Here is a 51,230-nt window from a genome sequence, read left to right as displayed (position 1 = left end):
CGAGTTCGAAGGCTGTTGCCTGACTGCTGCCTGCAACCTTGTATGCACCGAAGAATAGGATGACGGGAAGCAGATCGAAAAGAATCTTCATGCGGAAACATTATATCGGGTCGTTGTCCCGACAGTTCAGGCGGCTTCGCCCGAATCGCTGTCGGCTCCGAGCATTCTAGCCCGGCCGGCACGTTTCCCATCAAGGGGAAGATGCAGAATTGCCCGAAGGCCGCCGCCTTCGCGTGCGGTGAGCTCCAGTACACCGTCGTGCGAAGCGATGATGCGCTCCACGATCGCCAGCCCGAGCCCCGCGCCCTTCGTGTTCGACCGCGCGTTTTCGAGGCGGGTAAAGGGATGTCGCATCCGGTCGCGCTCCCCTTCGGGAATGCCGGGGCCGCGGTCGGCGACTTCGACAAGAACCTCATGCTCCCGTCGATCGAGCGTGATGGTGATGGGCTTGTCTTCGCCAGCGTAGCGCACCGCATTGTCGATGAGGTTCAGGACGGCACGGCGCAGCGGCAGGGGTCGCACGAGGTGGACCAGGCTTTTCGGCACGTCGAGCGCGATGTTGATACCGCGCAGTCGATAGGGCTGAGCGATGTCCTGCAGCATTCCGGCGATATCGGTAGCCTGCATCGGCTCCTGCGGCTCGCCGCGTCCGAAATCGAGAAACTGCCCGATGATCCGGTCCATTTCCTCGACGTCCGCAACCATTGCAAGCACATCAGGCCCGGGTGCTCCGGACATTTCGATTCCGAGCCGCAGGCGCGCGAGCGGAGTCCGCAGATCGTGCGAGACGCCGGCGAGGATCAGCGCACGGTCGGCATCCGCGTGAGCGAGGTCGCCCGCCATCTGGTTGAAGGCGCGGGCGACCGTTGCAATTTCGAGCGGACCGGTTTCCGGCAAGTGTGGCGGCGTGTGACCGCTGCCGACGACGCGCGCCGATCGCGCCAGATTACGTAGCGGGACACTGATCCGCGAAACGATCAGGTAGGCGCCCACAAGCGCGACGAGCAGTGCTCCGCCCCCCCAGGCGAGCCATTCAACGGCGTGCGTCTGTTCGAGACGCTCCGACGGCAGCATGACCCAGAAATCCTGCGAGTCCTCGGGATCGAGCCGAAAGCTGACCCAAAACCCATCCAGCGACTTCCAGCGTGCGGCGAAGCGCGTGTGCGAACCAAGCTGCCTGCGAACCTCGCCGGTGAGCAGCCGCATGTCGCGCGTGTCGGCGAGGGGACGCACGTCGTCGGAAGGCTCCGCCGGATAGATGCGGATGCCTTCCAGTGCGGCGAGTTCGATCAACAACTCGGGCCGACGTTCGACTTCGGCGTTGATCAGCGCGGTGCGGGTCAGATTGACGACGCTGACGACCATCTGAGCCAGGTCGCGGGCGCGCACCGGGTCCTCGAAATGGCGGAAGATCTGCGACCACACCGCCAATGCCAGCGTCAGCAGCAGCGCGATGAGGAAGAAGGTCTGCCACAGCAGGGTACGCGGCAGCCATGCCCAAAGTGCGCGCGAGCCGATGACGGCCTGCGCGGACTCTTTGCTGGCGGGGCGAAAAGGTTCAGCTTTCGCTAACAGACTTGCTTTCATCCGGCACGAAGACGTACCCGAAGCCCCACACGGTCTGGATATAGCGCGGCTTCGCAGGGTCGTCCTCAACGAGTTTGCGCAGACGGCTGACCTGTACGTCGATGGCGCGATCGAAGACGCCGTATTCGCGACCACGCGCCAGTTCCATCAGCTTGTCGCGCGACAGCGGTTGGCGCGGATGCTGCAGGAGCACCTTGAGCAGCGAGAATTCGCCGGTCGTCAGGGAGATTTCTTCCCCGTCGCGCGAGAGCGAGCGCACGCCAAGGTTCACCTGGACCCTGCCGAAGGTGACGATCTCGTCGTCGAGCGTAGGCGCTCCGGGCAGCGACGGCGGCTGACGACGCATGACGGCATGCACGCGGGCGACGAGTTCCCGGGGATTGAAGGGCTTGGGCAAGTAGTCGTCCGCGCCCATTTCAAGCCCTATGATCCGGTCCACGTCATCGCCCTTGGCGGTAAGCATGATGATCGGAATCGGGTTCTGATCGGCTCGTAGCCGGCGGCAGATCGCCAGCCCGTCCTCTCCCGGCAACATGAGGTCCAGCACCATTACGTCGAAGTGTTCGCGCAGGAGCGCGCGATCCATTCCTGCGGCATCCGTAACCGCCTTGACGGTAAACCCCTGCTCCTGGAGGTACCGCGAGAGAAGTTCGCGCAGACGCGCGTCGTCGTCGACCAGCAGGACTCGATATCTGATTTTTGCATTCATGGCGACCTATCCTATCCGTTCGGTTTTCTCGATGCCAGCGCTCCAGGAGCGCGTTTACGACTCATGCGGTAACGGTTCGTAAGGGCTTGGGAAATTCGCAACAGATCCTTACGAAACGACGGCTACAACTGCATTTGGGGAGTACCCATCTACCAAAAAGGGAGTATGTTTGATGCGTCTGCATGCTACACGGGCAACGGGTCAGAGACCGTCATGGAAGTTTCAGGATTCGCATTTGGGGCACATGCCAAGTCGGGGCGAAAGTTATCCCGGCTGATTTTTATTGTTGCACATGCGACGGCCATTCTTCCATGGGTATTCGGATTCACGGCAACCCCCTCACGCGCGGCAGAGTCCATTACGGTTTCGGCACACGGCAAGAGGCTTGATTTTGCCCCGCCCACGGTCTACCAGAAATCCCCGGAACCCCGTAGTGTTGAACTTCGGCGTGCATTGACGACCGGCTCTGAATCCGCTCGTCCGCAGGTGGAACCCCGCCGCCTGTCCCGCGAAGAGCGGATCACCTTGAATCAGGAACTGCGCGAAGTGCTTCGCGACGCCTATCCGCCCCGTGCGGGCGGGCGTCCCTGACATCCCAAGCTGCTGCGCCGGCCTTCGCGCCGATCACCCTGATGCGTCGCGTCCCGCTAAAATGGCGGGCTTATGAAAATCCTCGCCATCGAAACTTCGTGCGAACACGCCAGCATTGCGCTGCTCGTGGACGGCGCTCTCATGGAACGAGTGCTGGAAGGGCACTCCAATCATTCGGAACGCCTGCTTCCGACGCTCCACGACCTGCTCGCGGAGGCGGCCGTTCCGCTGCATGCGCTGGATGCCGTGGCGTTCGGTGCCGGTCCGGGCGCATTCACTGGTTTGCGGCTGGCATGTGGTGCGGCGCAGGGACTGGCGATGGGAGCGGGCTTGAGCGTCGCACCTGTATGCAGCCTCGAAGCCTTGGCGATGCAGGGAACGGGTGACGCGGTCTTTGTCGCGACCGACGCGCGCATGGGTGAGACATACTCTGCCGCCTATCGTATTGAAGCGGGCATGCCCGCGCCGCTTTCCCAGCCGGTCTGCCGGCCGCCGGAAATGCTGGAGTTGCCGCCCGAGGGCAGGTGGTTCGCGCTGGGGTCGGCGTTTCAGGCATACCGAGAGAGGATTCCTGCGGGGTTGTTCGATCGCCTGACGACGATTGAAGACCGGGCCGTTCCGCGTGCCAGCGACGTTGCCCGCATCGCCGCCGCGATGGCTGCACGGGGTGCGCTGGTGGCACCCGAACTTGCCGTGCCCTTGTATGTCCGCGACAAGGTGGCGCTCACGACCGAGGAGCGGCTCGCCCGCGGAGGACGCGCTTGAACGCCGCGGACCTCGAATTCCTGCCAATGAATGAAACCGACCTGGCGTGGGTGGTCGAGAATGAGCGCGAACTGCATGCCTTCCCTTGGTCGCCGGGGAATTTCGCAGACTGCCTGAAAGCGGGATACAGCTCGTGGATCATGCGTAGGAACGGCTTGCCCGTCGGCTACGCCGTGATGTTGACCGTCGTGGACGAGGCGCATCTCCTGAATATCAGCATCGCCCGCAGTGCTCAGCGCGAGGGCGCCGGGAGGCAGCTGATGCAGTTTCTCCTTGCCCTGGCGCATCGGCTGGGCGCGTCGCAGTTCTTCCTGGAAGTCCGCCCATCCAACGCCGCCGCGCTGGCGCTGTATGAACGACAAGGGTTTTCGGTGATCGGGCGGCGCAAACGCTATTATCCGGCACCGAACGGCGAGCGGGAGGATGCGATCGTGATGAGGCTGGATTTGTGAGCGCGCGCCGCGGTGCCATCCTGCGGGAGATGGGCTTGGCGCCGATTTGGCGACTGCGCGGCGCCCAGGCGCAGGAGGCGGAAGTGCAGGATTCCGCCCCCGCCGAAGTCGTGTCTGCCGCACCGGCAGAAGCGGCAAGCTACGCTCCGACTGCGCCGGCGGCACGCAAGCTGGCCGAGCTTCTGCCTTCGTCTGACCGCCGGCCGCCAAGACCCGATCGCCCGGCGCCCGAAGCCTCTCCGCATTCAGCGCCCTTGGCACATCCCGTGGCCGCAGCGCTCGACCCCGAGCGGGCAAGACGCATCGCTGCGCTCGATTGGGAAGCCCTTGAGGCGGATATCCGTGAGTGTACGGCGTGTCGCCTGTGCGAGCGGCGCAAACAGGCTGTGCCCGGCGTGGGCGACCGGCAGGCGGAATGGATGCTGGTCGGCGAGGGCCCGGGAGCGGAGGAGGACCAGCGCGGCGAACCCTTCGTCGGAGCGGCCGGGAAGCTGCTCGATGCGATGCTCGCATCGATCGGGCTCAAACGCGGCGAGGGGGTGTATATCGCGAACGCCGTGAAATGTCGCCCGCCGCACAACAGGACGCCGCAGGCGGACGAAATCGAGATGTGCAAGCCCTATCTGGAGCGCCAGATCGCGCTGATTCGTCCGCGCCTTCTGCTGGCCCTGGGGCGGCCCGCCGCGATGGCACTGCTCGATACGGAGCTGAGTATTGGTGCATCGCGCGGCCGGACCTTCCAACGGGGAGAGACGCCGGTCGTGATCACGTATCACCCTGCCTATTTGCTGCGCAATCAGGCCGACAAGGCAAAGGCGTGGGAAGACCTGTGCTTTGCGCGCAAGGTGGTCACCGGCCGCTGAACCGACGGCCGGGCTCTTCGGTCAGTGGGGGTGATCCTCGAGCAGCGCGACGGAGTCGAATTCGCGCTGATTGAGCTCGTGCCGGTGCTTGACGAGCAGCATCGCACCGGCGACGAAGATGCCGAACAGCACGATCACGACGTTGATCGATAGACCGGACTTGATCAGCAGCGCGTACAGACCGGTCATCACGAGGATCGACAGGTTCTCGTTGAAGTTCTGCACGGCGATCGAGTGGCCGGCGCCCATCAGGATGTGGCCACGATGCTGGAGCAGCGCGTTCATCGGCACGACGAAGAAGCCGGCGAGGGCGCCCACCAGAACCATCAGCACCATCGCAATCGTCGGCTGTGTGACGGTGACCATCACCATCACGACGAGGCCCATTGCGATGCCGATCGGGATGACGCCGGGCGAGCGGCGCAGGCTGATGATGCGCGCGGCGAGGCCGGCACCGAGGGCGACGCCGACTGCGACGACGCCCTGCATCATGGAAGCCTTCGAGAGGTCGAACTGGAGATTGTGTTCGGCCCATTTGATCACGATAAACTGCAGCGTCGCTCCCGCGCCCCAGAACAGCGTGGTGACGGCGAGCGAGATCTGGCCGAGCTTGTCGCGCCACAGCAGCTTGAGGCAGTGGCCGAAGTCGTGCAGGAGATAGAGGGGATTGTTCTTCAGCGGCTTGTGGTCGACGCCGGTATCGGGAATGTAGAAGTTGAAGAGGCCGGCGAGCAGGTAGAACAACCCTACGACGGCAATCGCGACCTCGAGCGAGCTGCTGAGGAGCGGGATGTTCAGGCCCATGAACCAGGCCGCGACGTCAGGCCGAATCAGGACTCCGCCCACCACCGTGCCGAGAATGATCGCGCCGACGGTGAGACCTTCGATCCAGCCGTTGGCGACGACGAGGAGGCGGTGCGGGAGGTATTCGGTGAGGATGCCATACTTGGCGGGCGAGTAGGCGGCGGCGCCGAGGCCGATCACGGCGTAGGCGAAAAGGGGATGGCTGCCGAAGAGCAGGATCAGACACCCTCCGATCTTGATCGTATTGCTGATCAGCATCACCCGCCACTTGGGCATCGAGTCGGCGAAGGCGCCCACGAACGCGGCCAGCAGCACATAGGAAACGGTGAAGAACAGCTTCAGCAGCGGCTCGTAGGTCGCCGGAGCGGCCATCTCGCGCAGCAGTGCGATGGCAATGATGAGCAACGCGTTGTCGGCAAGCGCGGAAAAGAACTGCGCTGCCATGATGATGAAGAAGCCAAGCGGCATCGTGAGAGTGGCGGCCGTCGAACGAGTGAAGGGCGGTTTATATCACGAGCTTTGTAAGTTTGTTGTGATTTGACTCATTGTCACGGTGCGCACATAGGTGTGTCCGCCCGGGAGTATTCCCCCGCGGTGGCCAACATGTGCTTTAATTCCGGTCATAAATCTGACTTATGGAGCAGCAGTGGCCGATCGCAGATTGCAGGTGTTCAGCGCCGTCGCCAAGTACGGCTCATTCACCCGCGCCGCGGAACACCTTTTCATGACCCAGCCGGCGGTGACCTTCCAGATCAAGCAGCTGGAAGAGCACTTCAACACGCGCCTGTTGGAGCGCGGACATGGGCGCGTGACCCTCACGGGGGCGGGGGAGGTCGTGCTGGCCTACGCCGAGCGGATCCTCGACCTGTCAGATGAGTTGGATTCCCGCGTATCGGAGCTGACCAGCGAACTTGGCGGCGCGTTGAACATCGGCACGAGCACGACGATCGCGGCCTACTGGCTGCCGCGGCTGCTCGAGACTTTCAAGCGGAAGTTTCCCCGCGTCGTCCCGCGCGTCGTGGTCGGTAATTCGCAGCTCACCGAGGACCGGGTCGCTTCGCGCGAGTTGGATCTGGGGCTGATCGAGATCGTCACCGAGCAACCGGCTGTGGAACGGATCACGGCGACGCACGACGAGCTCTTCGTGATCTGCCGCCCGGATCATCCGCTCGCAAAGCTGGAGTACGCGACCGCGGCCGACCTGAAGGATCATCCTTTCATCACGCGCGATCCCGGAAACGCGATCCGGCTCCTTGCCGAGAGTTTCTTCGCGGCGGCCGACATTGCGCTGGAAGATATCGAGGTTTGCGCCGAGCTGGGCAGCCTGGCGACGGTCAAGCATCTGGCGGCGGAAGGCATGGGTTACGCGATTGCGTCCAAGGCGGCGATCCAGCGCGACGTCCGCGAGGGACGGATTGCCGGCATCCGGCTCGAGCCGCGGCAGTACACGCCCCTTGAAGTGATCGTTCCGCGCGACAAGTTCCGTTCGCGACTGATCACGACCTTCGCGGAGCACGCCGTGAGCGAGTTCCGGGCAATGGCGGCGGCCCTCGGAGAGGGCTGATGGCCAAGGCGAAGACCGCGTACGTCTGCACCGAGTGCGGTGGGCAGGCGCCGCGTTGGCAGGGACAATGTCCTCAATGTCGGGCGTGGAATACGCTGGTGGAGTCGATTGTCGAACCGGTCGCCACGGCCGGGACGAATCGCTTTGCTGCACTGGCCGGTGCGACCGGCAAGTTGCAGACGCTGGCCGAACTCGAGCCGCGGGAAGAGCCGCGCACGCCGACGGGCATCGAGGAATTCGATCGCGTGCTGGGCGGCGGACTCGTTGCGGGCGGCGTCGTGCTCATCGGCGGCGATCCGGGGATCGGCAAGTCGACGCTGCTGTTGCAGGCGCTGGCCGTGCTTGCGGGCGAACATGCGGCCGTTTACGTGAGCGGCGAGGAGTCGGGCGAACAGGTTGCGCTGCGTGCGCAACGCCTGCAGCTCGATCCCGGAAGCCTGCAACTGCTGCCCGAGATCAACCTCGAACGCATCCTCTCGACGCTCAAAAATGCGGCGCCGCGGATCGCGGTGATCGATTCGATCCAGACGGTGTATTCGGAGGCCTTGCAGTCGGCACCGGGCTCGGTCGCGCAGGTGCGCGAATGTGCGGCGCAGCTGACGCGTTTCGCGAAGCAGAGCGGCACGAGCCTGATCATGGTCGGCCATGTGACGAAGGACGGCACGCTCGCGGGGCCGCGCGTGCTGGAACACATCGTCGACACGGTGCTGTATTTCGAAGGCGACACGCATTCGAGTTTCCGTCTCGTGCGCGCATTCAAGAATCGCTTCGGCGCGGTGAACGAGCTCGGCGTTTTCGCGATGACCGAGCGCGGACTGCGCGGCGTCAGCAATCCGTCGGCGATCTTCCTGTCGCAGCATAGTCAGGAGGTGGCGGGCAGCTGCGTGCTGGTGACGCAGGAAGGCACGCGTCCTTTGCTCGTCGAAATCCAGGCGCTCGTCGATAGCGCGCACAGTCCGAATCCGCGGCGGCTGTCGGTCGGCTTGGAGCAGAACCGGCTGGCGATGTTGCTCGCGGTACTGCACCGGCACGCGGGCGTGGTGTGCTTCGACCAGGATGTCTTCGTGAACGCCGTAGGCGGCGTGAAGATCAGCGAACCGGCGGCGGACCTTGCGGTTCTGCTGGCGATCGTGTCGTCCTTGCGTAGCCGCGCCTTGCCGCGCGGGCTCGTGGTGTTCGGCGAAGTCGGCCTGGCGGGGGAGATCCGGCCGGCGCCCCGCGGGCAGGAACGGTTGAAGGAAGCGGCGAAGCTGGGCTTCACCGTGGCGATCATTCCGCGGGCGAATGCGCCCAAGCAGCCGATCTCGGGCATGCGGGTGATTGCGGTCGACCGCATCGAGGAGGCGATCGAACAGGCGCGGGAGCTCGAAGCGCGTTCGTGATCCGCTGCACGTTGGCCGGCCGTAGCCGTTCCGTTAAGTGTTGCAAATCATTCGTATTCCTCTCCGCATTTCGTTAGAGTGTGGCTGACCGCCCGCGCTTTGCGCCGCGGTCGGCGCATCGCGGGATTACCCAGGCGGAGGGTCTTCAATGACCGACAGGCTCGATCGTGATTGGATCGTCGACACGCCGGACGCCCATGTCTTGCTTTCTTCCGACGGTACGGTGCTCGGCTGGGAAGGCGCGGCGCAGCAGCTTTTCGGCTACACCGCCGAGGAAGCGCTGGGCACTAAATACGCCGAGCTCGTTGCGCCGCCGGACCGCCAGGGCGAGCTCGAACGATTCCTCTCGGATACTCGCGAGCGGGGCCAGGCGGGCCTTGAAACGCTGAGGCGCAGGAAGGACGGCAATTTGATCTTCGTTGTCCTGTCCGGAAGGCGGATTGACGGGGGCGACAGAATCGTCCTCAGCGAAAAGGACGTGACGGAGCTGAAGGTTCGCCGCGACGGACGGGCACTCGAGCAGCGGTTCGGCGAGTTCCTGGAGTCGACTCCGGACGGGTTGGTGATCAGCAACTCCACCGGTCATGTCCTGGTGGCCAACAGCCAGGCCGAGCGCTTGTTCGGTTACGGGCCCGGTGAGCTGCGGGCACGGCTGGTGGATGATCTGCTGCCTGAGCGATTCCGCCGATCGCATCTGGGCCATCGAAACCGGTACTTCGAGCAGCCTCGCACTCGAGCGATGGGCAATGGACTCGAACTGTATGGCCTGCGCAAGGACGGCACGGAGTTTCCCGTCGAGATCAGCCTGAGCCCGCTACGCAGCGAGGACTCGGTCGTCGTGATCAGCGCGATCCGTGATGTCAGTGAGCGGCGGAACTTCGAGCAGGCGCTTCAGGGCAAGAATCTCGAGCTGGAAAATGCGAATCGCGCCAAGGATCGTTTCCTGGCGAGCATGAGCCATGAGCTGCGCACGCCCCTCAACGCCGTGATCGGTTTCACCGGTACGCTGCTGATGAAATTGCCGGGCGATATCAACGACGAGCAGACGCACCAGCTGCAGCTGATCCGCAGCAGTGCGCGCCACCTGCTTGCGCTGATCAACGATCTGCTCAATCTGGCCAAGATCGAGGCCGGGAAGATGGACCTGCAGCACGAAGTCGTCGACTGCTCGGCGCTCGTCGATGAAGTCGCGGCGACCTTGCGGCCACAGGCGGTGACCAAGGGCCTTTCGTTCGAGCTGGCACTTCCGCCCGAACCGGAGACATTCGTCACCGACCGGAGGGCCTTGAGCCAGATACTCATCAACTTGATGAACAATGCAATCAAGTTCACGGAACGCGGGTACGTTCGGGTAGGTCTTTCCGTTGAGGACTTCGGCGGTCAACGGCGGCTGAGTGTGGTGGTCGAGGATTCCGGGCCGGGCATCCGGCAGGACGAACTCGCAACGCTGTTCGAACCCTTCGTACAGGGACAGGCCTCGCGCAACAAGGGCGGGGAGGGCACGGGGCTCGGTCTGCATCTGAGCCGAAAGCTCGCGGCGATGCTCGACGGAACGCTGACCTGCACGTCGGAGCCCGGGGTGGGGTCGAGCTTTACGCTCGTGTTGCCGGAGATGTGAGCCGTGACCGCGACGATCCTGATTGCCGAAGATCATATGCCCAGCCTGGAGCTGATGCGCTATTTGTTGAAAGCGAACGGCTATCGGACCTTGGTTGCCGAGGACGGCGCGACTGCGATCGCGATGGCGCGGCTGGAGCGCCCGGACCTGATCGTTTGCGACTTGCAGATGCCCGGGTTGAATGGATATGAAGTGCTGAATGCGCTGCGTGCAGACCCGACGCTGAAGGGCGTGAGGATGATCGCAGTGACGGCCTTCTCGATGCTCGGCGATCGGGAGCGCGTGCTGACGGCGGGCTTCGATGGCTATTTCTCGAAGCCGATCGAAGCGGAAACCTTCGTCGAGCAAATGGAACCTTTCCTGCCGGTTGAATTACGAGCACCGCGGGGGCAGAGCTCGTAAGAGCGGGGCGCAGTGTATGGCGAAAATAGCAGTTGTCGATGATGTCCCGATCAACCGCGAGTTGCTTGCGACAGTGCTGGGCGCGATGGGCCATGAGGTGGTCGAGGCCGCAGATGGGAACGCCGCGCTGGAACTGGTACGCGAAACACGGCCGGACTTGGCGATCTGCGACATTCTGATGCCCGAGGTGGATGGCTACGAGTTCGTGCGCCAACTGCGTGCGGATCCGAGCATCGCGGCGACGCCCGTCATTTTCTACACCGCCTATTACCTGGAATCGGAAGCGCGACAGCTTGCGAATGCGTGCGGCGTAGCCGAGATCCTGACCAAGCCGAGCGAGCCGGAAGAGATCATTGAAGTTGTTCGGCGCGTGCTCGAAGAGGCGAAGGCCGCGGCGACGCCCGCCGTTGCGCCGCCGGAATTCGACCGTCAGCATCTGCAGCTGATGACCGGCAAGCTCTCCGACAAGGTCGCCGAGTTGCAGCGGGTCAACGCGAAGCTCGAAGCACTGATCTCGCTGAACCTGCAGATGGCGTCGCAACGGGATTCAGCGCAGTTGCTCGATCATGTGTGTACGAGCGCTCGTCAGTTGATCGATGCCGAATACGGCAGCATCGCAGTCCGTGCGACGGGTGGCGACACGCTGGCCTACGCATGCCACTGCGGCTTCAGCGAGTCTGAATTGGCGGCCTTGGGACCGATCGTGCTGGACGACGGAGTTCCAGGGCAGGTGTATCGGTCGCGCCGGGTCGAGCGCAGTGTTTATCCGAGCGAGGCAGCCGCCCGGGAGGCGGGCCTTCCCTCCGGCTATCCGCGTCTGCATTCCATGCTCGTGGCACCGGTGACGTCGCTGACGAATTCCTATGGCTGGATCGTATTGGGCAACAAGCTGGGCGACGAGGTCTTTTCGGAAGGCGATGAAAATCTGCTGCGGATCCTCGCCGCACAGGTGGGGCGAATCTACGAGAACGGCAGTCTGTACGCCAAAGTGCAGGCGTACGCGCGCGAACTCGAGGCGGAGATCGTCGATCGCGAGCGCGCACAGCGTCAGCTGGCCGCGCAATACACGGTCGCACGGATCTTGGACGAGGCGACGACGATCGCGGAGGCGGCGCCTCGGCTGCTGGATGCGATCTGCAGCGAACTGGGGCTTGCGGCGGGAACGCTGTGGAGCGTCGACGAATTCGGCCAGCGTTTGCGCTGCCTCGAAGTGTGGTGCAAGGACGATGGCCATTGCGCTGATTTCGTTGCGCGGACGCGCCAGACCCGGCTCCGTAAGGGGGATGGGCTGGCCGGGCATGTGTGGGAGTCTGCCGTGCCGAGGTGGCTCACGGATCTCGCGGCGGAGCCATGGCTAACCGAGAGCAGGAACGCGGCGCCTACGGGCTTCCGTGCAGGCGGGGCATTTCCGATCCAGGTTCGCGGCGACGTTGCAGGCGTGATCGAATTCTTCAGCGCGGAGGCGACCGGGCCCGACGCGCAGCTGACGGATACGCTCGCCGCGCTGGGCGGTCAGATCGGGCAATTCTTCGAGCGGAACGCGCAGCAACAGCGCATCCTGCGGCTGACGCGGGTGTATGCGGTGTTGAGCGGCATCAACTCGGCGATCGTGCGCATCCACGACCGCAAGGAGCTGTTCCGCGAGGCGTGCCGGATTGCGGTCGAACAGGGCGGATTCGGGATCGCGTGGATCGGCAATTTCGACGCCGAGGCGATGGAAGTGGTGCCGGTTGCTTGGGCGGGGGTCGACGAGGCGCTCGGGGCCGAGCGTCTGCCGGTCTGTCCCGATAATCTGACCGGGCACGGCGCGGTCAACGGCGCGGTGGTCGGTGGGAAGCCGTTCGTGATCAACGACCTGGAAAAATTCGGCGATCCTGGCAAACGCTGCGCCGAGGCGATGCGGCGCGGGTATCAGTCCCAGGTGGCTTTGCCCTTGATGGTCGAGCGGAACGTCGTGGCGGTGATGGTGCTGTATGCGCACGATCCGGAATTCTTCAATGGGGCGGAGCTGCAGCTGCTGGCCGAGCTCGCCAACGACGTGTCCTTCGGGCTGGAATACATCGGCAAGCAGGACGCGCTGTCGTATCTGGCGTATCACGACGTTCTGACCGGTTTGTCGAACCGTCCGCACCTCAACGAGTGCGTCGGCCAGGCCTTGCAGGCGGCGCGCAAGCACCCCGGCGAGAAGGTGGCGGTCGTGCTGTGGAACATCAATCGTTTCCGCAACATCAACGACACCTTCGGAAGGCAGGTGGGGGACCGCGTGCTGCGCGAAATCGCGGACCGCTTCCAGAGTGCGTGGCCAGAGGAGACGTGTGTGGCGCGAATCGGCGTCGATCACTTCGCGACGGTTCATGCAGGCGGGCGGGATGCGACCGAGGTTGCGCACGTGGTCGAGCGCGTGACGCGGGCGGTGGTGCACGACCCGATCGTCGTCGGGGAACACGAGTTGCTCTTGTCTTTGACGGCAGGGATCGCGGTGAGCGAGACGGAGGACGAGGACGCCGATGCACTCGTGAAGAACGCCGAGGTGGCGCTGCGCAAGGCGAAGGGGTCGGGAGCGGGCTTCCTCTTCTACGGGCCGGAAATGAACGCGCTGATCGCCGAGACGTTGATGCTCGAGAGCAGGCTGCGGCAGGCGCTGGAGCGCGACGAGTTCGTGCTCTATTACCAGCCCAAGACGCACGGTGCGAGCGGGGCGGTGACCGGCCTCGAGGCGCTGATCCGTTGGAACGACCCGCAGAAAGGCTTGATCCAGCCGGCCGTGTTCATCCCGATCCTCGAAGAGACGGGGATGATTCTGGACGTCGGCGCTTGGGTGATCCGGCGCGCGGTGGAGGATCAGGAGCGGTGGCGTGCGGAAGGAATCGATCCGCCGCGTGTTGCCGTGAACGTATCGGCGATCCAGTTGCAGCAGAAGGATTTCGTCGAATCGGTGCGGGTAGCGCTGAACGGCCATGCGGGAACTTTGCCGCCGGTGGATCTCGAGATCACGGAAAGCATGCTGATGACCGATCTCGAACAGAACATCGCTCGACTGTCCGAGATCCGGCGGCTCGGCCTGGGGGTGGCGATCGACGATTTCGGGACCGGTTACTCGTCGCTCGGTTATCTGTCGAAGCTGCCGGTCAGTGCGCTGAAGATCGACAAGTCTTTCATCGAGACGATGGCGGCGACGCCGGAGAGCATGACGATCGTGTCGACGATCATCGCGCTGGCGCATTCGCTGGATCTGAAGGTAATCGCGGAGGGGGTCGAGCGCGAGGAGCAGGCCAAGTTCTTGCGGCTTTTCCGCTGCAACGAGCTGCAGGGCTACTTGATCAGTAAGCCCTTGCCACCCGACGAGGTGGTCGAATTCCTGCGCGACGGGCGCCGCAGCGACGACAGCCTCCCGGTCGTCTAGGCCCTTACAGCCAGCCGGTGCGCCTGAAACGCAAGTACAGCACGAGGCCGGCGACGCCGATCGTGAGCAGCGCGAAGGGGTAGCCGTAGACCCAGTCGAGCTCGGGCATGTTGTGGAAGTTCATGCCCCAGATGCCGGCAAACGCGGTGACGACCGCGAAGATCCCGGCCCAGGCGGCAAGCTTCTTGTTCACCTCGCCGTCCTCGATCGCGACCATCGACAGGTTTACCTGGATCGCGGTGGCGATCGTGTCGCGGATGGTGTCGAGCGAGGCGTTGATGCGCAGGAGGTGGTCGGAGACGTCGCGGAAATAGTCGCGACTATTTGCGCACACGGGCGGGACGCGGCTACCGGAGAGCTTGCCGGCGGCTTCCATCAAGGGGGCGACCGCGTGCTTGAGGGTCATGACCTGACGCTTGAGGTCGTAGAGCCGTTCGATGTTGTGCCGGGCCGTGCCCTTCACGAAGATCTGCGCTTCGATCTCTTCGAGTTCGGATTCGAGCCGATCGATGATCGGGAAATAACGGTCGACGACAGCGTCCATCAACGCATACAGCACGAAGCCCGAGCCCTGCTTGAGCAGATGCGGCTCGCGTTCGCAGCGCTGGCGTACGCCGAGGAAGTGCTGCTGGCTGTGGTTGCGAACCGACAGCACATAGTTGGGGCCGACGAAGACATCGACTTCGCCGACCGCGATCTCGCTCTTGTCGAATTCCAGAAGCTGCATCACGGCGAAGACGGAATCGCCGTACTCCTCGATTTTGGGGCGTTGATGGCCGTGGCGTGCGTCTTCCACGGCGAGTTCGTGGAGATTGAACTCCTCGGCCATCTGGTCGAGTTCCTGCGGGGTCGCGTCGCGCAGCGCGACCCAGACGAAACAGCCCGGTTTGGCGAGGTAGTCGCTGATTTCCTCGACGGTGAGATCCGCGAGCCGGGAGCCGTTCTCGTAGGCGACGCAGTTGATCAGCATGCAGGAACCCTTTCATGTGCCATGGTGCGCGACATGGTAGGGCCGCGCCGGGCAAACGGGTAGAGACTACGGATGTTCGTAGAGTTCCAGCGGCAGGCCGTCGGGGTCAGCGAAGAAGGTGAAACGGCGTCCGGCGAGTTCGTCGAGGCGGATCCGTTCGGTGGTTACGGCACGCGCTTGGAGGGCGCGTACTGCGGCGTCGAGATCGGCGACCGCGAAGGCGAGGTGGCGCAGGCCGGAGGCTTCGGGGCGGGAGGGGCGTGGCGGCGGATCGGGGAAGGAGAAGAGTTCGAGTTGAGTGCCGTCGGGCAGCAGAAGATCGAGCTTATGCGAGCGGCGTTCGGCCCGAAAGGTCTCGGCGACGACACGCAGGCCGAGCACTTCGGTGTAGAAGTGTTTCGAGCGCGCGTAGTCGCTGCAGATGATTGCGACGTGGTGGATACCCGTGAGAGCCGGTCCGCTCATCGCCGCTCCCGGCGTTCGCGTTCGTAGCGGATCTTCATCGCGAGGATGCTGAGCGCGAAGAACAGCGTCACGACGTTGGCGAGCAGGACGGGCCAGGAGTCGACCAGCAGGCCGTAGGCGAGCCATAGCGCAACACCGGTCGAGAAGACGCTGTACATCGACAGCGAGATCGCCCGCGCATCCCGGGTGCGCCAGATATGCAGGGCCTGCGGCACGAAGGAGGCCGTCGTCAGGACGGCAGCGAGGTATCCGATCGTATCGGTGGGGGTCATGGTTCAGATGGCTCCGTCGCGTGGCCGATTATCCGCTGTTCCGTAACCCGGCCGCGATGCCGTTGATCGACAGGTGGATGCCACGCCGGATGCGTTCATCGTCGGCGCCTTCGCGATGGCGGCGCAGCAGTTCGACCTGGACGTGGTTGAGCGGGTCGAGGTAGGGGAAGCGGTTGCGGATCGACCGCTTGAGGAGCGGATTGCCGTCGAGGAGTTCGTGCTGACCGGTGATCTTGAGCAGTGCATCGATCGTCGCGTGATGTTCGCCGCGGATCACCGGGAAGATCGCATCACGCAGTCCCTCGTCGTGAACGAGTCCGGCGTAGCGGCTCGCGATGGCGATATCGCTTTTCGCGAGCACCATATCCATGTTCGATAGCAGGGTCGCGAAGAAGGGCCATTCGCGATGCATGGCCCGCAGCCGTTCGAGGCCGCTCTTGCCGTGGCGTTCGAGGTAGTCCGTGATGCCAGCGCCGAAACCGTACCAGCCGGGCAGCATCAGGCGGCACTGCGACCAGCTGAAGACCCAGGGGATCGCGCGCAGGTCCTCGATGGCGAAGCTCTTCTTGCGCGAGGCGGGGCGCGAGCCGATGTTGAGCTGGGCGATCTCGTCGACGATCGTCGATTCGCGAAAGTAGCGTTCGAAGCCTTCCGTCTCGTAGACCAGCGCGCGGTAGGCGCGGAAGGCGGTGGCGGAGAGCTCGTCCATCGCGTCGAGGAATTCGGCGCGCGGCGCGGGTTCCTTGGCGGAGAGCAGGGTCGCTTCGAGGGTCGCGGCGACGAGGACTTCGAGATTGCGCCGGCCGACTTCGGGATTGCCGTATTTGGCGCCGATGACTTCGCCCTGTTCGGTGAGGCGGATCTGGCCCTGAACGGCGCCGCCGGGCTGGGCGAGGATGGCCTGATAGCTCGGGCCGCCGCCGCGCCCAACCGAGCCGCCGCGGCCGTGGAAGAGGCGCAGGCGGACGTTGCGGCGACGGAAGACGTCGACCAGCGCGATTTCGGCTTTGTAGAGTTCCCAGCCGGATGTGAGGAAGCCGCCGTCCTTGTTGGAGTCGGAGTAGCCGAGCATCACTTCCTGCGTGCGCTCGCGCGAGGCGAGGAGGCGTTGCCAGGCGGGAAGGTCGAGCAGGCGGTCCATGATCGGGCCGCTCGCCTGGAGGTCGGCGATGGTCTCGAAGAGCGGGATCACGTTGACGGCAAGCTTGTCGGTACGTGGATCGAAGAGACCTGCTTCCTTCAGCAGCACCGCGACTTCGAGCAGGTCGGAGACGCTGTCGGCCTTCGAGATGATGTAGTTCGGCACCGACGCGGGACCGTAGCGGCAGTGCGCCTCGCGCGCCATCGCAGCGATCGCGAGTTCGGAGGCGGTTTCGTCGGAATAGGTGAAGTGCGGTGAATTGAGCGGGCGCGGGGTGGAGAGTTCGTCAAGGAGGAGTGCGATGCGATGTTCCTCGCCGAGCGCCTGGTAGCGCGTGCCGGGCTGGGCGACCTCGAAGAGTTCGGCGACGACGCGCTCGTGCACATCGGAGTTCTGGCGCAGGTCGATTGGTGCGAGGTGGAAGCCGAATACTGTGACGGCGCGGCGCAGGGAGCGGAGGCGGCCGCGGGCGAGTTCGGCGGAGCTGTTGGCGACGAGCGAGCGGTGGACGATGGCGAGGTCGGCGGCGAGGGCTTCCGGGTTCGCGTAGGGTTCGACCGGATCGATCTCGCTCCGGCTGGCGATCAGGGTATACCGGGTCGCGAGTAGGCGGGCGCGGATGTGAGCGACCGCGCGCCGATAGGGTTCGTCACTGCGATGGGGCGAACAGTCGGGCGAGGCGTCGGCGAGTGCGAGCAGGTCGTCGGAGGCCGTCACGAGGAGCGCGGCGAGCGAGAGTTGCGAGGCGAGGACTTCGAGTTCGGCAAGGTAGTGGCCGAGCACACGCTCACATTGCATCGCAAGCGCCTCTTGGAGCATGTCGGCGGTGACGAAGGGGTTGCCGTCGCGATCGCCGCCGATCCAGCTGCCGACCTGCAGGAAGGCGGGCAGTTCGTGGTCGGCGAGGGAGGCGTCACAGCCGTATAGCTCGTCTTCGATGGCGGCATAGAGGCGCGGCACTTCGCGCAGAAAGGTGGTGTCGTGATAGCCGAGGCCGTTCGTAACTTCGTCGACGACCGAGAGCCTGGCGGGGCGGAGCATGCGGGTCTGCCACAGCGTCAGCACGCCGCGACGCAGCGCGTCGTCGTTGTCGCGCAGCTCGTCGGGAGTGAGCGTCATGCGGTCGCGCTGGTCGAGGAGGCGCGCGATCGCGGTCTGGCAGTTGAGGATGCTCTTTCGCTGGACTTCGGTCGGGTGGGCGGTGAGCACCGGCACGACGCGTGCGGTCGCGAAGAAGTCGGTGAGACTCGAAGCGTCGAGGCCGGCCTCGAAGGCGCGGTTTATCGCATACGTGAGGCTGCCTTCGCGGGGCGCGGAGCGGGCGATCAGGTGGGCGCGCGAGCGGCGGATATGGTGTTGGTCTTCGGCGAGGTTCGCGAGATGCGAGAAGTAGCTGAAGGCGCGGACGACGTGTAGCGTGTCCTTGCGCGACAGGCCGTCGAGAGCGGTTTCGAGGTCGTGGCGGGCACCGCGGTCATCGTCACGGCGGAAGCGGATGGAGTCGCGGCGGATTCGCTCGATCAAGTCGAACACGGCTTCGCCCTCGCGGGCGCGCACGGTATCGCCGAGCAGGCGGCCGAGCAGCCGGATGTCGTTGCGCAGGGCTTGGTCCTTGTCGGTATTCAGATCAGAGGAGAGTGCAACGTTCACGGCAGGACTCCGCAAGGCGAACGGCCCGCCGCGCGGCGCGGCCGTGGGGAATAAAAAGGACCGGCATCACCGCCAGGGAGTGAGCGTTAATGCGATGCCGGTTGGAGAGCAATCTTTAGGATCATATTGGCCACAAAGCCGCCGTTCGGACCGAGCTCGTCGAGGTCCGGGCGGTGCCCGTCGACGGGCCCGGGGCGAACGGAAGTCTTGGTCGCCGTATTACATCCGGAACGCCTTGGAGCCCGCGAAGTGTGCGTCGGCGCCGAGTTCGCGTTCAATCGCGAGCAGGCGGTTGTATTTCTCGACGCGGTCGGAGCGGCTCGCTGAGCCGGTCTTGATCTGGCCGCAGGCGGTCGCGACCGCGAGGTCGGCGATTGTCGTGTCGCTGGTTTCGCCCGAGCGGTGCGACGCGATCGACGCGTAGCCGGCGCGGCGGGCCATCTCCATCGCGGCGAGCGTCTCGGTGAGCGTGCCGATCTGGTTCGGCTTGATCAGGATGGCGTTGGCGATGCCCTTCTCGATGCCTTTCGCGAGGATCTCGGTGTTGGTGACGAAGAGATCGTCGCCGACGAGCTGCACGCGGCGGCCGAGGCGGTCGGTGAGCAGGCCCCAGCCGGCCCAGTCGTCTTCGGCCATGCCGTCCTCGATGCTGAAGATCGGGTAGTCGCCGACGAGCTCGGCGAGGTAGCCGCAGAATTCGGCACGGGAGAAGTGCTTGCCTTCGCCTTCGAGCTGGTAGGCCTCGTCCTTGTGGAATTCCGAGGCGGCACAGTCGAGCGCGAGCGCGATCTCGGAGCCGGGCTTGTAGCCGGCGCGCTCGACTGCTTCGAGGATCAGGTCGAGCGCTTCGCGGGTGCCGCTGACGTTGGGCGCGAAGCCGCCTTCGTCGCCGACCGAGGTCGGGTAACCCTTCTTGTCGAGCAGCCCCTTCAGCGCGTGAAACACGCCGACGCCCGCGCGCAATGCGTCGCTGAAACGCTCGAAGCCGTGCGGCACGATCATGCATTCCTGGATGTCGAGGCTGTTGTTCGCGTGCGCGCCGCCGTTGATGACGTTCATCAGCGGCACCGGCAGCGTGAAGCCGCGCGAGGCGTCGCCGAGATGGCGGTAGAGCGGGATGGACTGGGCGTTCGCGGCGGCGTGGGCGGTCGCGAGCGAGACGGCGAGCAGCGCGTTGGCGCCGAGCTTCGACTTGTCCGGACTGCCGTCGAGCTCGCACAGCAGCGCGTCGATCGCGCCCTGGTCGCGCGCGTCACGGCTTTTCAACGCGGCGGCGATCGGGCCTTCGATGTTGGCGAGTGCTTTCGTGACGCCCTTGCCGCCGAAGCGGGCGGCGTCGCCGTCGCGCAGTTCGAGCGCTTCGCGGGCGCCGGTGGAGGCGCCGGAAGGCACGGCGGCGCTGCCGGTGTGGCCGGAGTCGAGGCGCACGGTCGCTTGGAGGGTCGGGTTGCCGCGGGAGTCGAGGATTTCGAGGGCTTCGATCGAGGTGATGGCAGTCATGGTCGTCGTTCGGGCGTCAGGGGCGGTGCGCAAAAAAAGGGCCGGCATCTGTTTCTGGAGAGCGTGATGTCGGCCCGGAGGAGGAACGGTGGTTCGAGCCTTCGTCAGAGGATGAAACGCGTATTGACGAAGTTCGACTTGTTGCCGAGCACGATGCTGTCGAGCAGCTTCTTCGACGCCTCGGTCTGTTTCGCGGCAACCATCGTGCGGATCGAGAACGAGCGCAGCGCGTCATGCACGGAGAGCGTGCCTTCGGCCGAATCCTTGCGGCCGTTGAACGGGAAGACGTCCGGGCTGCGCTGGCATTGCGCGTTGAGGTTTACGCGGCCGACCTGATTGACGAGCGGGTCGATGAGGGTCGCGACCTGGTCCGGGTTGGTGCCGAAGATCGAGACCTGCTGGCCGTGATCGGAGGTGATGACGTACTGGAGCGCGGTCTCGGTGTCCTCGAAGGGCGCGACCGGCACGACCGGGCCGAACTGCTCCTCGCGGTAGAGCTTCATGCCTTCCTTGACGGGGAAGACGACCGCCGGGTGGAACATCGTCTCGACCGAGGCGCCGCCGTTATCGTTGAGCACTTTCGCGCCCTGGGCGACCGCGTCCTCGATCAGTTCGTTCATGTAGCGGACCTTCGCCATCTCCGGCAGCGGCGTGATTGTCACGCCCTTTTCCCAGGGCATGCCGATCTTGAGCTTGCCGATCTCCTCGCAGAAGCGGCGCAGGAATTGGTCGGCGATCGCCTGATGCACGAGGATCATCTTGATCGCGGTGCAACGCTGGCCGTTGAAGGACAAGGCGCCGGTAATGCATTCCTTGACCGTGAGCTCGATGTCGGCATCCGGCAGGACGATCGCGGCGTTCTTGGCTTCGAGGCCGAGCACGGCGCGCAGGCGGTTGGTCTTCGGGTGGGCCTTCTTCAGCTGGTCGGCGACCTTGCTGGTGCCGATCAGCGCGAGCACGTTGACCTTGCCCGACGCCATGATGTGCGGCACGACGACGCTACCCTGGCCGTAGACGATGTTGATCGCCCCCGCCGGGAAGGCGCTGCGGAAGGCTTCCAGCATCGGGTAGTACAGCAGCACGCCGAAGCGCGGCGGCTTGAAGAGCACGACGTTGCCCATGATCAGCGCCGGGATCAGGGTGCAGAAGGTCTCGTTCATCGGGTAGTTGTACGGGCCCATGCACAGCACGATCCCGAGCGGCGAGCGGCGGATCTGCGCGATCGTGCCCTCGACGATCTGGAAGCGCGAGTTGGCGTTGTCGAGGTTCTTCAGCTCGGCGATGGTCGCCTTGATGTAGTCGATCGTGCGGTCGAATTCCTTCTCCGAGTCGGCGAGGCTCTTGCCGATCTCCCACATGATCAGGTTCACGATCTCGTGCCGGCGCGCGACGATCTGGTTCGTGAAGTTCTCGACGCATTCGATGCGTTGGGCGACGGACATCGTCGGCCACTCGCCGCGGCCGTTGTCGTAGGCCTTGACCGCGGCAGCGATCGCCGCGTCGGCTTCGGCGGTGCCGGTGACGGGGAAGCTGCCGAGCTCGACGGGCGTCAGCTTGCCGTCGGCCGCGCGCATCGCGACGGGCGAATAAACGGGCTTGGTTTCACCCTTCCAGATCTGCATTTCGCCGTTCAACAGGATCGAGCGCTGATGCAGCGGTGCGAGCACGCGGCATTCGGCGGGCACGTCGGCTTCGGTCGGGAAGAGGGCTTGAAGTTTGGCGTGGATGGCAGTGGCGTTCATGGTTGTCTCTCTGTCTCTCTCGTATGTCTCTTGTCGGGGTCGGGGTCGGGGGCCTTAGGCAACTACAGCCGCTTCGCCGGCCGGCCACGCGAGGCGCAGCAGGTTGGTGCTGCCGGGAGTGCCGAAAGGCACGCCGGCGGTGACGACGACCGCCTGGCCCGGGGCGGTGAGCCCCTCGGCGCGGCAGTGTTCGAGCGCGACGTTGACGATCTCCTCGACTTCGCAGGCCTCGACGGAGCGGCGGGAACGCACGCCCCAGACGACGCACAGGCGGCGCGCGACCCCTTGCGAGGGCGTGAGCCCCAGGATCGGCGAGCGCGGGCGCTGGTGCGCGATGCGCAGCGCCGTCGAGCCGGAGGCCGTGAAGGCCACCGTCGCCGACAGCGGCAGCGTCGCCGCAACCGCGCGGATCGCGGTGCCGATGGCGTCCGTGGTGTTGCCCTTCGGGTCGGCGCCCACAGCTTCCATCAGCTGGCGCTGCAAGGGATCGGCCTCGGTGCGGGCGATGATGCGGGTCATCATCGCGAGCGCGTCGACCGGGTACTTGCCCGATGCGGTCTCTGCGGACAGCATCACCGCGTCGGCGCCGTCGAACACCGCGGTCGCGACGTCGGAGGCTTCGGCGCGGGTCGGCGCCGGGGCCGAAATCATCGATTCGAGCATCTGCGTCGCGACGACGACCGGCTTGCCGGCGCGGCGGCACAGCCGCACGATGCGCTTCTGCAGGCCGGGGACGTCCTCGGGCGGGAGTTCCACGCCGAGGTCGCCGCGCGCGACCATGATCCCGTCGGCGAGCGCGATGATCTCTTCGAGTTCGACGAGCGCCGACGGTTTCTCGATCTTCGCCATCAGCAGCGCCTTGTCGCCGATCAGCTCGCGGGCTTCTGCGATGTCCTCGGCGCGCTGCACGAAGGACAGCGCGACCCAGTCGATACCCAGTTCCAGGCCGAAGGCGAGGTCGCGGCGGTCCTTCGCGGTCAGCGCGGACAGGGGCAGGGCGACGTCGGGGACGTTCACGCCCTTGCGGTCCGACAGGCGCCCGTCGGTCAGCGCTTCCATCTCCAGCACGCCCTCGCTCTTCGCAACAACCTGCAGGCGCATCTTGCCGTCGTCGACCAGCAGTACATGGCCAGGGCCGACCGCATTGATGATTTCGGGATGCGGGATAGCGACGCGCTCGGCATTGCCCGGCGTCGGGTCGAGATCGAAGCGGATGCGATCGCCGCGATTGAGCGTGACGCCGCCTTCGGCGAAGGTGCCGAGCCGCAGCTTCGGGCCCTGCAGGTCGATCAACACGCCGATAGGGCGGCCGAGGCGCTCTTCGACCGCACGAATGCGGTGGTAGACGGCGCGATGGTCGTCGTGGCTGCCGTGACTGAAGTTCAGGCGGAAGACGTCCGCGCCAGCCTCGGCAAGCGCACGCAAAGTGTTCTCGTCGCCGCTCGCAGGGCCGACGGTCGCAATGATCTTGGTGTTCTTGCCTTGCATCTCGGGTCTCACTCGATGGCGCTGGAAGCGCGGTTGAAGGTGGCGGGTGCAGCATCGACGTCGAACTCCACGCCGCAACTGAAGCTGGAGGTGGTGCCGGGCGGCAGACGGATCGCCCGTGCGCATTCGTCGCGGTTGAACGCGTCGGTCATGACCTCGACCGGCTCGATCGCGATCGAACGTCGGGCGTCGCGCGAGAGCGTGTCGCCGGTGAAGACGTGCGTGAGTCCGCCGCGTTGCCAGACGGTCAGGCGGCGGCCGGTCGCAGGGTCGCGCAGGCGGCTGCGGACCAAGCCGTCGGCCTCCGCTTCGGCGCCGGCGTAGCAGCCGTCGATGACCGCATCGCCTATCAGGCGCGGCTCCCGGAAATCGGGCAGCGCAGTTTGAGCGATGGGCGCGTAGGCGGCGTCGCCGGGCAGGGGCAGCAGCTTTCTGTCCGTGGCGATGCAGCGGGCGGCAGGCACTGTCAGCTCGAGCGTCTCGATCGGCGCGTCGCCGAGCCTGAAGTACGGATGCCACCCGGCCGCGTAGGGAATGGCCCGTTCGCCGATGTTGGTGCCGGTGACGGTGAGCGCGACGCCGCGGCCCGTGAAACTCACGCGAACGCTCAGCTTCAGCGCAAATGGATAGCCGGGGAAGTCGTCCGGACGGATCACGCCGGTGAAGAGCACGCTCGCGCCGGCGATGCTCTCCTGCACGTCGGCGACGCTCAACTCCATCTCGCGCAGGAAGCCGTGGTAGATCAGGCGTTGGCCGTCCGGTACGCCGGGCAGCAGGTCGAACTCACGGTCGTCGAAACGATAGCGGCCGTCGGCGATGCGGTTGCAGAAGGGGGCGAGGATGCCGTTGCGCACGCCGTTCTGGCTGTCGAACTCGACCGCCGTCTCGTAGCCGTCAGCCAGCGACACCATCTCGCCCGCATGCGGCACGCGCCACGCGAGCAGCGTTGCTCCGCGCCGGGCGAAGACGGCGCAGGCGCCGCTGCGCTCGTCGCGCAGTTCCAGCGCGGGAATCCCGCCGAATTCGACCTTGCGCACGCGGAAGGACGAGGTTTCGGCACGAGCGAAGGGCATCGCCAGAGAACTCACTTGGCGGCTTCCGTGGGGCGCAAGGCTGCAGCGGCGCACGCAAGTTCGGTGATCGCCGCCCAGTCGCCCGCGCGAACGCGATCGGCCGGTGTCAGCCACGAGCCGCCGACGCAGGCGACGTTCGGCAGTGCGAGGAAGCCCGGAGCCGTTGTCGCATCGATGCCGCCAGTCGGGCAGAAGCGGACCTGCGGGAATGGTCCGCCGAGGGCCTTCAGCATGCCGATGCCGCCGGCCTGCGCAGCGGGGAAGAGCTTCATCGCGGTGTAGCCCGCGGCGAGGGCGTTGATCACGTCGGACGGGGTCATCACGCCGGGCAGCAGCGGGATCGCCGATTCATGGCCGGCGCGCAGCAATTCGGGCGACGCCCCGGGGCTGACCGCGAAGACCGCGCCTGCTCCGGCTGCAGCCGCGAGGTCGGCAGGCGTGACGACGGTGCCGACGCCGACGATCGCATCGGGGACTTCTGCGCGAATCGCGCGCACGCTCTCCAGCGCCGCTGCGGTGCGCAGCGTCACTTCGAGCACGCGGATGCCGCCGGCGACGAGCGCACGGGCGAGGGGAACGGCATCGGCGACCTTGTCGAGCACGATCACCGGCATCACGGGGCTGGCGGCAAGGAAGGTGGAAATATCCATCAGTCGAATCTCCAGAATCAGGTTCAGGCGGCCTGCAGCGGGCCGGGCAGGGTGGAGCCGAAGGTGCTGGCGCCCTGTTCGGCACCGCTCGCATTGGCTCGCGCATTGAAGAAGAGCTCGCGGCCCACGCCGTGCTGGTTCCCTTCGAGGTCGGCGGTGGCGATCTCGCGGGCGGCCCATTCAGCCGCGGGAACGAGGGCTTCGAGCGTGCCGGCTTCGGCATCGAGCCTGATCAGGTCGCCGTCACGCAACTTCGCGAGCGGACCACCGGCAAGGCATTCGGGCGTCGCGTGGATCGCGGCGGGAACCTTGCCCGACGCACCCGACATGCGCCCGTCGGTCACGAGCGCGACGTGGTAGCCCTGGTCCTGCAGCAGGCCGAGTGCCGGCGTCAGCTTGTGCAGTTCCGGCATCCCGTTCGCGCGCGGCCCCTGGAAGCGGACGACGGCGACGAAATCGCGCGTCAGCTCGCCGCGCTTGAAGGCCGCCATCAGCTCGTCCTGGTCGTTGAACACGATCGCGGGCGCTTCGACGACGCGGTGTTCGGGCTTCACGGCGGAGACCTTGATCACCGAGCGGCCTAGGTTGCCTTTCAGCAACTTCAGGCCTCCGTCTGCACTGAATGGGTCCGAGGCTGGACGTAGGACTGTCGGATCGATGCTCTCGGCAACTGCCGGACGCCACGCAACCTGCTCGCCGTCGAGCCACGGCTCCTCGGTATAGCGGGCGAGGCCTTGGCCCATCACCGTCATCACGTCGCCGTGCAGCAGACCGGCGCCGAGCAGTTCACGGATCAGGAAGCCCATGCCGCCGGCGGCATGGAAGTGGTTCACATCGGCGCTGCCGTTCGGGTAGATGCGCGTCAGCAGCGGCACGACGGCCGACAGCTCGTCGAAATCGTTCCAGTCGATGTGAATGCCCGCGGCGGCAGCGATCGCCACGAGGTGGATTGTGTGGTTGGTCGAGCCACCGGTCGCGAGCAGACCAACGATGGCATTCGCTATCGCGCGCTCGTCGATCACTTTCGCGATCGGAATGTATTCCTTTCCGAGCCGGGTAACGCCGGCAAGTCTCCGCGCGGCGGCGCGCGTCAGCTCGTCGCGCAGCTGGGTGCCCGGATTGACGAAGGCGGCGCCGGGAAGGTGCAGTCCCATCACTTCCATCATCATCTGGTTGCTGTTGGCCGTGCCGTAGAAGGTGCAGGTGCCGGGGCCGTGGTAGGCGGCCATTTCGGACTCGAGTAGCTCCTCGCGGGTCGCGCGGCCCTGCGCGAAGAGCTGACGCACGCGCGCCTTCTCGTCGTTGCCAATGCCGGTCGTCATCGGGCCCGCCGGGACGAAGATCGTGGGCAGGTGTCCAAATTGCAGTGCGCCGATCAGCAGGCCGGGAACGATCTTGTCGCACACGCCGAGGCAGAGCGTGCCGTCGAACACGTTGTGCGACAGAGCCACCGCGGTCGCCATCGCGATCACGTCGCGCGAGAACAGCGACAGCTCCATGCCGGCTTCGCCTTGGGTGACGCCGTCGCACATCGCCGGCACCCCGCCGGCGAATTGCGCAACTGCACCGGCGCCGCGGGCAGCCTCCTTGATCAGTGCAGGCATGCGCTCGAGGGGTTGGTGGGCGGACAACATATCGTTATAGGCGGACACGATCCCGAGATTCGGCAGCCGCGCTTGGCGCAACACCAGCTTGTCGTTAGGCGCGAAGGCCGCGTAGGCGTGTGCCTGATTCGCACAGGAAACATGGGTGCGGGCGGTGCCGGCGGCGCTCGCGGCTTTCTCGACGCGCGCCAGGTAGGTTGAACGCGACGCGGCGCTGCGGGCGCGGATACGGTCGGTGACGCGAGCAAGGGTGGGGCTGAGGGTCATGCGGACCTCCTTTGTCTCTGTTTGTCGCCTGACGAATCCTCGTTTCGATCCGCGCCGACGACTTGATTTAGAACAAGTGTAGAATTACTACATTAATGAATGCAAGTACCTTTTCAACAAAATTTCGGTTCGGCGGCGCCATTGCAGTCTGCAAAACTCGAGGCGCGCCAGGTAGCAAGCCCTTTATAAGGGCATTTCAGGGAACTTTCGAGATATCGCATCGCGACCCTCGCATGAAAGTTTCAAGCCGCAGACATGTTGACTTTCTACATTTCTGTAGCTTTAATTGGTTGTAGATTTACTACCGCCGACGTCTTAAGCTACCAACTAGCCATGAACGCGCCGGCGCAAGACCAGAACAACCGGAAGAGGCAAACAAAGTGATTCCCCTGGAAGCGTTCGATCTGATCCTGTTTGGCGGCAGCGGCGACCTCGCGATGCGAAAGCTGCTGCCGGCGCTGTATTACCGGCACCGCGACAGCGCGGCCGACCCGAACGCGGCGCGTTGGCGCGTCGTCGGCGTCGGGCGGGAAGATCTGAGCCGCGACGCCTACCTCGCGAAGGTCGAGGCGCATGCGCGCAAGTTCATCGCCGAGCGCGATTTCGACGCTGCCGCCTGGGCCGCCTTCGCCCGCTGCCTCGACTATGTTCCGCTCGATGCGCGCCAGGCCGCGGACTATGAGCGTTTGACCGCAGTCCTCGATAACGATCCCGCCCGCGTGCGTGTTTTCTATCTAGCGACCGCACCCAGCCTTTTCGCGTCGATCTGCGAGAACCTCGGCGCCGCCGGCCTCGTCACCCCCGACAGCCGCGTCGTCCTCGAAAAACCGCTCGGCCGCGACCTCGCGTCCGCACGCCAGATCAACGAGCAGGTCGGTGCAATCTTCAAGGAAGAGCAGATCTACCGGATCGACCACTACCTCGGTAAGGAGACGGTGCAGAACCTGATCGCGCTGCGTTTCGGCAACGCGCTCTTCGAGCCCTTGTGGAGCCGCGCCTGCGTGCGCGACGTGCAGATCACGCTCGCCGAGACGGTCGGCGTCGAAGGGCGGGGCGAGTTCTACGACAACACGGGCGCGCTGCGCGACATGGTGCAGAACCACCTGCTGCAGCTGCTGTGCATCGTTGCGATGGAACCGCCGGCCAGCATCGACCCGGACGCGATGCGCGACGAAAAACTCAAAGTGCTGCGCGCGCTGCGCCCGATGGGGGCCGAGGATGTCGCCACCCGCACGGTGCGCGGCCAGTACCGAGCAGGCGCCGTCGACGGCAAGCCGGTGCCGGCCTATCTCGAAGAGGCTGGAATTCCGTCCGACAGCCGCACCGAGACCTTCGTCGCGCTCAAGGCCGAGCTCAATAACTGGCGCTGGGCTGGCGTGCCGTTCTACTTGCGCACTGGCAAGCGCATGCAGGAGCGTGTCGCCGAGATCGTCGTGAATTTCCACGAGGTGCCGCACGCGCTCTTCCCGTCCGTCTCGGGCGAACGGGCCGCGAACCGGCTCGTGATTCGACTGCAGCCCGATGAGGCTCTAGAGCTGCATCTGATGGCGAAGGTGCCGGGCGACGAGATGCGCCTGCGTCCGGTGGCGCTCAACCTCGATTTTGCCGAGACCTACCACACGCGCCAGTGGGACGCCTACGAGCGCCTGCTGATGGACGTGATCCGCGGCAAGCTGACGCTGTTCATGCGTCGCGACGAACTGGATGCAGCCTGGCGCTGGATCGAGCCGATCCTCGAAGGCTGGGAACAGGACTCGACGCCGCCGCGTCCATACACTGCGGGCACCTGGGGCCCGGCTGCCTCGAGCGCACTCGTCGGTCGTGACGGCCTCGCCTGGCTGCAGGATTCGTGATCATGACGACGACGGTGGATACCATGGAACTGCGACTGCCGCCCCACGTCGGGCAGAACGTGTTCGACGACAACGCCACAATGGCGGCGGCGCTCGCCGACCGCGTCGCCGCGATGCTGCGTCATGCGATCGGCCGGCGGGGCCAAGCGAGCCTCGTCGTGTCGGGCGGGCGCAGCCCTTTGCCCTTCCTGCGTTCGCTCGGGCAGCGCAAGCTCGACTGGTCGCGGGTGACGGTGACCTTGGCCGACGAACGCTGGGTGCCCGCAGACCATCCGGACAGCAACGCCGGGCTGGTGCAGGCGAACCTGCTGCGCGGACCGGCGGCCGAGGCGCGCTTCGTTCCGCTCTACGGAGGCGAAGCCACGCCCGTCGCGGGGCTTGCCGCCTGTGCCGAACGCCTTCGCGATCTGCCGCGTCCGATCGACGTCGTCGTGCTCGGCATGGGCGAGGACGGCCATTTCGCGTCGCTCTTCCCCGGAATCGACGGCCTCGATACGCTGCTTTCACCGGGCGCGCCGCAGCTTGCCGCGGCCACGCCACCGGCAGCGCCGCATCCACGCATCACCTTCACGCTGCCCGCGCTTCTCGACGCCCGCAACGTCATCGTGCAGATCAACGGGCCACGCAAGGCGGCGGTGATCGAGCAGGCCGCGGAGCAGGGCGAACACTTGCTGCAACCGATTGCTGCACTTCTGAGACAAAATGCGGCCCCGACGCAGGTATTCTTCAGCCCCGCCGAGTGACGAGCTGCCACGGACACCGGAGACAAAGGTTACGAATATGGACGACCTACCAATCATCACCCCGCCCGACCCCAGTTCGGGCGACGCGGACCTCCGCCAGACGAGCGCGCTGCTCGGACGCATCGAGGCGAGCATCGGCGACCTGCGTAAGTCGGAACGCGCTGTCGCGGAATTCGTGCTCGGCCGACCGAATGAAGTGCTCAACATCTCGATCGCCGAACTCGCCTATCGCGTCGGAGTCAGCCAGCCAACCGTGGCGCGCTTCGTCAATGCGCTGGGGTTCACGGGCTTCAAGGACTTCAAGCTGCGCCTCGCGCAGAGCCTCGCAAGCGGCGTGCCGTATGTACACCGCGACGTCGGCCCCGACGACACGCTCGACGAGGTCGCCCCCAAGGTCTTCAACCGCACGATCGGTGCGCTGATCAGCGTGCGCAACCAACTCGACGCGGTGCGCCTCCAGCGCGCTGTCGAACTGGTTACGCGAGCGGGCCGGATGGAATTCTATGGCATCGGCAATTCTGGTATCGTCGCGACCGATGCTCAGCACAAGTTCTTCCGCTTCGGGATTCCCTCGGTCGCCTACAGCGACCCGCACACTCAAGGCATGGCCGCGACGCTGCTCGAAGAGGGCGATGTGGTGGTAGCCATTTCGGCGAGCGGGCGCACGCCGGAACTGATCCGCGCCTGCGAGCTCGCCCGCGATGCCGGCGCCGAAGTGATCGCCATCACGGCCAGCGGTTCGCCGCTGTCGCGCGTCGCCAACGTCGTGCTCGCCGCCGACGTACCCGAGGATCCGGACATCTACGCACCGATGACCTCGCGCATCGCGCACCTCGCGATCATCGACGTGCTCTCCGTGAGCGTCGCGCTCGCGAGTGGTCCCGAACTCATCAAACGCCTCGAACGCACCAAGCAGACCCTGCGCGACAAACGCATCCGCGGTTTCGAAAACTGACATGAGCACTCTGACGAATTCTCCCGCCTGGCAGGCGCTGGCGGCGCATCGCGATGAAGTCGGCGATCGTCACCTGCGCGAACTCTTTGCCGACGACGCCGGACGCTTCGAACGCCTTTCGCTACGCGCAGCCGGCCTCTTCCTCGACTACTCGAAGAACCGCATCGACTCACGCACGATGGACCTGCTCGTCGGGCTCGCCCGCGATCGCGGGCTCGAGTCGGCGCGCGCCGCGATGTTCGCCGGGCGCCGCATCAACACTACCGAAGACCGTGCCGTGCTGCACGTCGCGCTCCGCAACCGCAGCGATGCGCCGATCGAACTGGACGGCCAGGACGTGATGCCGGCCGTGCGCGAAGTGCTCGATCGCATGGGCAAGTTCGCCGAAGCAGTGCGTAGCGGCGAATGGCGGGGCTATACAGGCGAGACGATCACGGACGTCGTCAATATCGGCATCGGCGGCTCGGATCTCGGCCCAGCGATGGCCTGCCAGGCGCTCGCCGCCTGCGGCCACGAGCGTCTGACGATGCACTTCGTGTCGAACATCGACGGCGACCACCTCGCTGGAGTGCTCGCGAAGGTCGATCCCGCACGAACGCTCTTCATCGTCGCGTCGAAGACCTTCACGACCATCGAGACGATGACCAATGCCGCCAGTGCCCGCGCGTGGTTCCTAGCGAGCGGTGCGCCGGAAGCGGACGTCGCGAAGCACTTCGTCGCGGTGTCGACGAACGCCGATCGGGTCGCCGAGTTCGGCATCGACCCGGCGAACATGTTCGGATTCTGGGACTGGGTCGGCGGGCGCTACTCGATGTGGTCGGCCGTAGGCCTACCGATTGCGATCTACGTCGGGCGCGATAACTTCGCCGCGCTCCTCGAAGGCGCCCACGCAATGGACCGCCACTTCGTCGAAGCGCCGCTCGCTGCGAACATGCCGGTCATCCTCGGTCTGCTCGGCGTCTGGTACCGCGGCTTCTTCGGCTCGTCGAGCATCTCGATCGCACCTTACGCGCAAGCGCTCGCGCGGCTGCCGGCCTACCTGCAGCAGCTCGAGATGGAAAGCAACGGCAAGTCGGTCACGCGCGACGGCAAGCCGGTCGAGACTGCGACTTGCCCGGTGATCTGGGGCGAGCCCGGCACGAACGGCCAGCACGCCTTCTTCCAGCTGCTGCACCAAGGCACGGACTTGATCCCGGTCGACTTCATCGCACCGCTCGCGGCGAGCCATACGCTCGGCGATCACCACCGGCTGTTGCTCGCCAACTGCATCGCGCAGAGCAAGGCGCTGATGGTCGGCAAGACCGCCGACGAAGTGCGCGCCGAGCTGTCGGCGGGGGGACTTTCGGGGGAGGCGCTCGAAGCGCTGGTGCCGCACCGCGTCTTCCCCGGCAACCGCCCGAGCAACACGCTGCTGCTGCCGGACTTGTCGCCGCGTTCGCTCGGCGCGCTGATCGCGCTCTATGAGCACAAGGTGTTCGTCCAGAGCGTGATCTGGGGCATCAACGCCTTCGACCAGTGGGGCGTGGAACTGGGCAAGCAGATCGCAAGCCGCATTGCTGCAGAACTCGCAGGGAGCGACGCAGGTGAGCACGACGCATCGACACTTGGCCTGATCGCCGCCGTACGCGCTGCCCGCTGAAGTTCAAGCCGCATCGCCCCGCCCCGGTTCACCGCGGCGGGGCTTTCTCGTTTACGGCAAGACGCGATCGTCGCGATAGTCGTAGCGGTGGTAACGGTCGTAACGATCGTCCCAATCGTGGCGGTGATGTCGGTACCACGAAGGATCGTCCCGGTAGTGAGGTTCGGCCGGCACGACCACGCAGCCGGCGAGCAGCGCGGCGGCCAGCATTCCGATAAGTATGCGGGTCATGATCGCTCTCCATTTTTGATCATGCTTGTTCGACCTCTTACGCCGCAGCTCATTGGCCGCAACTTGTAAGTCGATGTTCAGGGGCGCGCCAGTCCGCGCTTTCACGCCAATGCGTTGCACAAACGTCCGCCGCCCACGGGGGTCGAAGCGGCAAGGGCAGGAGGCCGACGATGACCCCCATTCACGAGCTGCTGAGTCGCATTCGCTGGGATCCCGGTTTCGGGCACGGAAGGATCGTCATCGGCTACTACGACCGCGTGGCGGACCGCATCATCCGCGTCCCGCTCAGCCAGGTCTCTTTTGAACCGGACGATCGGTTCTCATGCCGGATCGCGGACGAGGAGGGCGTTGCACATCACGTTCCGCTTCACCGCATCCGGGAAGTCAGCAGGAACGGAAGAGTGATCTGGCAGCGCCCGGCGATGCCCGGTCCTCAGTCGCGGTCATAGCCACGGTAACGGTGACGCCAAGGACGGTGCCCGTCACCGTAGTAGTAGTAACCGCCGCCCCAGACGGGGTAGGGATAGGTGTAGTAGCCCGGGCTCGGGCGCGGGCCGCCGTAGTAGTCGTAGCCCGCCGGTGCCACGACGCAGCCGCTGAGCGCGATGGCGATGAGCAAGCCCCAGAAGTAGCGACGCATGATTGGCCTCCTGTGTGGTCAACCAGTCAACGTCTTCGCACCCTGGGCCGCGGACGCTTCTTTGTGCGGGATTGTAAATCGGTCAATACCGTCGCTCAGGCGCTGCCTGCTCATGGACGCTCGTCTATAGTCTGAAGACGTTCCCCGCCGCGGCCTGCCTGGTCCGGCGTACCTGGGTCCGTGAAGGAGGGCTCGTCATGACTGCAACGACGGAATCGGCTTTCGGCCGTGTAGTTCACGCAGCGGACAGTTACGTGAGCAAGCAGGGATCGACCTATGCGCCGGGAATCAGCGCCGAGACGGTAGGCTCCAAGGTCGTGTTCCTCGGCATCGTCACGCTCCCGCCCGAGGGCCGCACCAGGGCGCACGTCCACGCGTTCCACGAATCGGCCTTCTACCTGATGAGCGGCGAGGAGGTCGAACTGTGTACGGGGAGCCGACTCGAACACCGCGAGATCGCGCGCCCCGGCGACTATCTCTTCATCCCTGCCAACGTCCCGCACGTGGCCGTGAATCGCGGCAAGACGCCGGCAGTGTTCGTCGGGGTCCGCAACGAACCGACCGCGCAGGAGAGCGTGGTGATGATGCCGGAGCTCGACGAACTGGTGCCGTGATCAGGCTTCGGCGAGCTCGGCGCGGCGCGGCATGTCGGCGCCGCGCCGCGAGCAGGTAATTGCTGCCGCCCGTGCAGCGAAGTCGAGGAGGCGGGTGAGGGCTCGGGTGTCCATTTGCGCCAGCGACGCCGGCGTAAGCTGATCCGTTTCGGCGAGATGCGACAGCATCGCCGCCTGGAAGGTGTCACCGGCACCGACCGTGTCGATCGCAGCGATGCGCGGAGCGGCCACGTTGGCGCGTCCGAGTGCATTCCAGGCGGTCGCTCCATCGGCACCGCGCGTGACGACGACGAGCTTTGCGCCGGCGTCGAGCCATCGCGCGGCAAGCGCCGGCTCGTCGACATCCCCGTACAGCAGGTGCAGGTCCTCGTCGCTGATCTTCACGAGGTGTGCGAGGCCTGCGAGGGTGTCCGCGCGCTCGTGCCAGCGTTCGAGCGAGGGCTCGACGTTGAGACGCACGTTGGGGTCGTAGGCGATCAGACGCCGATCGCGCTCGCGCCGCAGCAGGGTTTCGAGTGCGCTCGCGACGGGCTCGACGGCGGTCGCGTAAGAGCCGACGTGGATCGCGCGGAACTCGTCGCCGAGCTCCGGCAATTGCGCCGCCGACAACAGGCGGTCGGCGGCACCGTTGCCGTAGAAGGCATAGTGCGGTACACCGGCGGCGTCGAGTTCGACCATGCCGAGCGTGGTCGGCGCGTCGAAGCGCGGGCAAGGCGCGGTATCCACCCCCTCGCGAGTGAGCGTCCGCACGAGCCGGTCGCCGAGCATGTCCTTTGCGATCCCGCTCATGAACGCCACCGGCTGACCGAGGCGCGCGAGTCCGATGGCGACATTGAAAGGCGAGCCGCCGGGGCGTGCATCCAGATGCAGGGCGTTATCGGTTTCGGAACCGATGAAGACGTCGAACAGGGCTTCACCGCAGACTAGGAACATGATCGGGAACTGTCTCGAAGGGAGTGGGCAGCGGGCGAGGTCGTTGGCACCTCGCCCTCATATACATCATCGGTTCGGCCTGAGCCTATCGAAGGGCAACACAAACCTCTCCGACAGGCTCAGTCCGAACGGTCGTCGTCAATCGACGCGGTCAGCGCGGCGAGGACCAGCCCTTGTAGCCGGACACATTGTCGCGCGTGACGAGCGTCGAGGGGATCAGCACCGTCGGGTTCGCGGGTTTCTTCCCGTTGAGCACGTCGTTGCCGATGACGACCGCCTGCTGCGCCATCGCCCACGGATCCTGGCTCGCCGAGGCTTCGACCAGGGTGTCGGCCTTCAGCGCGGTCTCGATGTCCGGCGCGCCGTCGACCGACGTGATCACGATACCCTTGCGCTTCAACTGACGCGCGGCGAGGTCGGTGCCGATCGCCTGCGGATCGTTGATCGTGAAGACCGCGTCGAGCTTCGGGAAGCGCGTCAGGTGGCCGAGCATCACGTTCATGCCGCCTTCGCGCGAGCCCTTGCCGTCCTGGTCGTCGGAGAGCACCTTGATGCCGGGGGTCGCGCTCAGCACGGACTTGCAGCCCTTCACCCGATCGACGACGGCCGACACCTGCGGCCCGTTCTGGATGACGACGTTGCCCTGGCCGTTCAGGCGCTTGACGATGTGCTCGCAGGCGAGCTTGCCGGCCTGGACGTTGTCGGTCTGCACGGTCGCATCGGCGCCCGCAGCGGCGACGTCCACCGCGACGACCGCGATGCCGGCCTTCTGCGCCTTCTTCACGGCGGGTTCGATCGCCTTAGGATCCGCGGCGTTCAGCAGGATCAGGTCGACGCCGGCCGAGATGAAGTTGTCGATCTGGGTGAACTGCTTGTTCAGGTCGTAGTCGGCCGACGCGGTGATCACCTTCGCGTTCGGGTACAGCTCCTTGACCTTCGCCTCGGCGCCCTTGGCGATCGTGACGAAGAAGGGGTTGCCGAGCGAACCGACGGTGACGCCGACGGACTTGATCTCGCGAGCCTGGGCGGCGCCGGTGACGAGGGCCAGCGCGACGCCGGCGACGAGTGCCTTGCGGTGGAACATGGGGAGTCTCCTGGATCCGGCCTTGTGTGTCGCCGCGCCCCGGGGCCGGAATCCGGGGGCGGCTTGATCTGAAGCGTTGGGGGTGGGGGTGAAGCTCGGACGCGTCAGGTCCGTGCGCCGCTCTGACGGTAGCGGTCGAGCGCGACCGCGCCGATGATCACGAGGCCCTTGATGATGTATTGCCAGATGTCCGAGACGCCGAGCAGCACGAGGCCGTTGGTCAGCACAGCGATGATCAGCGCGCCGATCAGCGTTCCGACGATCGAGCCGACGCCGCCGACGAAGCTCGTGCCGCCGAGAATCACCGCGGCGATCGCGTCGAGCTCGTAGGACTGGCCGAGTTGCAAACCGTTGGCGGCCAAGAGGCGCGCCGAGGTCATCACCGCACCGAGGCCGGCCAAGAGGCCCGACATGGCATAGACGAAGAGCAGCACCTTCCACACCTTGATGCCCGACAGGCGCGCCGCCTCAGGGTTGCTACCGACCGAGTAGATGTGCAGGCCGAGCACCGTGCGGCGCAGGATGAACCACGAACCGACGATCACGGCAGCCGCGATCCAGACGAGCCAGGGCACGCCCAGCAGGTTGTCGTTGCCGATGAAGGCGAAGGGCAGGTCGGGGTTGAAGACGGTCTGGTCGTTGCCGATCAGGCGTGCAATGCCGCGCACGGCCGTCAGCGCGCCGAGCGTGACGATGAAGGGCGGCAGCCGGGCGAAGGCGACGAGTCCGCCGTTGAGCAGGCCGAACGCGAGGCCCGCGCCGAGCCCGGCGAGGATGCCGAGCACGCCGCCGCCGGGGATCGTCGAGGTCATCACGGCGAGCACCGCCGCAACCGCGAGCACGGACCCGACCGAGAGGTCGATGCCGGCCGTCAGGATCACGAAAGTCATCCCGGCCGCGAGCACGATGTTGATCGAGGCCTGCTGCGCGATGATCGAGATGTTCTGCGCGGTCATGAAGCCGTCGGCCAACGTTGCGAAGCCTGCGGCGAGCAGCACCAGCACCGGCAGCATGCCGACCGCGCGCATCAGGGCCTGGAAGCGTTCGCGCGGTGTCTGTTGCACCGTCGGGCGCGCCATCGCCGATGCGGCGAGGGACGAGGGGGTCGGGGCGTGCGAATGGCTCATTGTCTTCTCCATGGTGTCTTTCCTGCTCTTTCTCTTGTATGGGGCAGTGCCGCTCAGGCGGCCCGCGGCAGGGTGTGGGGGCTGGCGCCGGTGGCCAGTTCGATGATGGCTTCCTGGGTGATCGGCGCGCCGCTGTAGCCGCCGAGTTCGCCGACGAGTTCGCCTTCGCGCATCACGAGCACGCGATCGGCGGTGCCGACGACCTCGGGAAGCTCGCTCGAAATCACGATCACGCCGACGCCGCGGTTGGCGAGGTCGTTGATGATCCGGTAGATCTCGGACTTGGCGCCGATATCGACGCCGCGCGTCGGTTCGTCGAGGATCAGCACACGCGGCTTGATCTCCAGCAGGCGCGACAGCAACACCTTCTGCTGGTTACCGCCGGAGAGCGAGCCGACGTTGACGCGCGCGTTCGGCACGCGGATCGCGAGGTCACGGATCGCGGCCTTGGCCCGCTCGCGCGCCTTGCCGAGGTTCAGCATGCCGCCGGGGCGGGCGTCGTCCGAGCAGGCGCAGACGTTGATGTTGTCGCGCACGCTCATGTCGAGGAAGAGGCCGCGGCCCTTGCGATCTTCGGTCAGATAGACGACGCCCGCGCGAATCGCGTCGAGCGGCGTCTTAAGGCGCACCGGGACGCCGTCGACGACGAGCTCGCCGCCGGTGCGCTCGTCCGCGCCGAAGACCAGGCGCGCGAGCTCGGTACGCCCCGCGCCGACGAGGCCGGCGATACCGAGCACTTCGCCTGCGTGCAGATCGAAGCTGCAGCCGCGCACCCGGCCGGCGTCGCGCATGTTGCGCACCGACATCACGACCGCGCCAGGCTCATAAGGTTTGTGATCCTTCTTGTAGAAGCCCGACAGGTCGCGGCCGACCATCATCTGCACGAGCGATTCGGCCGACAGTTCGGCACGGTCGAGCGTGCCGACATAGGTGCCGTCGCGCAGCACCGACACGCAATCCGACAGCTCATAGATCTCGGCCATGCGATGGCTCACGTAGACGATCGCGAGGCCGTCGGCGCGGAGCTGACGGATGAGCTCGAAAAGTTTGTCCGTTTCACGCGAGGAGAGCGGCGTCGTGGGCTCGTCCATCACGAGGATGCGTGCGTTGGCATGGATCGCGCGAGCGATCTCGACGAGCTGGCGTTCGGCGATCGACAGGTCGGAGACGAGCGTACGCGGGCCGAAGGTGGCGCCCAGCCGCGCGAGGATGTCTGCACAGCCGGCCTCCATCGCGTGCCGATCAACGCGACCGCCGTGGGTGAGTTCGCGCCCGAGATAGATGTTCTCGGCGACCGTCAGGCTGGCGCACAGCGTGAGTTCCTGGTAGATCACCGCGACGCCGAGCGCCTTCGCCGACAGCGGGCCGTCGATCACGACCGGCTGGCCGTCGATACGGATCTCGCCGCCCTCGTCGGCGGTGTAGGCACCGGACAGGATCTTCATTAGCGTCGACTTGCCCGCGCCGTTCTCGCCCATCAGCGAATGGACTTCGCCGGGGTAGAGCGTGAGCGAGACGTCGCGTAGCGCGCGCACGCCGGGAAAGGTCTTCGAGATGCCGCGCATTTCGAGCACGGGGCGGCGGGTGGTGTCATTCGCCATCGCGCATTTCCTCCGTCGATTTGGCACCGCCACCGAGCAACTCGGCGCGCGGGGAGAAGCTGAAGAACATCGGCAGGCTGGCTGCCCCAATCGCACCGGCGTCGGAACCGAATGAACCGCGCACCAACTCGGGCACACCCCGCGCTTCGGGCGCCGTGTCGGCGAGCGATTGCGCGAGCCGCTTGCGCAGCAGATCGACGAGGCCGGCATCGACGTCCGCGTCGAACACGACCACCGGCACGTCGAGCATGCACAGCGCCGAGCGAACGGCCGGGGTCAGCGCGTCGATGCAGTCCTCGACCCATTCCTCGACCGCCGGGTGGTGGGCGCGGATGTGGCGTTCGAGGTCCGCGTGGCAGCTCACCTCGACGCCCGAATGGCGCAGGTGGCGGCCCAACGCGTTGAGCGAGGCGCGCGACAGCAACAGGTCCCACTTGCCCTTGGGCGCCTGGGCCGAAGCCAGGCGGCTCGGCGGCACCGGCATCACCGCGATGTCGCCCGCGTTGCCGGTGACACCGCGCAGGCAGTCGCCGTTGAGCGCGACGCCGCAACCGATGACCGGGCCCATGAAGATGTAGATGAAGTCGTCGAACTCGCGGCCGCAGCCGTAGAACAGCTCGGCGATCGCAGCCGCGTTGCCGTCGTTCTCGCTGAACACCGGGAGTCCCGTCGCCTCGCCGAGTTCGAAGGCGAAATCGACGTCGTCCCACGCACGGAAGTCCGGATTCACGAGGTTCAGCTCGCGCAGCCAGGCACCGAGGTTGAACGGTTGCGCGACGCCGATCCCGGCGAGCCGCTCTTGTTCGTCCGGCGTGATCGCCTTGAGCACCTCTTCGATATCGTCGAGCACGAGTTGCAGCGTCTCATCCGGCGAGGGCAGGGTGCCTTCATGGACGCGGCGGGCGAGGATCTGACCGCCGAAGTCGAGCAGCGCCGTCTCGATCGAATCGCGGTCGAGACGCACCCCGATGCCGAAAGCGCCTTTCGGGTTCAGGTCGATCAGGGTCGCCGGCTGGCCGCGCTGGCCCTCGGTGCGACGACCCGTGTAGACGATCAGTTCGCTCTCTTCGAGCGACTGGATGATGCCGCCGATCGCGGTGCTGGTGAGGTGGGTCCGGCGGGCGAGGTCGGCCTTCGAGGCCTCCCCGGAACGACGCAACACCTGCAACAGCAGGCGTTCGTTGTAGCGCCGCAGCCGCACGGAGTTGCGGCCGCGCCCAATGCGGGCAATTGCCATGTTCGTCTCCTCGGTCGCCCCTATTCGCGGGGTTTATTATTAAATCAAGTTGGTTTATTTAATAACGCGAGGAACAGGATGTCAAGGACGAGTTGCACCGAAAGATGAATCGGGGAAGGAAGGCCTCTTAGTGCAACAGCGCATCGAGCGGCTGCGGACGGCCCAGCAAGAAGCCTTGAGCCTTGTTCACCCTCAGTCTCTGCAGGGTTCGCAGCTCCGCCTCCGTCTCGACGCCTTCGGCAACGACCTTGCTGCCCGTTTCGTTGGCGAACCAGATCAACGCCACTGCCAGGGCCTGCGAGCCCGGGTCCGAGTCGATTTTCTGGATCAGGCTCATGTCGAGCTTGATGATGTCCGGCTTGAGCCGCAGGATGTGACGGAAGCTCGAGTATCCGGCGCCCGCATCGTCGATGGCGAGCCGCAATCCGCGTGAGCGCAGCGGTCTGAGCACACCTTCCAGCGTTTCATAATCCGCCACCGAAGCGTGCTCCGTGACTTCCAGAACCAGGCGATCGAGGGGAAAGCCGTCGAAGACGCCGTCAACCGAGCCCCGAACGACCGTTTGCGGAGAAATGTTGAGCGACAGATAGCACTCGACCTGCAGACGCTGGAGCCCTTGCAGCGCCTTCCTGATCGCCGCCAATTCGAGCTCCGTTTGCAGGCCGACCTCGCCGGCTTCATTGAACCACTTGTCCGGCGTTCGCACTGGTTCGCCTGAAAAGCGCGCCAGTGCTTCATACCCGACCACCGCCGACTCGGCGACCCTGAAGATCGGCTGATAGACGATCGAAAATTGCTCGTGTTCCAATACATCGCGGATACGGGCCACGGTCTCGTCGTGCGCGCGCTCTTCGACGACCTGCCGTTCAAGGATGCCGCGGGTGACGTCGGCGAAGAGCCGCATCGTCCTGATATCGCGGTCGTTCAGCGACTCATCCGGACGAGTACTGAAACAGCAGAAGGTCCCATACACCCGCCCGTCGCTGAAGACGATCGGCACGCTGAGGTGCGCACCGACGGGCAAAGCCTCGGTAACCGGGAGCGCGAGCGCTTCCGGTAGCTTTCTGGCATCGCGGATCAGCTCCGGCAGACGTCCATCGACGACGCGCTGGCAGTAGCTTTCCTCCAAAGGATCCGACCCGCCGACCGGCAGCTCGATCGATCCGGGCTCGGCGTCGACATAGCGGAATACTCGCCGCCCATCGGCAAATTCAGAGACGAACGCCACCTGCATTCCGAGCAGGTTTCGAACGGATTGCAGGGTCTCCTGCAGGATTTCTTTCGAAGAGCGAGTGTCGGTCATCATGGCCTCGCCTAGGGCTTATGCAATTCTTATATCCCGGCATTGGCATATGACATTTAACGCAGATTCAAGTTCCGCATCCGCTCAGATTCGTTCGGCATCGAGCATCTGCGCGATATCCGGATCCTGGCTGAAGGCCTCGGCGAAGAAATCGACGAAACAGTTGATTTTGAGCGACGGCCGGCGAGCGGGCTGGAATACCACGTTCAAGGGCAAGGAGGGCGGCCGGAAATCCGTCATGACGCGCCTTACGCGGCCGGCACGAATCTCGTCGCCGAAGACCCAGAGCGGCGAGTACGAGACGCCGAGCCCCGAGCACACGGCTTCGCGAATGGCCTCCGAGCTGTTCGTCTGGAAATTGCCGTCGATGCGGACGCTGTGCGCCTTGTCCTCCGTATCAAGATAGGTCCATTCGTTCATCGTCGCGAGGCCGGTGTAGATCAGGCAGTTATGCGCGAGCAGGTCGTCGGGTTTGCAGGGCTCGCCATGCCGTTCGATATAGGCCGGGGAGGCCAGGGTCGCGCGATGGGCCCTGCCGATGCGTCGGGCGACGAGCCGGCTGTCCTTCAATTCGCCGACGCGGAAGGCGAGATCGGCGCCGGCAACGACGAGATCCACGAAGCTGTCGTCGAGTTGCAGATCGACCTTGAGGCGCGGATGTCGCGCGTAGAACGCAGGCAGGCGAGGCACGATGTGCAGGCGGCCGAAGGCGGCAGGAGCCGCCACACGCAGCACTCCGGAGATTTCACGGTCGGCGCGATGGACCTCGATGCGCGCCTCCTCTAGCGTGTCGAGCACCTGCTTGCAGCGCTCGTAGTAAAGCTGGCCGGCCTCCGTGAGCGAATGGCTGCGCGTCGAGCGGCTCAGCAAGGGCACGCCCACCAGCGCTTCGAGCGCCTGCACCTGCTTGCTGATTGCGGACTGCGTCGTGCGCGACTCGCGCGCCACCGCGGAAAAGTTGCCGGTCTCGACGACCCGTACGAAGGTTTCCATCAAACGCAGCCGGTCCATCGTCGTCTCCATCCATTCCAGGCAGGAATAAATACTATCACTCAACAAGACTACTCAAGCCAGCCAGGAATAGTGATAATCCGCCTCAATGCGACCGACATGCCAGAGCACGGGCAGGTCGGCCGAACCTTTCGATCCACTTTTGACCACGGAGTCCGACGACATGAACGCTCCCTTGCCCCACGCCGTCAGCGGCGCAGACAACTTCAAGCTCTTCCAGCCCGGCCGGGTCGGCGACATCGAAGTCGCAAACCGCATCGTGATGGCCCCGCTCACGCGCAGCCGCGCCGACGAAGCGAGCGGCGACATCCCGGGCAGCCCGATGAACATCGAGTACTACCGCCAGCGCAGCAACGCGGGCCTGATCATCTCCGAGGGCACGCAGGTGTCCCCGGTCGGAAAGGGTTACATGGCCACGCCGGGCATCTACTCGGACGCCCAGGTCGAAGGCTGGAAGCCGATTACGCAGGCCGTGCATGAAGCGGGCTCCAAGATTGTTGCGCAGATCTGGCACGTCGGCCGTATCACGCACCCGGATCTGACCGGTGGAGCGCAGCCGGTCGCCCCGTCGGCGGTCAGGCCGAATGTCGTCGCCTATACGCACAACGGCAAGGTCGAAGTGCCCGAACCGCGCGCGCTGAGCGTCGAGGAAATCGCCGGCGTCGTGCAGGAATTCCGCCGTGCGGCGGCGAACGCCATCCGCGCGGGCTTTGACGGCGTCGAGATCCACGGCGCCAACGGCTATCTGGTCGACCAGTTCCTGCGCGACGGCGCGAACCGGCGCACCGACCAATACGGCGGCTCGGTTGAGAACCGCGCGCGCTTTGCGCTGGAGGTCATTGACGCAGTCGTCGCCGAGATCGGGGCGGGCCGCGTCGGCATCCGCCTGTCGCCGGTCACGCCGGCCAACGATCTGTCGGACAGCCATCCGCAGGCGGTCTTCGGCTATCTGGTCGAAGAGCTGAACAAGCGCGGCATCGCCTTCATCCACTTCGTCGAAGGCGCCACCGGCGGCCCGCGCGACGTGCCGGGCTTCGACTTTGCCTGGGCGCGCAAGACCTTCAAGGGCACCTACATCGCGAACAACGGCTACGACCGGGCGATGGCGATCGACGCGGTAGAGTCGGGCAGGGCGGACGCGGTGGCATTCGGACGCCTCTTCATCGCAAATCCGGACCTCGTACAGCGCCTGAAGCACGGCGCGCCGCTCAACACGCCTAACCCGAAAACCTTCTACACGCCGGGAGCGACCGGCTACATCGACTATCCCGTGCTGGATTCGGTAACGGCATAACGCAATTCGGGGAAGGGCGCGCATATTCTGCTAGCGTAAACGCAGTCGTGAGGAGGCTGCGCACGGCCTGCCGCTCCAACCCCGCTCCCGTCGCTTGAAAACGCAGGGGGCATCCGTCAGGGAGAATTGTCATGGCCAATGGGCCCGCGGAAAACTCCTCGGTGCTCCGACGCCTGCTCGCCTTGGCGCGTGATTTCCTGCAAGCCTCCGACCTGCCGGGCGTGCTCGAACTGGCGGGGCAGGCCGTCTCTGAGCTTCTTCGTTCCGACGGCAGCCTTCTCGTCGTTCAGGACGGCGAGCGCGAGTACGTCATCGAACTCGGCAATCGCAAAGGTTTGAGCCCTGCACCGGATTCGTCCGAACTGCTGATCCATGCGCGCAGGGCGATCGCCGACCGCACGCCGATTCTGCTGCCCGAGATGGCCCCGGAGGGGGGGGCGGATGACAAGAAGCTGTCCGCGCCCAGCGTCGCAAGCCTCATCGCGTATCCGTTCCCGCCGGGGAGGCCTCTCGGCGCATTGGTATCGGTCTGGTACCGCCAGGGTCAGCGCGAGGAGCTCGCCCGGCTGATTCCCGCTTTGCGCCTGCTCGGGGAGATCACCGGCGCGGCCCTCGGCAACATCGGCTTCCGGCAGTCTCTCGAAGACCGGATCGTCGCGAAGACGGAGGAGCTCGCGGAAGCGACACGCGTGCATGCCGTCGAACTACTACGACGCGACTCACTCGAGGAGGACATCCACAGGATTGCCGTCACGGACGTGATGACCGGCCTCCTGAACCGCAGGGGATTCTTCCTGCACGCCGAACGCAGCATCAAGCTCGCCCGGCGTCAGCAAGTGCAAGCCGCGCTCGTTTTCGTCGACATCGACGGCCTGAAGACGGCCAACGACACCTATGGTCACGATGTCGGCGACCACCTCATCGAGGATACCGCCCAAATCCTGCAGGACTGCTTTCGCGATGCGGACGTGATCGCCCGCATCGGCGGCGACGAATTCGCGGTGTTCACGATCGACGCGGCGCATCCCGAGGTGCTCCTCGCCCGCATCCGCGATAGCCTCGCAGACTTCGCCGCCCGATCCGATTCGCCCTACCGGATCTCGTTGAGTACCGGCATCGTGGAGTGCGATCCGGCGTCCGAGGCGAGCCTGCTCGATCGCCTCCGGCAGGCCGACCGTCTGATGTATGAACAGAAGCGGAAACCTATTCCGGATTCCTGATTCATGCTTTCGGCAACGAGGTTTCGCGTTACAAAATAAGGATGGACTCGGGGTCTCAAAGGGCCATACTCGATTGAGTCGGCCAGCTCCGATTGTCGAGATGAATTCGTTCTGGATTCTCTGTTGTGCGCGATCACTGAAGAGGAATACCAATGTCTCCCACGCCCCACATGAGTACCGAAAGACGGATCAACCTGCAAGGTATTGATGCCTTCCTGGCATTGTCCCAAGTCTATCTGGACTGCGTCGAACACCTCGCCGAGAGTACCGTCGCCGTGTCCCGCGCAGCGGTAGACGACTGCGTCGCTGCGGCCAAGGCCAGCGTAAGCGGAAACGCAGTGACCGTTCCCGCCGCCGTGGGACAGTCCCTGATCGAAAAGGCGCTTGCGTATAGCCGCGATAGCTATGAAACCGTGACCAACGCGCAGGTTCAGTCGGCTCAGATTCTCGGACGCCAGTTCGGGATGCCCGCGGTTCAACTTCCGTTCTCCGATGAATGGAAGGGGGCTTTCGATGCCTTCACCAAGCCCTGGCGCGATATTTCGAGGACCGCGGAATCGGCGGTCGCCAAGGCGGCCGGCCGGGCGCCGGCATATTCGCCCTCGGGCAAGCCCGTGTAAGACTGCATTTCCGACGTGCCGCGACCACACCGGTCGCGCGTCTCCTCCGTTCATGCATCACCCGATCGCCCGCGGCAACGCGGGCGTTTGCATTTGTGCGTCTCGTGCCTGCACGATTAATCATTGTCGAATCGGTTGACGATAGACGAATCGAAGTCTAGGATTCGCACATCCACCCACCGAACAGAGACCACAAACCATGAGCGCAAAAAAATTCGCCTCGCACGCCGACCTCGAAGAAAAGAAGATCAGCTGGGAAAAGCTCTCCGATAACGCCTATGCCTACACGGCCGAGGGCGACCCGAACACCGGCGTGATCATCGGCGACGACTCGGTGATGATCATCGACGCCACCGCGACGCCCGTCGCCGCGCAGGGCGTGATCGCCAAGGTGCGCGAGATCACCGACAAGCCGATCAAGTACGTCGTGCTGACGCACTACCATGCGGTGCGCGTGCTCGGTGCCTCGGGCTACAAGAGCGAAGGCCTGGAGCAGGTCATCGCAAGCCGCGACACCTGGGACCTCATCGTCGAGCGCGGCCAGCAGGACATGGATTCCGAGATCGGCCGCTTCCCGCGCCTCTTCCAGGCCGTCGAGAGCGTGCCGGGCCTGACCTGGCCGACGATGACCTTCGAAGGCGAGATGACCGTCTGGATGGGCAAGCTCGAAGTGAAGATCAAGCAGCTCGGCCGCGGCCATACGAAGGGCGACACCGTCGTCTATCTGCCGTCGCAGAACATCTGCTTCTCGGGCGACCTCGTCGAAGCGGACGCCGCCTGCTACACCGGCGACGCGTATCTCGCCGACTGGCCGCAGACGCTCGACAGGCTCGCGGCGATGAAATTCGAGACGCTCGTCCCGGGTCGCGGCCCGGCGCTGATCGGCCGCGAAGCGGTCGATTCCGGCCTCGGCTACACCCGCGACTTCGTCTCGACGCTGTACCGCAGCGCGCAGGAAGCGGTCGCGCAGGGCTTCGACCTGAAGGCGACGATGGCGCACACCCGCAAGAACATGGATCCGAAGTTCGGCAAGGTCTTCATCTACGAGCACTGCCTGCCCTTCGACGTGACCCGTGCGCACGACGAGGCAAGCGGCATCCGCGACCCGCGCATCTGGACCGCCGAGCGCGACCAGCAGATGTGGCATTCGCTGCAGGAATGACGCTGCTGGAGCCGTTCGCCCGCTGACGGCTCCAATCCCCGATTTTCATGGCTGAGCGATCAGCCGATCAGAGTCGCACCGTCATCGGTGCAGGACTCCGGGCCGACGCACGCCAAGAGGCTGGCCCGGAATCGTAAAACACATGGAGGAGACACCCGTGCTGAGCACGTTCCAATACCCGAAGTTCGAGTACGTCCGCCCGCCCGAGATCGCAGAGGGCCGCGACGGGCACTACCCGGTGGTGATCGTCGGCGCCGGCCCCGTAGGCCTCACCGCCGCGATCGACCTCGCGCAGCAGGGCCAGCGCGTGCTGCTGCTCGACAACGACGACACGGTGTCGATCGGCTCGCGCGGCGTCTGCTACGCGAAGCGCACGCTCGAAGTGCTCGACCGCCTAGGCTGCGCCGAAGAGATGGTGCAGAAGGGCGTGTCCTGGAACGTCGGCCGCACCTTCTTCCGCGAGGAGGAGGTCTTCAACTTCAACCTGTGCCCCGAGCCGGACCATCACCGGCCGGGCATGATCAACCTGCAGCAGTACTACCTCGAAGACGACCTGATCAAGCGCGCGCGCCAGCTGCCGAACCTCGAGATCCGCTTCAAGAACACGGTGATCGGTGTGACGCCGGCCGAGGGCAGCGCGACGCTACGCGTCGAGACCTCGGATGGCGCCTATACGATCCACGCCGACTGGCTGATCGTCGCGGACGGCGCGCGCAGCCCGATCCGCACGCTGTTGGGCCTCGACATCGACGGCAAGATCTTCATGGACCGCTTCCTGATCGCCGACGTCGTGATGAAGGCGGACTTCCCAACCGAACGCTGGTTCTGGTTCGACCCGCCGTTCCACCGCAACCAGTCCGTGCTGCTGCATCGCCAGGCGGACAACGTGTTCCGCATCGATTTCCAGTTGGGCTGGGACGTCGATCCCGAGGAAGAGAAGAAGCCCGAGAACGTGATCCCGCGTATCAAGGCGATGCTTGGGGACGATAGGGAATTCGAGCTCGAATGGGTCAGCGTCTACACCTTCCAGTGCCGCCGCATGAACCGCTTCAACCACGGCCGCGTGCTCTTCGTCGGCGACGCCGCGCACCAGGTCTCGCCCTTCGGCGCCCGCGGCGCAAACTCGGGAATCCAGGACACGGACAACCTCGTCTGGAAGCTCAAGCTCGTGATGGACGGCAAGGCGCCCGCGACGCTGCTCGACACTTACTCGGAAGAGCGCTGCTACGCCGCCGACGAGAACCTCATGAACTCGACGCGCTCGACGGATTTCATCACGCCCAAGAGCGCGGTCAGCAAGACCTTCCGCAACGCGGTGCTGGGCCTTGCGGAGAACCATGCCTTCGCCCGCGCGCTGGTGAACTCGGGGCGGCTCTCAGTGCCGAGCTTCCTAGCCGATTCGCGCCTGAACACGGCCGACAGCGACGTCTTCGGCGGCAACATGATCCCGGGCGCGCCGCTCGACGACGCCCCGATCCAGACGGGCGACGGCACGCAATGGCTGCTCGGCGCGGTCGGCAACCGCTTCCATCTGCTGCACTACATCCCCGATGCGAGCGCGCTCGATGCCACCACCACGCAGGCGCTGCGCAGCCTGATCGATGCGCCGATTCCCGTCGAGGCGATCGTCGTCGCCGAGCGCGGCACCGCACCGGCCGGGCTCAAGACGCTGATCGACGCGAAGGGGCGCGTGCGCGAACGCTTCGACCTGCGCGAAGGCACGAGCTACCTCGTCCGCCCCGACCAGCATGTCGCCGCCCGCTGGCGCGCGCTGGACGTCACCAAAGTGCGTGCCGCCGTGGCCCGCGCGACCTGCAACGCCTGATGGAGACCGCCATGGCACTCAACACGCAACCGAACCTGCATGAACCCGGCAAGCGCCACTTCCGCGCCTTTTCGCCCGGTGACGATTTCTACGAGGCCCTGATCGAGACCCACCGCGAGCTCACCGACGAGCAGAGCGCGATGGTCAACGCACGCCTGATCCTCTTGCTCGCGAACCACATCGGCGACCTGTCGGTGCTGCGCGAGGCGATGAGCATTGCCCGTGCGGACGTCGCCTGACATGCCTCCACGCAGCCGCGCGCGGCTACAGGCTCGAGGCCGCGCCGCTGCCGTAGGTCTGTTCGTACCGCTCCTGGCAGGGCGTGCAGCGGATCGACGTGGGAGACACCGACAGCCGCGCGGGGTCGATGTCCTGCCCGCAGTCGATGCAGGTGCCGTAGCTGCCGTCGTCCATGCGGACGAGGGCGGCGTCGATGTCCCGGACTTCGCGGGCGTCACGTTCGACGGCGGCGTTGTCGACGTCGGTCTGGTGGCTCGCGACCGATTCGTCGCCGACGTCCGCGACGCCAAAAGCTTCCTTCGCGGGATTCTCGTCGGCGCGGGATCGGACGAGGGCGATTTCGTCGAACAGTTGCTCGCGCCGCCGCTCCATCGCAGCGCGCAACTGTGCGACTTGTGCTGGGGTGATGGGCATGGGATTGCTCTCCGGTGTGGGCTATGGGGCTCTTTCCAGCAACGAAGGTTCCCTAAAAGGGCTCGCAAGAACCGTGAAACAGCAGGACGCGGCAAAGAAAGCGCTTTGGATCAGCTATTTATTCGAAATCTGAAAACCGCCGTCGACGGCGGAGGAGACAAGCAGACATGAGCACACTCGTCAAAAAGATCCATCACGTCGCATACCGTTGCCACGACGCACTGGCGACCGCACGCTGGTACGAGAAACACCTCGGCATGAAGCTGGTCCTGTCGATCGCCGAAGACGCGGTGCCCTCGACCGGCGAAGCCGACCCCTACATGCACATCTTCCTCGACGCCGGGATGGGCAACGTCCTTGCGTTCTTCGAGCTGCCGACGTGTCCGACGATGGGCCGCGACCAGAACACCCCCGCCTGGACGCAGCACCTCGCGCTCGAAGTCGAGTCGATGGAGGTGCTGCTCGCAGCGAAGGCGCGGCTCGAATCCGAAGGCATCGAGGTCATCGGACCGACCGACCACGCGCTCTTCCAGTCGATCTACTTCTTCGACCCGAACGGCCATCGCCTGGAGCTCGCCGCGAACACCGCGTCGCCGAAGATGTTCGAGGCCCTCGACGAAGTGAAGTGGGCGATGCTCGAAGAGTGGGCGCAGACGAAGAAAGCGCCGAAGCACGCGGCGTGGATGCACGACGGCAGCTACAAGGAGATGTTCAAGTGAAACTCGCGACCCTCAAGCAAGGCGGCCGCGACGGCACGCTGGTCGTCGTCAGCCGCGACCTCACACGCTGCCGCGCTGTTCCGGCGATCGCCCGCACGCTGCAGGCGGCGCTCGACAACTGGTCCGACTGCGAAGCGCAGTTGCGCCAGGTCTACGAGGCGCTCAACAGCGGCGCGGTGGATTCGCAGCCCTTCGATGAAGCCGCCTGTCACTCGCCGCTGCCGCGCGCCTACCAGTGGGCGGATGGCTCGGCCTACCTGAATCACGTCGAGCTCGTGCGCCGCGCGCGTGACTCGGAAGTGCCGGCGAGCTTCTACACCGACCCGCTGATGTATCAGGGCGGCTCGGACAGCTTCATCGGCCCGCGCGACAAGGTCGTTGCGGACGAGAGCTGGGGCATCGACTTCGAGGCCGAAGTCACCGTTGTGACTGGCGACGTCCCGATGGGCGCCACGCCCGAGCAGGCGGCGAAGGCGATCCGCCTCGTGACGCTGGTAAACGACGTTTCGCTGCGCGGTCTGATCCCGAACGAGCTCGCGAAAGGCTTCGGCTTCTTCCAGTCGAAGCCGGCTTCGGCCTTCTCGCCGGTCGCAGTCACGCCGGACGAACTCGGTGACGCGTGGCGTGACGCGAAGGTGCATCTGCCGCTCGTCGTGCATCTCAACGACCGCCTCTTCGGCAAGCCCAACGCCGGTGTCGACATGACTTTCAGCTTCGGCGAGCTCGTCGCCCACGTCGCGAAGACGCGCGAACTCGAAGCCGGTTCGATCATTGGTTCGGGCACCGTCTCGAACAAGGCGGGCGACCTGTGGGGCTCGTCGATCGAGCACGGCGGCGTCGGCTACTGCTGCCTCGCCGAGGTCCGCACCTGGGAGACGATCGAACAGGGCAAGCCCGAGACGTCCTTCATGCGCGACGGCGATACGGTGCGCATCGAGATGTTCGACGCGGCCGGCCACAGCATCTTCGGCCGTATCGAGAACACGGTCGCCGGGCTCGCCGCGTAGGCAGCACTCAACGACACAACCCGGCAATCCAAGGTTTCGCTCCCAAGCCCCGCATAGAACGGGGCAGGGCGGACCCGTTGCGCCCGCGCGACGCCAAAAACTCGCGTCGCGCGACATCAAAACTTCAACGGAGACAAACATCATGCTGAAAGCCTCAGCGGCGGCAGGTGCCGTCGACATCGGCGGCGTGCTCGACCACGGCCCCTTCACTGCGATGCAGAAGATCGTGGTCATGCTCTCGGCCTTCGCGATCATCATGGATGGCTTCGACGGCCAGCTGATCGGGTTCGCGATCCCGATGATCATCAAGGAATGGGGGATCACCCGCACGGCCTTCGCCCCCGCCGTCGCCGCAGGCCTCGTCGGCATGGCGTTCGGCTCCGCGTTCGCCGGCCTGGTCGCGGACCGCATTGGCCGCCGCCTCGTGCTCGCCGTGAGCGTTTTCCTCTTCGGTGCGGCGACCTGCGCGATCGGCTTCGCACCGGATGTAACCACCATCGCCCTACTGCGCCTGATCGCCGGCCTCGGCATCGGCGGCGCGCTGCCGAGCGCCTCGACGATGACGGCCGAGTTCACGCCGGCTAATCGCCGCACCCTCGCGGTGACCGCGACCATCGTCTGCTATCCGCTGGGCGGGATGCTTGCGGGCCTGTTCGCGAGTTCGATCCTCCCTGTGCTCGGCTGGCGCGGCCTCTTCTGGATTGGCGGCGCGCTGCCCATCGCGTACAGCCTGCTGCTCCTCGCGAAGCTGCCGGAATCGCCGCGCTACCTCGCCCGCCAAGCCGAGCGCTGGGCC

General features: G+C 65.4%; 47 protein-coding genes (1 of these 47 only partly in view). 24 read left to right on the top strand and 23 right to left on the bottom strand.

Features of this window, described 5'->3' with window-relative positions; translation table 11 throughout:
* Positions 1 to 126: 126 nt before the first annotated feature.
* A complete protein-coding gene (locus VJ673_RS03675) occupies positions 127 to 1,587 on the bottom strand; it encodes a sensor histidine kinase (RefSeq protein ID WP_324124676.1) in 1,461 nt (486 codons plus the stop codon).
* A complete protein-coding gene (ompR, locus tag VJ673_RS03670; RefSeq protein ID WP_324124675.1) occupies positions 1,559 to 2,296 on the bottom strand; it encodes an osmolarity response regulator transcription factor OmpR in 738 nt (245 codons plus the stop codon). The genes VJ673_RS03675 and ompR overlap by 29 nt, the downstream gene beginning before the upstream one ends.
* Positions 2,297 to 2,509: 213 nt before the next feature.
* Here ompR and VJ673_RS03665 point away from each other — a divergent pair, with 213 nt between their 5' ends.
* The 4 genes from VJ673_RS03665 (at position 2,510) to VJ673_RS03650 (ending at position 4,967) form a co-directional block, all read left to right on the top strand.
* Positions 2,510 to 2,887 carry a hypothetical protein gene (locus VJ673_RS03665; RefSeq protein ID WP_324124673.1) on the top strand — a complete coding sequence of 126 codons (378 nt, stop codon included), beginning with the start codon at positions 2,510 to 2,512 and terminating at the stop codon, positions 2,885 to 2,887.
* Positions 2,888 to 2,959: 72 nt separating this feature from the next.
* Complete coding sequence (gene tsaB, locus VJ673_RS03660) at positions 2,960 to 3,652, top strand: tRNA (adenosine(37)-N6)-threonylcarbamoyltransferase complex dimerization subunit type 1 TsaB (protein WP_324124672.1); 693 nt, start codon at positions 2,960 to 2,962, stop codon at positions 3,650 to 3,652.
* Positions 3,649 to 4,104, top strand: coding sequence for a ribosomal protein S18-alanine N-acetyltransferase (rimI, locus tag VJ673_RS03655; protein ID WP_324124671.1), 456 nt, complete (start codon positions 3,649 to 3,651; stop codon positions 4,102 to 4,104). The genes tsaB and rimI overlap by 4 nt, the downstream gene beginning before the upstream one ends.
* Complete coding sequence (locus tag VJ673_RS03650; RefSeq protein ID WP_324124670.1) at positions 4,101 to 4,967, top strand: uracil-DNA glycosylase; 867 nt, start codon at positions 4,101 to 4,103, stop codon at positions 4,965 to 4,967. The genes rimI and VJ673_RS03650 overlap by 4 nt, the downstream gene beginning before the upstream one ends.
* Positions 4,968 to 4,988: 21 nt before the next feature.
* Here VJ673_RS03650 and lplT read toward each other — a convergent pair whose 3' ends face one another.
* Positions 4,989 to 6,239, bottom strand: a complete 1,251-nt coding sequence (gene lplT, locus VJ673_RS03645; RefSeq protein WP_324124669.1) for a lysophospholipid transporter LplT — start codon at positions 6,237 to 6,239, stop codon at positions 4,989 to 4,991.
* Between the two features lie 178 nt (positions 6,240 to 6,417).
* Between lplT and VJ673_RS03640 the strand changes: the two genes are divergently transcribed.
* The 5 genes from VJ673_RS03640 to VJ673_RS03620 all read left to right on the top strand — a co-directional run bounded on the left by VJ673_RS03640 (position 6,418) and on the right by VJ673_RS03620 (position 14,140).
* The gene (locus VJ673_RS03640; RefSeq protein WP_324124668.1) at positions 6,418 to 7,335 is read left to right on the top strand and encodes a LysR family transcriptional regulator; all 918 of its coding nucleotides are present in this window, start codon (positions 6,418 to 6,420) and stop codon (positions 7,333 to 7,335) included.
* Positions 7,335 to 8,717, top strand: a complete 1,383-nt coding sequence (gene radA / locus VJ673_RS03635; RefSeq protein WP_324124667.1) for a DNA repair protein RadA — start codon at positions 7,335 to 7,337, stop codon at positions 8,715 to 8,717. Before VJ673_RS03640 ends, radA begins: the two co-directional genes overlap by 1 nt.
* Positions 8,718 to 8,865: 148 nt before the next feature.
* Entirely contained in the window at positions 8,866 to 10,335 is a 1,470-nt protein-coding gene (locus tag VJ673_RS03630; RefSeq protein WP_324124666.1) for a PAS domain-containing sensor histidine kinase, read from the top strand.
* 3 nt (positions 10,336 to 10,338) lie between these two features.
* Positions 10,339 to 10,737, top strand: a complete 399-nt coding sequence (locus VJ673_RS03625) for a response regulator (protein WP_324124665.1) — start codon at positions 10,339 to 10,341, stop codon at positions 10,735 to 10,737.
* Positions 10,738 to 10,753: 16 nt separating this feature from the next.
* Positions 10,754 to 14,140 (top strand): EAL domain-containing protein, encoded by a 3,387-nt coding sequence (locus VJ673_RS03620; RefSeq protein WP_324124664.1) that lies wholly within the window; start codon positions 10,754 to 10,756, stop codon positions 14,138 to 14,140.
* Positions 14,141 to 14,144: 4 nt separating this feature from the next.
* Here the strand turns inward: VJ673_RS03620 and corA are convergent, their stop codons facing one another.
* The 10 genes from corA to edd form a co-directional block, all read right to left on the bottom strand.
* Positions 14,145 to 15,110, bottom strand: coding sequence for a magnesium/cobalt transporter CorA (gene corA, locus VJ673_RS03615; protein ID WP_324124663.1), 966 nt, complete (start codon positions 15,108 to 15,110; stop codon positions 14,145 to 14,147).
* 66 nt (positions 15,111 to 15,176) lie between these two features.
* Positions 15,177 to 15,575, bottom strand: a complete 399-nt coding sequence (gene gloA2 / locus VJ673_RS03610; protein ID WP_324124662.1) for an SMU1112c/YaeR family gloxylase I-like metalloprotein — start codon at positions 15,573 to 15,575, stop codon at positions 15,177 to 15,179.
* A complete protein-coding gene (locus VJ673_RS03605) occupies positions 15,572 to 15,847 on the bottom strand; it encodes a SemiSWEET transporter (protein ID WP_324124661.1) in 276 nt (91 codons plus the stop codon). The genes gloA2 and VJ673_RS03605 overlap by 4 nt, the downstream gene beginning before the upstream one ends.
* A 28-nt stretch (positions 15,848 to 15,875) precedes the next feature.
* Positions 15,876 to 18,614, bottom strand: coding sequence for a phosphoenolpyruvate carboxylase (ppc, locus tag VJ673_RS03600; RefSeq protein WP_324124679.1), 2,739 nt, complete (start codon positions 18,612 to 18,614; stop codon positions 15,876 to 15,878).
* Between the two features lie 243 nt (positions 18,615 to 18,857).
* Complete coding sequence (gene eno / locus VJ673_RS03595) at positions 18,858 to 20,138, bottom strand: phosphopyruvate hydratase (RefSeq protein ID WP_324124660.1); 1,281 nt, start codon at positions 20,136 to 20,138, stop codon at positions 18,858 to 18,860.
* Between the two features lie 104 nt (positions 20,139 to 20,242).
* On the bottom strand, positions 20,243 to 21,880 hold the full coding sequence (locus tag VJ673_RS03590) for an NADP-dependent glyceraldehyde-3-phosphate dehydrogenase (RefSeq protein ID WP_324124659.1): 1,638 nt from the start codon (positions 21,878 to 21,880) through the stop codon (positions 20,243 to 20,245).
* Between the two features lie 54 nt (positions 21,881 to 21,934).
* The gene (gene pyk, locus VJ673_RS03585) at positions 21,935 to 23,368 is read right to left on the bottom strand and encodes a pyruvate kinase (RefSeq protein WP_324124658.1); all 1,434 of its coding nucleotides are present in this window, start codon (positions 23,366 to 23,368) and stop codon (positions 21,935 to 21,937) included.
* Between the two features lie 8 nt (positions 23,369 to 23,376).
* On the bottom strand, positions 23,377 to 24,456 hold the full coding sequence (locus VJ673_RS03580) for an aldose 1-epimerase (protein ID WP_324124657.1): 1,080 nt from the start codon (positions 24,454 to 24,456) through the stop codon (positions 23,377 to 23,379).
* Positions 24,453 to 25,091 carry a bifunctional 4-hydroxy-2-oxoglutarate aldolase/2-dehydro-3-deoxy-phosphogluconate aldolase gene (eda, locus tag VJ673_RS03575; RefSeq protein WP_324124656.1) on the bottom strand — a complete coding sequence of 213 codons (639 nt, stop codon included), beginning with the start codon at positions 25,089 to 25,091 and terminating at the stop codon, positions 24,453 to 24,455. Before eda ends, VJ673_RS03580 begins: the two co-directional genes overlap by 4 nt.
* A gap of 23 nt (positions 25,092 to 25,114) precedes the next feature.
* Positions 25,115 to 26,962 (bottom strand): phosphogluconate dehydratase, encoded by a 1,848-nt coding sequence (gene edd, locus VJ673_RS03570; RefSeq protein ID WP_324124655.1) that lies wholly within the window; start codon positions 26,960 to 26,962, stop codon positions 25,115 to 25,117.
* A gap of 380 nt (positions 26,963 to 27,342) precedes the next feature.
* Between edd and zwf the strand changes: the two genes are divergently transcribed.
* From zwf to pgi, 4 genes are read left to right on the top strand one after another with little or no spacing between them, the layout of a single operon-like run.
* Positions 27,343 to 28,815: a glucose-6-phosphate dehydrogenase gene (zwf, locus tag VJ673_RS03565; RefSeq protein WP_324124654.1), complete on the top strand. Its 1,473-nt coding sequence runs from the start codon at positions 27,343 to 27,345 to the stop codon at positions 28,813 to 28,815.
* A gap of 2 nt (positions 28,816 to 28,817) precedes the next feature.
* Positions 28,818 to 29,558, top strand: a complete 741-nt coding sequence (gene pgl / locus VJ673_RS03560; protein WP_324124653.1) for a 6-phosphogluconolactonase — start codon at positions 28,818 to 28,820, stop codon at positions 29,556 to 29,558.
* Between the two features lie 37 nt (positions 29,559 to 29,595).
* Positions 29,596 to 30,513 carry a transcriptional regulator HexR gene (hexR, locus tag VJ673_RS03555; protein WP_324124652.1) on the top strand — a complete coding sequence of 306 codons (918 nt, stop codon included), beginning with the start codon at positions 29,596 to 29,598 and terminating at the stop codon, positions 30,511 to 30,513.
* A 1-nt stretch (position 30,514) separates the two neighbouring features.
* Complete coding sequence (pgi, locus tag VJ673_RS03550) at positions 30,515 to 32,152, top strand: glucose-6-phosphate isomerase (RefSeq protein WP_324124651.1); 1,638 nt, start codon at positions 30,515 to 30,517, stop codon at positions 32,150 to 32,152.
* A 51-nt stretch (positions 32,153 to 32,203) separates the two neighbouring features.
* Here the strand turns inward: pgi and VJ673_RS03545 are convergent, their stop codons facing one another.
* On the bottom strand, positions 32,204 to 32,383 hold the full coding sequence (locus tag VJ673_RS03545) for a hypothetical protein (protein WP_324124650.1): 180 nt from the start codon (positions 32,381 to 32,383) through the stop codon (positions 32,204 to 32,206).
* Positions 32,384 to 32,553: 170 nt separating this feature from the next.
* On the opposite strand from VJ673_RS03545, the gene VJ673_RS03540 reads away from it, so the two are divergent.
* Complete coding sequence (locus tag VJ673_RS03540) at positions 32,554 to 32,832, top strand: DUF504 domain-containing protein (protein ID WP_324124649.1); 279 nt, start codon at positions 32,554 to 32,556, stop codon at positions 32,830 to 32,832.
* Here the strand turns inward: VJ673_RS03540 and VJ673_RS03535 are convergent.
* Complete coding sequence (locus VJ673_RS03535) at positions 32,817 to 33,023, bottom strand: hypothetical protein (protein WP_324124648.1); 207 nt, start codon at positions 33,021 to 33,023, stop codon at positions 32,817 to 32,819. The genes VJ673_RS03540 and VJ673_RS03535 overlap by 16 nt on opposite strands.
* Positions 33,024 to 33,220: 197 nt before the next feature.
* On the opposite strand from VJ673_RS03535, the gene VJ673_RS03530 reads away from it, so the two are divergent.
* The gene (locus VJ673_RS03530) at positions 33,221 to 33,637 is read left to right on the top strand and encodes a cupin domain-containing protein (protein ID WP_324124647.1); all 417 of its coding nucleotides are present in this window, start codon (positions 33,221 to 33,223) and stop codon (positions 33,635 to 33,637) included.
* Here VJ673_RS03530 and VJ673_RS03525 read toward each other — a convergent pair whose 3' ends face one another.
* The 7 genes from VJ673_RS03525 to VJ673_RS03495 all read right to left on the bottom strand — a co-directional run bounded on the left by VJ673_RS03525 (position 33,638) and on the right by VJ673_RS03495 (position 41,933).
* Complete coding sequence (locus VJ673_RS03525) at positions 33,638 to 34,570, bottom strand: carbohydrate kinase family protein (RefSeq protein ID WP_324124646.1); 933 nt, start codon at positions 34,568 to 34,570, stop codon at positions 33,638 to 33,640.
* Between the two features lie 151 nt (positions 34,571 to 34,721).
* On the bottom strand, positions 34,722 to 35,654 hold the full coding sequence (locus tag VJ673_RS03520; protein WP_324124645.1) for an ABC transporter substrate-binding protein: 933 nt from the start codon (positions 35,652 to 35,654) through the stop codon (positions 34,722 to 34,724).
* Positions 35,655 to 35,758: 104 nt separating this feature from the next.
* A complete protein-coding gene (locus tag VJ673_RS03515) occupies positions 35,759 to 36,781 on the bottom strand; it encodes an ABC transporter permease subunit (protein WP_324124644.1) in 1,023 nt (340 codons plus the stop codon).
* A 53-nt stretch (positions 36,782 to 36,834) separates the two neighbouring features.
* The gene (locus VJ673_RS03510) at positions 36,835 to 38,382 is read right to left on the bottom strand and encodes a sugar ABC transporter ATP-binding protein (RefSeq protein WP_324124643.1); all 1,548 of its coding nucleotides are present in this window, start codon (positions 38,380 to 38,382) and stop codon (positions 36,835 to 36,837) included.
* Positions 38,372 to 39,619, bottom strand: coding sequence for an ROK family transcriptional regulator (locus VJ673_RS03505; RefSeq protein WP_324124642.1), 1,248 nt, complete (start codon positions 39,617 to 39,619; stop codon positions 38,372 to 38,374). The genes VJ673_RS03510 and VJ673_RS03505 overlap by 11 nt, the downstream gene beginning before the upstream one ends.
* 127 nt (positions 39,620 to 39,746) lie before the next feature.
* Positions 39,747 to 40,925 carry a sensor domain-containing phosphodiesterase gene (locus VJ673_RS03500; protein ID WP_324124641.1) on the bottom strand — a complete coding sequence of 393 codons (1,179 nt, stop codon included), beginning with the start codon at positions 40,923 to 40,925 and terminating at the stop codon, positions 39,747 to 39,749.
* Positions 40,926 to 41,006: 81 nt separating this feature from the next.
* On the bottom strand, positions 41,007 to 41,933 hold the full coding sequence (locus VJ673_RS03495; protein ID WP_324124640.1) for a LysR family transcriptional regulator: 927 nt from the start codon (positions 41,931 to 41,933) through the stop codon (positions 41,007 to 41,009).
* Positions 41,934 to 42,096: 163 nt separating this feature from the next.
* Between VJ673_RS03495 and VJ673_RS03490 the strand changes: the two genes are divergently transcribed.
* The 6 genes from VJ673_RS03490 (at position 42,097) to VJ673_RS03465 (ending at position 48,293) form a co-directional block, all read left to right on the top strand.
* On the top strand, positions 42,097 to 43,227 hold the full coding sequence (locus VJ673_RS03490) for an alkene reductase (RefSeq protein WP_324124639.1): 1,131 nt from the start codon (positions 42,097 to 42,099) through the stop codon (positions 43,225 to 43,227).
* 131 nt (positions 43,228 to 43,358) lie between these two features.
* The gene (locus VJ673_RS03485; protein ID WP_324124638.1) at positions 43,359 to 44,447 is read left to right on the top strand and encodes a GGDEF domain-containing protein; all 1,089 of its coding nucleotides are present in this window, start codon (positions 43,359 to 43,361) and stop codon (positions 44,445 to 44,447) included.
* Positions 44,448 to 44,599: 152 nt separating this feature from the next.
* Positions 44,600 to 45,067, top strand: coding sequence for a phasin family protein (locus tag VJ673_RS03480; protein ID WP_324124637.1), 468 nt, complete (start codon positions 44,600 to 44,602; stop codon positions 45,065 to 45,067).
* 199 nt (positions 45,068 to 45,266) lie between these two features.
* On the top strand, positions 45,267 to 46,229 hold the full coding sequence (locus VJ673_RS03475) for an MBL fold metallo-hydrolase (protein WP_324124636.1): 963 nt from the start codon (positions 45,267 to 45,269) through the stop codon (positions 46,227 to 46,229).
* A 157-nt stretch (positions 46,230 to 46,386) separates the two neighbouring features.
* Complete coding sequence (locus tag VJ673_RS03470) at positions 46,387 to 48,054, top strand: FAD-dependent oxidoreductase (RefSeq protein WP_324124635.1); 1,668 nt, start codon at positions 46,387 to 46,389, stop codon at positions 48,052 to 48,054.
* 11 nt (positions 48,055 to 48,065) lie between these two features.
* On the top strand, positions 48,066 to 48,293 hold the full coding sequence (locus VJ673_RS03465) for a DUF2783 domain-containing protein (protein WP_324124634.1): 228 nt from the start codon (positions 48,066 to 48,068) through the stop codon (positions 48,291 to 48,293).
* A gap of 25 nt (positions 48,294 to 48,318) precedes the next feature.
* Here VJ673_RS03465 and VJ673_RS03460 read toward each other — a convergent pair whose 3' ends face one another.
* Positions 48,319 to 48,708 (bottom strand): TraR/DksA family transcriptional regulator, encoded by a 390-nt coding sequence (locus VJ673_RS03460; RefSeq protein WP_324124633.1) that lies wholly within the window; start codon positions 48,706 to 48,708, stop codon positions 48,319 to 48,321.
* A 167-nt stretch (positions 48,709 to 48,875) separates the two neighbouring features.
* Between VJ673_RS03460 and VJ673_RS03455 the strand changes: the two genes are divergently transcribed.
* From VJ673_RS03455 to VJ673_RS03445, 3 genes are all read left to right on the top strand, one after another.
* Positions 48,876 to 49,427 (top strand): VOC family protein, encoded by a 552-nt coding sequence (locus VJ673_RS03455; RefSeq protein ID WP_324124632.1) that lies wholly within the window; start codon positions 48,876 to 48,878, stop codon positions 49,425 to 49,427.
* Positions 49,424 to 50,434, top strand: a complete 1,011-nt coding sequence (locus tag VJ673_RS03450; protein ID WP_324124631.1) for a fumarylacetoacetate hydrolase family protein — start codon at positions 49,424 to 49,426, stop codon at positions 50,432 to 50,434. The genes VJ673_RS03455 and VJ673_RS03450 overlap by 4 nt, the downstream gene beginning before the upstream one ends.
* A gap of 142 nt (positions 50,435 to 50,576) precedes the next feature.
* Positions 50,577 to 51,230 carry the beginning of an MFS transporter gene (locus tag VJ673_RS03445; RefSeq protein ID WP_324124630.1) on the top strand. Its footprint extends 726 nt past the window's final position, so the window shows 654 of its 1,380 coding nt (coding positions 1-654); the start codon lies at positions 50,577 to 50,579; the stop codon falls past the right edge of the window.

It is taken from the genome of Aromatoleum sp., assembly GCF_035254505.1.
In the GTDB taxonomy this organism is placed as follows: domain Bacteria; phylum Pseudomonadota; class Gammaproteobacteria; order Burkholderiales; family Rhodocyclaceae; genus Aromatoleum.
This window is presented reverse-complemented; position numbering and strand designations above follow the sequence as displayed.

What these genes read in the sequence shown, in the direction of transcription:
- VJ673_RS03605 (WP_324124661.1), bottom strand. Translation starts at nt 15,847, where the DNA reads ATGACCCCCACCGATACGATCGGATACCTCGCTGCCGTCCTGACGACG.
- VJ673_RS03505 (WP_324124642.1), bottom strand. Translation starts at nt 39,619, where the DNA reads ATGGCAATTGCCCGCATTGGGCGCGGCCGCAACTCCGTGCGGCTGCGG.
- VJ673_RS03665 (WP_324124673.1), top strand. Translation starts at nt 2,510, where the DNA reads ATGGAAGTTTCAGGATTCGCATTTGGGGCACATGCCAAGTCGGGGCGA.
- radA (WP_324124667.1), top strand. Translation starts at nt 7,335, where the DNA reads ATGGCCAAGGCGAAGACCGCGTACGTCTGCACCGAGTGCGGTGGGCAG.
- gloA2 (WP_324124662.1), bottom strand. Translation starts at nt 15,575, where the DNA reads ATGAGCGGACCGGCTCTCACGGGTATCCACCACGTCGCAATCATCTGC.
- VJ673_RS03630 (WP_324124666.1), top strand. Translation starts at nt 8,866, where the DNA reads ATGACCGACAGGCTCGATCGTGATTGGATCGTCGACACGCCGGACGCC.
- VJ673_RS03500 (WP_324124641.1), bottom strand. Translation starts at nt 40,925, where the DNA reads ATGATGACCGACACTCGCTCTTCGAAAGAAATCCTGCAGGAGACCCTG.
- VJ673_RS03490 (WP_324124639.1), top strand. Translation starts at nt 42,097, where the DNA reads ATGAACGCTCCCTTGCCCCACGCCGTCAGCGGCGCAGACAACTTCAAG.
- eda (WP_324124656.1), bottom strand. Translation starts at nt 25,091, where the DNA reads ATGGATATTTCCACCTTCCTTGCCGCCAGCCCCGTGATGCCGGTGATC.
- VJ673_RS03475 (WP_324124636.1), top strand. Translation starts at nt 45,267, where the DNA reads ATGAGCGCAAAAAAATTCGCCTCGCACGCCGACCTCGAAGAAAAGAAG.
- VJ673_RS03545 (WP_324124650.1), bottom strand. Translation starts at nt 32,383, where the DNA reads ATGACCCGCATACTTATCGGAATGCTGGCCGCCGCGCTGCTCGCCGGC.
- VJ673_RS03485 (WP_324124638.1), top strand. Translation starts at nt 43,359, where the DNA reads ATGGCCAATGGGCCCGCGGAAAACTCCTCGGTGCTCCGACGCCTGCTC.
- VJ673_RS03675 (WP_324124676.1), bottom strand. Translation starts at nt 1,587, where the DNA reads ATGAAAGCAAGTCTGTTAGCGAAAGCTGAACCTTTTCGCCCCGCCAGC.
- pyk (WP_324124658.1), bottom strand. Translation starts at nt 23,368, where the DNA reads ATGCAAGGCAAGAACACCAAGATCATTGCGACCGTCGGCCCTGCGAGC.
- VJ673_RS03460 (WP_324124633.1), bottom strand. Translation starts at nt 48,708, where the DNA reads ATGCCCATCACCCCAGCACAAGTCGCACAGTTGCGCGCTGCGATGGAG.
- edd (WP_324124655.1), bottom strand. Translation starts at nt 26,962, where the DNA reads ATGACCCTCAGCCCCACCCTTGCTCGCGTCACCGACCGTATCCGCGCC.
- VJ673_RS03535 (WP_324124648.1), bottom strand. Translation starts at nt 33,023, where the DNA reads ATGCGTCGCTACTTCTGGGGCTTGCTCATCGCCATCGCGCTCAGCGGC.
- VJ673_RS03465 (WP_324124634.1), top strand. Translation starts at nt 48,066, where the DNA reads ATGGCACTCAACACGCAACCGAACCTGCATGAACCCGGCAAGCGCCAC.
- ompR (WP_324124675.1), bottom strand. Translation starts at nt 2,296, where the DNA reads ATGAATGCAAAAATCAGATATCGAGTCCTGCTGGTCGACGACGACGCG.
- VJ673_RS03515 (WP_324124644.1), bottom strand. Translation starts at nt 36,781, where the DNA reads ATGAGCCATTCGCACGCCCCGACCCCCTCGTCCCTCGCCGCATCGGCG.
- VJ673_RS03510 (WP_324124643.1), bottom strand. Translation starts at nt 38,382, where the DNA reads ATGGCGAATGACACCACCCGCCGCCCCGTGCTCGAAATGCGCGGCATC.
- lplT (WP_324124669.1), bottom strand. Translation starts at nt 6,239, where the DNA reads ATGCCGCTTGGCTTCTTCATCATCATGGCAGCGCAGTTCTTTTCCGCG.
- VJ673_RS03520 (WP_324124645.1), bottom strand. Translation starts at nt 35,654, where the DNA reads ATGTTCCACCGCAAGGCACTCGTCGCCGGCGTCGCGCTGGCCCTCGTC.
- pgi (WP_324124651.1), top strand. Translation starts at nt 30,515, where the DNA reads ATGAGCACTCTGACGAATTCTCCCGCCTGGCAGGCGCTGGCGGCGCAT.
- VJ673_RS03455 (WP_324124632.1), top strand. Translation starts at nt 48,876, where the DNA reads ATGAGCACACTCGTCAAAAAGATCCATCACGTCGCATACCGTTGCCAC.
- hexR (WP_324124652.1), top strand. Translation starts at nt 29,596, where the DNA reads ATGGACGACCTACCAATCATCACCCCGCCCGACCCCAGTTCGGGCGAC.
- eno (WP_324124660.1), bottom strand. Translation starts at nt 20,138, where the DNA reads ATGACTGCCATCACCTCGATCGAAGCCCTCGAAATCCTCGACTCCCGC.
- VJ673_RS03480 (WP_324124637.1), top strand. Translation starts at nt 44,600, where the DNA reads ATGTCTCCCACGCCCCACATGAGTACCGAAAGACGGATCAACCTGCAA.
- tsaB (WP_324124672.1), top strand. Translation starts at nt 2,960, where the DNA reads ATGAAAATCCTCGCCATCGAAACTTCGTGCGAACACGCCAGCATTGCG.
- VJ673_RS03525 (WP_324124646.1), bottom strand. Translation starts at nt 34,570, where the DNA reads ATGTTCCTAGTCTGCGGTGAAGCCCTGTTCGACGTCTTCATCGGTTCC.
- VJ673_RS03620 (WP_324124664.1), top strand. Translation starts at nt 10,754, where the DNA reads ATGGCGAAAATAGCAGTTGTCGATGATGTCCCGATCAACCGCGAGTTG.
- VJ673_RS03540 (WP_324124649.1), top strand. Translation starts at nt 32,554, where the DNA reads ATGACCCCCATTCACGAGCTGCTGAGTCGCATTCGCTGGGATCCCGGT.
- VJ673_RS03590 (WP_324124659.1), bottom strand. Translation starts at nt 21,880, where the DNA reads ATGAACGCCACTGCCATCCACGCCAAACTTCAAGCCCTCTTCCCGACC.
- corA (WP_324124663.1), bottom strand. Translation starts at nt 15,110, where the DNA reads ATGCTGATCAACTGCGTCGCCTACGAGAACGGCTCCCGGCTCGCGGAT.
- pgl (WP_324124653.1), top strand. Translation starts at nt 28,818, where the DNA reads ATGACGACGACGGTGGATACCATGGAACTGCGACTGCCGCCCCACGTC.
- VJ673_RS03495 (WP_324124640.1), bottom strand. Translation starts at nt 41,933, where the DNA reads ATGGACCGGCTGCGTTTGATGGAAACCTTCGTACGGGTCGTCGAGACC.
- VJ673_RS03530 (WP_324124647.1), top strand. Translation starts at nt 33,221, where the DNA reads ATGACTGCAACGACGGAATCGGCTTTCGGCCGTGTAGTTCACGCAGCG.